This is a genomic window from Frigoribacterium sp. AC759, assembly GCF_979256015.1.
The window spans coordinates 1-57671 of record NZ_CEEDMT010000012.1 but is presented as its reverse complement, the minus strand read 5'-3'; the positions used below and the strand labels follow the sequence as shown (position 1 = coordinate 57671).

Annotated in this window: 51 protein-coding genes and 1 tRNA gene (1 of these 52 running past the window's edge); 6 read left to right on the top strand and 46 right to left on the bottom strand. The window is 71.5% G+C overall.

Annotation, left to right across the window (positions count from 1 at the left end):
* From ACZ6JE_RS10165 to ACZ6JE_RS10115, 11 genes are all read right to left on the bottom strand, one after another.
* Window positions 1-252: the 5' end (the start) of a DUF58 domain-containing protein gene (locus tag ACZ6JE_RS10165; RefSeq protein ID WP_464318870.1), read on the bottom strand. The gene continues 636 nt to the left of window position 1, outside the view; only the first 252 of its 888 coding nucleotides appear in the window; its start codon is at window positions 250-252; the stop codon falls past the left edge of the window.
* A gap of 5 nt (window positions 253-257) precedes the next feature.
* Window positions 258-1289, bottom strand: a complete 1032-nt coding sequence (locus ACZ6JE_RS10160; protein WP_192058068.1) for an AAA family ATPase — start codon at window positions 1287-1289, stop codon at window positions 258-260.
* 91 nt (window positions 1290-1380) lie between these two features.
* Window positions 1381-2040 carry a methionine ABC transporter permease gene (locus ACZ6JE_RS10155; RefSeq protein WP_192058070.1) on the bottom strand — a complete coding sequence of 220 codons (660 nt, stop codon included), beginning with the start codon at window positions 2038-2040 and terminating at the stop codon, window positions 1381-1383.
* A 1-nt stretch (window position 2041) separates the two neighbouring features.
* Window positions 2042-3079 (bottom strand): methionine ABC transporter ATP-binding protein, encoded by a 1038-nt coding sequence (locus ACZ6JE_RS10150; protein WP_192058072.1) that lies wholly within the window; start codon window positions 3077-3079, stop codon window positions 2042-2044.
* A 79-nt stretch (window positions 3080-3158) separates the two neighbouring features.
* Entirely contained in the window at window positions 3159-4082 is a 924-nt protein-coding gene (locus tag ACZ6JE_RS10145) for a MetQ/NlpA family ABC transporter substrate-binding protein (RefSeq protein ID WP_243215117.1), read from the bottom strand.
* 230 nt (window positions 4083-4312) lie between these two features.
* Window positions 4313-5461 (bottom strand): flavodoxin-dependent (E)-4-hydroxy-3-methylbut-2-enyl-diphosphate synthase, encoded by a 1149-nt coding sequence (gene ispG / locus ACZ6JE_RS10140; protein ID WP_182501110.1) that lies wholly within the window; start codon window positions 5459-5461, stop codon window positions 4313-4315.
* A 41-nt stretch (window positions 5462-5502) separates the two neighbouring features.
* On the bottom strand, window positions 5503-6837 hold the full coding sequence (locus ACZ6JE_RS10135) for a M50 family metallopeptidase (RefSeq protein WP_243215118.1): 1335 nt from the start codon (window positions 6835-6837) through the stop codon (window positions 5503-5505).
* Between the two features lie 102 nt (window positions 6838-6939).
* Window positions 6940-8016: a 1-deoxy-D-xylulose-5-phosphate reductoisomerase gene (dxr, locus tag ACZ6JE_RS10130; protein WP_192058076.1), complete on the bottom strand. Its 1077-nt coding sequence runs from the start codon at window positions 8014-8016 to the stop codon at window positions 6940-6942.
* Between the two features lie 130 nt (window positions 8017-8146).
* Window positions 8147-9160 (bottom strand): FKBP-type peptidyl-prolyl cis-trans isomerase, encoded by a 1014-nt coding sequence (locus tag ACZ6JE_RS10125; RefSeq protein ID WP_464318869.1) that lies wholly within the window; start codon window positions 9158-9160, stop codon window positions 8147-8149.
* A gap of 31 nt (window positions 9161-9191) precedes the next feature.
* Entirely contained in the window at window positions 9192-9758 is a 567-nt protein-coding gene (locus ACZ6JE_RS10120) for an FKBP-type peptidyl-prolyl cis-trans isomerase (protein ID WP_464318868.1), read from the bottom strand.
* A gap of 186 nt (window positions 9759-9944) precedes the next feature.
* Window positions 9945-10424, bottom strand: coding sequence for an OsmC family protein (locus tag ACZ6JE_RS10115; protein ID WP_192058082.1), 480 nt, complete (start codon window positions 10422-10424; stop codon window positions 9945-9947).
* A 45-nt stretch (window positions 10425-10469) separates the two neighbouring features.
* Here ACZ6JE_RS10115 and ACZ6JE_RS10110 point away from each other — a divergent pair, with 45 nt between their 5' ends.
* Window positions 10470-11522 (top strand): asparaginase, encoded by a 1053-nt coding sequence (locus ACZ6JE_RS10110; protein WP_464318867.1) that lies wholly within the window; start codon window positions 10470-10472, stop codon window positions 11520-11522.
* Window positions 11523-11525: 3 nt separating this feature from the next.
* On the opposite strand, the gene ACZ6JE_RS10105 is transcribed toward ACZ6JE_RS10110, so the two are convergent.
* From ACZ6JE_RS10105 to ACZ6JE_RS10065, 9 genes are all read right to left on the bottom strand, one after another.
* A complete protein-coding gene (locus tag ACZ6JE_RS10105; RefSeq protein WP_464318866.1) occupies window positions 11526-12359 on the bottom strand; it encodes a hypothetical protein in 834 nt (277 codons plus the stop codon).
* 139 nt (window positions 12360-12498) lie between these two features.
* Window positions 12499-14262, bottom strand: a complete 1764-nt coding sequence (locus ACZ6JE_RS10100; RefSeq protein WP_464318865.1) for an FHA domain-containing protein — start codon at window positions 14260-14262, stop codon at window positions 12499-12501.
* A gap of 59 nt (window positions 14263-14321) precedes the next feature.
* On the bottom strand, window positions 14322-16676 hold the full coding sequence (locus ACZ6JE_RS10095; RefSeq protein ID WP_464318864.1) for a transglutaminase TgpA family protein: 2355 nt from the start codon (window positions 16674-16676) through the stop codon (window positions 14322-14324).
* Complete coding sequence (locus tag ACZ6JE_RS10090; protein ID WP_464318863.1) at window positions 16673-18067, bottom strand: DUF58 domain-containing protein; 1395 nt, start codon at window positions 18065-18067, stop codon at window positions 16673-16675. The genes ACZ6JE_RS10095 and ACZ6JE_RS10090 overlap by 4 nt, the downstream gene beginning before the upstream one ends.
* Window positions 18064-19035, bottom strand: a complete 972-nt coding sequence (locus ACZ6JE_RS10085; protein WP_464318862.1) for an AAA family ATPase — start codon at window positions 19033-19035, stop codon at window positions 18064-18066. The genes ACZ6JE_RS10090 and ACZ6JE_RS10085 overlap by 4 nt, the downstream gene beginning before the upstream one ends.
* 19 nt (window positions 19036-19054) lie before the next feature.
* Complete coding sequence (locus tag ACZ6JE_RS10080; protein WP_464318861.1) at window positions 19055-24907, bottom strand: Ig-like domain-containing protein; 5853 nt, start codon at window positions 24905-24907, stop codon at window positions 19055-19057.
* Window positions 24904-26427, bottom strand: a complete 1524-nt coding sequence (locus tag ACZ6JE_RS10075; protein WP_464318860.1) for a serine/threonine-protein kinase — start codon at window positions 26425-26427, stop codon at window positions 24904-24906. The genes ACZ6JE_RS10080 and ACZ6JE_RS10075 overlap by 4 nt, the downstream gene beginning before the upstream one ends.
* A gap of 100 nt (window positions 26428-26527) precedes the next feature.
* Complete coding sequence (locus ACZ6JE_RS10070; protein ID WP_243215131.1) at window positions 26528-27328, bottom strand: PP2C family protein-serine/threonine phosphatase; 801 nt, start codon at window positions 27326-27328, stop codon at window positions 26528-26530.
* Entirely contained in the window at window positions 27325-27885 is a 561-nt protein-coding gene (locus ACZ6JE_RS10065; RefSeq protein ID WP_464318859.1) for an FHA domain-containing protein, read from the bottom strand. The genes ACZ6JE_RS10070 and ACZ6JE_RS10065 overlap by 4 nt, the downstream gene beginning before the upstream one ends.
* 115 nt (window positions 27886-28000) lie before the next feature.
* Between ACZ6JE_RS10065 and ACZ6JE_RS10060 the strand changes: the two genes are divergently transcribed.
* Window positions 28001-28561, top strand: coding sequence for a methylated-DNA--[protein]-cysteine S-methyltransferase (locus tag ACZ6JE_RS10060; RefSeq protein WP_464318858.1), 561 nt, complete (start codon window positions 28001-28003; stop codon window positions 28559-28561).
* On the opposite strand, the gene ACZ6JE_RS10055 is transcribed toward ACZ6JE_RS10060, so the two are convergent.
* The 21 genes from ACZ6JE_RS10055 to argS form a co-directional block, all read right to left on the bottom strand.
* Window positions 28531-29316, bottom strand: coding sequence for a YaaA family protein (locus ACZ6JE_RS10055; protein ID WP_243215129.1), 786 nt, complete (start codon window positions 29314-29316; stop codon window positions 28531-28533). The two genes, ACZ6JE_RS10060 and ACZ6JE_RS10055, sit on opposite strands and share 31 nt — an antisense overlap.
* 22 nt (window positions 29317-29338) lie before the next feature.
* On the bottom strand, window positions 29339-29599 hold the full coding sequence (locus ACZ6JE_RS10050; RefSeq protein WP_192058106.1) for a F0F1 ATP synthase subunit epsilon: 261 nt from the start codon (window positions 29597-29599) through the stop codon (window positions 29339-29341).
* Between the two features lie 2 nt (window positions 29600-29601).
* A complete protein-coding gene (gene atpD / locus ACZ6JE_RS10045; RefSeq protein WP_192058108.1) occupies window positions 29602-31062 on the bottom strand; it encodes a F0F1 ATP synthase subunit beta in 1461 nt (486 codons plus the stop codon).
* 39 nt (window positions 31063-31101) lie between these two features.
* Window positions 31102-32001, bottom strand: coding sequence for a F0F1 ATP synthase subunit gamma (locus tag ACZ6JE_RS10040; protein WP_464318857.1), 900 nt, complete (start codon window positions 31999-32001; stop codon window positions 31102-31104).
* A 43-nt stretch (window positions 32002-32044) separates the two neighbouring features.
* Window positions 32045-33682 carry a F0F1 ATP synthase subunit alpha gene (gene atpA, locus ACZ6JE_RS10035; protein WP_192058112.1) on the bottom strand — a complete coding sequence of 546 codons (1638 nt, stop codon included), beginning with the start codon at window positions 33680-33682 and terminating at the stop codon, window positions 32045-32047.
* Between the two features lie 61 nt (window positions 33683-33743).
* The gene (locus ACZ6JE_RS10030) at window positions 33744-34538 is read right to left on the bottom strand and encodes a F0F1 ATP synthase subunit delta (protein WP_192058113.1); all 795 of its coding nucleotides are present in this window, start codon (window positions 34536-34538) and stop codon (window positions 33744-33746) included.
* A 2-nt stretch (window positions 34539-34540) separates the two neighbouring features.
* Window positions 34541-35101 (bottom strand): F0F1 ATP synthase subunit B, encoded by a 561-nt coding sequence (locus tag ACZ6JE_RS10025; protein WP_192058115.1) that lies wholly within the window; start codon window positions 35099-35101, stop codon window positions 34541-34543.
* Window positions 35102-35121: 20 nt separating this feature from the next.
* On the bottom strand, window positions 35122-35355 hold the full coding sequence (gene atpE / locus ACZ6JE_RS10020) for an ATP synthase F0 subunit C (RefSeq protein ID WP_043594505.1): 234 nt from the start codon (window positions 35353-35355) through the stop codon (window positions 35122-35124).
* A 56-nt stretch (window positions 35356-35411) separates the two neighbouring features.
* Window positions 35412-36218, bottom strand: coding sequence for a F0F1 ATP synthase subunit A (atpB, locus tag ACZ6JE_RS10015; RefSeq protein WP_192058118.1), 807 nt, complete (start codon window positions 36216-36218; stop codon window positions 35412-35414).
* 206 nt (window positions 36219-36424) lie between these two features.
* Window positions 36425-36853 (bottom strand): hypothetical protein, encoded by a 429-nt coding sequence (locus ACZ6JE_RS10010; RefSeq protein ID WP_192058120.1) that lies wholly within the window; start codon window positions 36851-36853, stop codon window positions 36425-36427.
* Window positions 36850-38130 (bottom strand): MraY family glycosyltransferase, encoded by a 1281-nt coding sequence (locus tag ACZ6JE_RS10005; protein ID WP_320478307.1) that lies wholly within the window; start codon window positions 38128-38130, stop codon window positions 36850-36852. The genes ACZ6JE_RS10010 and ACZ6JE_RS10005 overlap by 4 nt, the downstream gene beginning before the upstream one ends.
* Entirely contained in the window at window positions 38127-38804 is a 678-nt protein-coding gene (locus ACZ6JE_RS10000; protein WP_243215124.1) for an L-threonylcarbamoyladenylate synthase, read from the bottom strand. The genes ACZ6JE_RS10005 and ACZ6JE_RS10000 overlap by 4 nt, the downstream gene beginning before the upstream one ends.
* A gap of 38 nt (window positions 38805-38842) precedes the next feature.
* Complete coding sequence (prmC, locus tag ACZ6JE_RS09995; RefSeq protein ID WP_464318856.1) at window positions 38843-39733, bottom strand: peptide chain release factor N(5)-glutamine methyltransferase; 891 nt, start codon at window positions 39731-39733, stop codon at window positions 38843-38845.
* A complete protein-coding gene (gene prfA, locus ACZ6JE_RS09990; RefSeq protein ID WP_464318855.1) occupies window positions 39730-40812 on the bottom strand; it encodes a peptide chain release factor 1 in 1083 nt (360 codons plus the stop codon). Before prfA ends, prmC begins: the two co-directional genes overlap by 4 nt.
* Window positions 40813-40814: 2 nt before the next feature.
* Window positions 40815-43145, bottom strand: coding sequence for a transcription termination factor Rho (rho, locus tag ACZ6JE_RS09985; RefSeq protein WP_464318854.1), 2331 nt, complete (start codon window positions 43143-43145; stop codon window positions 40815-40817).
* Between the two features lie 255 nt (window positions 43146-43400).
* On the bottom strand, window positions 43401-44354 hold the full coding sequence (gene thrB, locus ACZ6JE_RS09980; protein WP_464318853.1) for a homoserine kinase: 954 nt from the start codon (window positions 44352-44354) through the stop codon (window positions 43401-43403).
* Complete coding sequence (thrC, locus tag ACZ6JE_RS09975) at window positions 44351-45433, bottom strand: threonine synthase (RefSeq protein WP_192058130.1); 1083 nt, start codon at window positions 45431-45433, stop codon at window positions 44351-44353. The genes thrB and thrC overlap by 4 nt, the downstream gene beginning before the upstream one ends.
* On the bottom strand, window positions 45433-46767 hold the full coding sequence (locus ACZ6JE_RS09970) for a homoserine dehydrogenase (protein WP_192058133.1): 1335 nt from the start codon (window positions 46765-46767) through the stop codon (window positions 45433-45435). Before ACZ6JE_RS09970 ends, thrC begins: the two co-directional genes overlap by 1 nt.
* A 91-nt stretch (window positions 46768-46858) precedes the next feature.
* Window positions 46859-48262, bottom strand: coding sequence for a diaminopimelate decarboxylase (gene lysA / locus ACZ6JE_RS09965; RefSeq protein ID WP_464318852.1), 1404 nt, complete (start codon window positions 48260-48262; stop codon window positions 46859-46861).
* A gap of 80 nt (window positions 48263-48342) precedes the next feature.
* Entirely contained in the window at window positions 48343-49095 is a 753-nt protein-coding gene (locus ACZ6JE_RS09960; protein ID WP_464318851.1) for an LmeA family phospholipid-binding protein, read from the bottom strand.
* Entirely contained in the window at window positions 49092-50756 is a 1665-nt protein-coding gene (gene argS, locus ACZ6JE_RS09955) for an arginine--tRNA ligase (protein WP_464318850.1), read from the bottom strand. Before argS ends, ACZ6JE_RS09960 begins: the two co-directional genes overlap by 4 nt.
* Before the next feature lie 144 nt (window positions 50757-50900).
* Between argS and ACZ6JE_RS09950 the strand changes: the two genes are divergently transcribed.
* Window positions 50901-51554: a hypothetical protein gene (locus ACZ6JE_RS09950; RefSeq protein WP_464318849.1), complete on the top strand. Its 654-nt coding sequence runs from the start codon at window positions 50901-50903 to the stop codon at window positions 51552-51554.
* Window positions 51555-51623: 69 nt separating this feature from the next.
* On the opposite strand, the gene ACZ6JE_RS09945 is transcribed toward ACZ6JE_RS09950, so the two are convergent.
* Together ACZ6JE_RS09945 and ACZ6JE_RS09940 are read right to left on the bottom strand one after the other, a co-directional pair.
* Entirely contained in the window at window positions 51624-52382 is a 759-nt protein-coding gene (locus ACZ6JE_RS09945) for a gamma-glutamyl-gamma-aminobutyrate hydrolase family protein (RefSeq protein ID WP_243215636.1), read from the bottom strand.
* A 74-nt stretch (window positions 52383-52456) separates the two neighbouring features.
* On the bottom strand, window positions 52457-53125 hold the full coding sequence (locus tag ACZ6JE_RS09940; protein ID WP_243215637.1) for a pyridoxine/pyridoxamine 5'-phosphate oxidase: 669 nt from the start codon (window positions 53123-53125) through the stop codon (window positions 52457-52459).
* Between the two features lie 89 nt (window positions 53126-53214).
* On the opposite strand from ACZ6JE_RS09940, the gene ACZ6JE_RS09935 reads away from it, so the two are divergent.
* Window positions 53215-53289 (top strand) — tRNA-Arg (locus ACZ6JE_RS09935).
* 17 nt (window positions 53290-53306) lie between these two features.
* Here the strand turns inward: ACZ6JE_RS09935 and ACZ6JE_RS09930 are convergent.
* The 3 genes from ACZ6JE_RS09930 to ACZ6JE_RS09920 all read right to left on the bottom strand — a co-directional run bounded on the left by ACZ6JE_RS09930 (window position 53307) and on the right by ACZ6JE_RS09920 (window position 55155).
* The gene (locus tag ACZ6JE_RS09930; RefSeq protein ID WP_320479960.1) at window positions 53307-53873 is read right to left on the bottom strand and encodes a recombinase family protein; all 567 of its coding nucleotides are present in this window, start codon (window positions 53871-53873) and stop codon (window positions 53307-53309) included.
* Window positions 53874-53959: 86 nt separating this feature from the next.
* Window positions 53960-54175 (bottom strand): hypothetical protein, encoded by a 216-nt coding sequence (locus ACZ6JE_RS09925; RefSeq protein ID WP_192058151.1) that lies wholly within the window; start codon window positions 54173-54175, stop codon window positions 53960-53962.
* 95 nt (window positions 54176-54270) lie between these two features.
* On the bottom strand, window positions 54271-55155 hold the full coding sequence (locus ACZ6JE_RS09920) for an EamA family transporter (RefSeq protein ID WP_243215639.1): 885 nt from the start codon (window positions 55153-55155) through the stop codon (window positions 54271-54273).
* A 70-nt stretch (window positions 55156-55225) separates the two neighbouring features.
* On the opposite strand from ACZ6JE_RS09920, the gene ACZ6JE_RS09915 reads away from it, so the two are divergent.
* Window positions 55226-55633, top strand: coding sequence for a hypothetical protein (locus tag ACZ6JE_RS09915; protein WP_192058155.1), 408 nt, complete (start codon window positions 55226-55228; stop codon window positions 55631-55633).
* Window positions 55634-55769: 136 nt separating this feature from the next.
* On the top strand, window positions 55770-57671 hold a 1902-nt coding region (locus ACZ6JE_RS09910), incomplete at its 3' end, for a TPM domain-containing protein (protein WP_464318848.1).

The window sequence follows — 57671 nt, the reverse complement described above, 5'->3', positions numbered from 1 at the left end:
GGTGTCGACCACGAGCACGAGATGCTGCCGGCGACTCGCGATGTACCGCTTGACCAGCGGCTCGCCGTGCCGCGCCGTGGCCTTCCAGTCGATGTCTTTGACGTCGTCGCCGGCCACGTAGGCGCGGAGATCGTCGAAGTCGTGGCTGCGACCGTGATGGATCGACGCGTACCCGCCCTCGAGCAGATCGAGCGATCGACGGTGCGCGCGGAGGGACATGGTGGTCCGCACCCGGAGCAGCAGGCTGGGCACGGTCGTCAGGGGGTCTGGACGGCGGCGAAGACCGCGTCGATGATCGTCTCGGGCGCGATCTCGTCGGCGGCGGCCTCGTAGCCGAGGATGACGCGGTGCCGCAGCACCCCGTGGCGGAGGTGCTTGACGTCTTCGGGGATGACGTAGTCGCGGCCGTGCAGCAGGGCCAGGGCCCTCGCCGCCTGCGTGAACGCGATGCTGCCGCGGGGGCTCGCCCCGAACTCGATGTAGTCGGCGAGGCTGCCCGGCAGGTACTGCTGCGGGTGGCGGGTCACGTAGACGAGCTGGACGATGTAGTTGACGATCGAGGGGTCGACGTAGACCCGTTTCGCCAGCCCCTGCAGGAACACGACGTCGTCGAGGGAGACCCCGGATCGCGGCTCGGGTGTCGCCTCGTCGTAGACGCCCGCCTCGATGCGACGGATGATCTCGGCCTCTTCGGCCGGTGACGGGTAGTCGAGCACCTCTTTGAGGAGGAACCGGTCGAGCTGGGCCTCGGGCAGCTGGTACGTGCCCTCCTGCTCGATGGGGTTCTGGGTGGCCAGCACCAGGAACGGATGCGGCAGCCGGTGCACGACGCCGCCGATGCTCGTCTGCCGCTCTTGCATGGCCTCGAGCATGGCGCTCTGGGTCTTGGCGCTCGAGCGGTTGATCTCGTCGAGGAGGACGAAGTTCGAGTGGACGGGCCCCAGGCGCGTGACGAAGGTGGACTGCTGGGCGTCGTAGATCTGCGTGCCCGTGATGTCGCTGGGCAGCAGATCGGGTGTGCACTGGATGCGCGTGAAGCTCGCGGCGACGGACTGCGCCAGGGTCTGCGCGGCGGTCGTCTTGGCGAGACCCGGGACGCTCTCGAGCAGCACGTGCCCGCCCGTGAGCAGGGCGATGAGCAAGGTGTCGCGGAGCGACGTCTGCCCGACGACCTTGCGGGAGAACGCCTTCGAGACGGCCCCCACGACGTCCCGGGCCCGCTCGAGCTCGGCCGGAGCGATCGGACCCCGGGCGGGAGCAGGAGGCGGGGGCGTCGTCGTGTCCGTCACCCGCCCACTGTAAACCAGGCCGCCGACATGCCCGCCGGGTGGATCACCGGTCGCGGACGACCGCCATGGGACGCCGCCGACACCCGCCGGGTCAGCGGCGCAGCGCCTTGCGGGCGAGGGTGTTCCCGAGGAACTGCACCAGCTGCACGAGCACGATGATCAGGAGGACGGCCGCCCAGGTGACCACCGGGTCGAACTGGCGGTAGCCGTAGAGCAGGGCGAAGGCTCCGAGTCCGCCGCCGCCGACGTAGCCCGCGACCGCGGACATGTCGACCAGCGCGACGAAGATGAACGTGTAGCCGAGCACCAGCGGCCCGAGCGCCTCGGGCAGGATGATGCTCCGGATGATGCGGAACGGTCCGGCTCCGGCGGCCCGGGCGGCCTCGATCACACCGGGCTGCACCGTCAGCAGGTTCTGCTCGACGATGCGGGAGATCGCGAACGACGCCGCGAGCGACAGGGTGAAGATGATCGCCGCGTTGCCGACCCCGCTGCCGACGGCCACCCGGGCCAGCGGCTGCGCGGCGGCCAGGAAGATGATGAACGGGATGGGACGGAAGACGTTGACCACCACGTTGAGCACGCCGAAGACGACCCGGTTCGCGAACAGCGCTCCCCCGCGCGTCAGATAGAGGGCGAGACCCAGCACGAGTCCGCCGATGCCGCCGAAGAGCAGGGTCAGCGCGACGATGTAGACGGTCTCGTAGGCGGCCTGCCAGAGCAGGGGCTGGAGTTCGATCAGGGAGTCCATGTCAGCGTCCTTCCGGGGTCGCGAGCTCGGTCGCGGCCGGTCCGAGGTCGGCGAGGGCGTCGTCGACCGACGAGGGCGCCCCCGACAGGGCGAGCGTCAGCGTGCCGAACGTGCGACCGGCGATCTCGTCGATGCCGCCGTAGACGATCTCGAACGCGACGGAGTGCCGCGCGAGCACGCCGAAGACGTGCCCCTGGTCGACCCCGCCCTCGGAGACCCGCACGGTCACGAGTCGACCGGGGTGCCGGGCGCGCAGCGCCGAGAGCTCGTCTCCGGCGGGGGCGCCCGCCACCACCGTCGACACGAACCGCCTCGTCGACGTCTCGCGCGGCGACGAGAACACGTCGAAGGTCTCGCCGATCTCGACGACGCGGCCCCGGTCCATGACGGCGACCCGATCGGCGATCGACTTGATGACGTCCATCTCGTGGGTGATCACCACGATGGTGATGCCGAGCTCGGCGTTGACGCGTCGCAGCAGCCCCAGCACCTCCTGGGTGGTCTCGGGGTCGAGGGCGCTGGTCGCCTCGTCGGCGAGCAGGATGCCCGGCGACGTCGCCAGTGCCCGGGCGATGCCGACGCGCTGCTTCTGCCCGCCCGAGAGCTGATCGGGGCGGGCGTGTGCCTTGTCGGCCAGCCCGACGAAGTGCAGCAGATCGCTGATCCGCCGCTGGTGCTCGGCCTTCGGCACGCCCGCCGCCTTCAACGGGAACTCGACGTTGCCCCAGACCGTCTTCGACGAGAAGAGGTTGAACTGCTGGAAGATCATGCCGATGCCGGCCCGCTTCACCCGGAGCTGCCGCTCGGACAGACCGGTGATCGGCGACCCGTCGATCTCGATCCGCCCGCTCGTGGTGGGCTCCAGGGCGTTGATCAGTCGCACGAGCGTGCTCTTGCCCGCCCCCGAGTACCCGATGATGCCGAAGATCTCGCCGTCGGCGATCTCGAGACTGACGCCGTCGACCGCCGTCAGCGGAGCCGCGCCCTTCTCTCGGGGCGGATACGTCTTGACGACGTCGGTCAGGGTGATGGCGGGCATGGGTCTCCTCGTCACGGGGGGAACGGAGCCGACCCGCGCACCGGAACGGCACACGGGTCGGACGGGGTCGAGGGCGGCGTCAGCCGTTCTGCTCGACGAGCTCTCGCGTGTCGTCGAGCGACGACTGGAGGTCGGCGACCGGCACCTTGACGGTCACGGCGGTGCCGCCCGAGTTCTCGACGACGCCGTCGGTGACCGACTGGGTGTCCTGATAGATCTCGACGAGCTTCTTGTAGGTCTCGTCGTCCTCGTCGGCCTCACGGGCGGCGAAGACGTTGACGTAGGGCAGCGCTGCCGGGTCGTTGGGGTCGTCCTGCGCGATGACGTCCTCCGACGAGAGACCGGCCTTCGTGGCGTACTCGTTGTTGATGATCGCCCCGTCGAAGTCCGGGAGCGACGTGGCGGCCAGGTCGGCGGCGACCGGCGTGACCTGGACGGTCGAGGCCTCGGTGTCGATGTCGTTGATGCCCGAGAAGGCGTCGCCGCCGCCCTTCAGCTCGATCAGGCCGTTCGACTGGAGCACGAGCAGCGACCGCGCCAGGTTGCTGGCGTCGTCCGGGACGGCGATGGTGTCGCCCTTCTGGAAGTCGCTGACGTCGGTGTACTGCTCGGAGTACAGCGGCAGCGGGTAGATGGCCGTCGAGCCGATCGGCACGAGGTCCGCGTCAGCCGCGACGTCGTACTGCGCCAGGTACACGATGTGCTGGAACTGGTTGAGGTCGACCTCGCCCTCGGTCAGCGCGGGGTTCGGCTGCTCGTAGCTGCCGAAGTCGACGAGCTCGACGTCGATGCCCTCGTCGGCGGCCGCGTCGACGAACGTCTGCCAGTACGGGTCGCTCTTGCCGACGACGCCGATGCGCACGGTCTCGTCGCCCGATCCGCCCCGCGAGACGGCGAAGCCGATCCCGACGGCGGCCAGCACGAGCACGACGACGACGATGATCGCGATGAGGCGGCCCGGGCCCTTCTTCGGGGCGTCGATCAGGGGGGTGGCGTCGGTCATGGGGATCCTCTCGATGGCACAGGGAAGCCCCGAGGCCGGCTGCTGTGCGGACCATCGAGGCACATCCATGATGACGCACCACGACCGCACCCGCCCACGCGGGGGTCACACGGCGACACATGCGACGGCGATCGGTGGCGTCGTCGGGCCGGGACGCCGAGGAGGCGCGGTGCAGGTCGACCTGCACCGCGCCTCCTCGGCAGGGGCGCTTGGCACCCCGTGGCTCGCGTCTAGACGGTCAGCACCTGCGGCGACCCGGTCTCGCCCGGGGGCATCTCGGCTGCGAGACGGTTCGCCTCGTCGATCAGGGTCTGGACGATCTCGGACTCGGGGACGGTCTTGATGACCTCGCCCTTGACGAAGATCTGGCCCTTGCCGTTGCCGGAGGCGACGCCGAGGTCGGCCTCGCGGGCCTCGCCCGGGCCGTTCACGACGCAGCCCATGACGGCGACTCGCAGGGGTACGGTCATGCCCTCGAGGCCGTCGGTGACGTCGTTGGCCAGCTTGTAGACGTCGACCTGGGCGCGACCGCAGCTGGGGCAGCTGACGATCTCGAGCTTGCGCTCGCGCAGGTTGAGCGACTGGAGGATCTGCAGACCGACCTTGACCTCTTGCGCGGGCGGCGCGCTGAGGCTGACGCGGATGGTGTCGCCGATGCCCTCGCCCAGCAGGATGCCGAACGCCGTGGCGGACTTGATCGTGCCCTGGAACTCGGGGCCCGCCTCGGTCACGCCGAGGTGCAGCGGCCAGTCGCCGCGCTCGGCGAGCTGACGGTAGGCCTTGACCATGACGATCGGGTCGTTGTGCTTGACCGAGATCTTGAAGTCGTGGAAGTCGTGCTCTTCGAAGAGCGAGGCCTCCCAGACGGCGGACTCGACGAGCGCCTCGGGGGTGGCCTTGCCGTACTTCTGGAGGATGCTCGGCTCGAGCGACCCCGCGTTGACGCCGATCCGGATCGAGACGCCGGCCGCCTTCGCCGCCGCCGCGATCTTGCCGACCTGGTCGTCGAACTTGCGGATGTTGCCCGGGTTCACCCGGACCGCCGCGCAGCCGGCGTCGATCGCCTGGTACACGTAGTTCGGCTGGAAGTGGATGTCGGCGATGACCGGGATCTGGCTCTTCTTCGCGATGATCGGAAGGGCCTCGGCGTCGTCGCGACTGGGCACGGCGACACGGACGATGTCGCAGCCGCTCGCCGTGAGCTCGGCGATCTGCTGCAACGTGGCGTTGATGTTGGGCGTCGGTGTGGTGGTCATCGACTGCACGCTGACCGGGGCGTCACCGCCCACGAGGACCTTGCCCACCTTGATCTGCCGCGTCTTGCGGCGCGGGGCGAGGACTTCGGGGACCTTCGGCATTCCGAGATTGACTGCTGGCACGAGCCCAATCGTAAACCTCGGCGCTGGGCGCCGAGTGACCGTCAGCCGAACAGATCGATCGGGTTCACGATGTCCGCATAGATGAGCAGCACGCTCATGCCCCCGAGGAGGATCACGACGGCGAAGGTCAACGGGATCACCTTGGCCGTGTCGACGGGCCCGGGGTCGGGTCGGCGGAAGAGCTTCGCGAAGCCCCGGCGGACGGCCTCGACGAGCGCGCCGGCGATGTGACCGCCGTCGAGCGGCATCAGCGGGATGAGGTTGAAGACGAAGAGCGCCACGTTCAGACTCGCGAGCAGGTTGACCACGTAGGCGGCCCGGTCGACGATCGGCACCGAGTCGAGGCTGACGATCTCGCCGGCCATCCGCCCCACGCCGACGACGCTGACCGGCCCGTTGGCGTCGCGCTCCCCGCCGCCGAAGGCCGCCTCGGCGACGCCGACGAGTCGCTGCGGCAGGTGGATGATCAGGTCGACGACGTGCGTGACGTTGTTCCACACGGCGGGCAGCACGGCGGTCACGGGCTGCCGCGCGGTCTCGGTCGCGAACCCGATGCCGACGAAGCCGACCTCGCGCGTCACCGGGGTGCCGTCGGCGGCCTCCTCGTACTGACCGGTGCTCTCGTCGACGACGTACCGCTCGGAGAGGGTCGGGGTCACCTCGAGCGTCTGCTCGGATCCGTCGCGGTCGACGACCACGTCGAGGGTCGTGTCGGCGGAGTCGCGCAGCACGGCGGCGATCTGGTCGCCGTCGCTCATGGTCTCGCCGTCGATCGACACGATGCGGTCGCCGTTGCGGAGGCCGGCCGCGAACGCGGGCGCCGGTGTGGCGTCGGCGGGGCACGAGGTCGCCGTCGACCCCGCGGGGAGGACGCACTCGTTGACGAGACCCACGGTCGTGCTCTCGCGCGCCACCCCGAACCCGCAGAGGACGACGCCGAACAGCACGACCGCGATGAGCAGGTTCATGGTCGGCCCGCCGAGCATGATGATGACCCGCTTGTAGACGGGCAGCCGGTAGAACGTGCGCTCTTCGTCGCCCTCGTCGATGGTCTCGGCGCTGGCCGTCCGGGCGTCCTGGACGAGCGTCTGGAAGAACCCGGTGCTGGATGCCCGACCGGCCTCGCCGTTCTTCGCCGGCGGGAACATCCCCGACATCGAGATGTAGCCGCCGAGCGGCAGGGCCTTGACGCCGTACTGCGTCTCGCCCCTCGTCCGCGAGAAGAGGGTCGGACCGAAGCCGATCATGTACTGCCCGACCTTCACGCCGAACCGCTTCGCCGGGACGAGGTGACCGACCTCGTGCAGGGCGATCGACACGGCGAGGCCGACGACCATGATCAGGACGCCGACGATGAAGAGCAGAACGGTGAGCACCGGGCAAGGGTAGCCGTGCCGAGCCGGGAAGAGACCACGGGACCGCCCTGGCGATGCTGGGAACCCGCGCCGCGCCTCCTCGGCTCCGCCCCGCCTCCTGGGCTAGCCGGCGAGCAGCGCGTCGGCCTCGGCCCGCGCCCAGCGCTCGGCCTCGAGCACGCCCTCGAGGGTGCTGGGGCCCGCGTCGTGCCGGTCGACCACCTCGCGGACGGTGTCGAGGATGCCGAGGTACCCCACACGACCCTCGTGGAACGCCAGCACGGCCTGCTCGTTCGCGGCGTTGAAGACCGCCGGGAACGTCGCGCCCGCCCGACCCACCTGCTTCGCGAGCTCGACGGCGGGGAACGCCTCGGCGTCGAGGGGTTCGAAGGTCCACGAGGAGGCGGTGGTCCAGTCGAGGGGTCGACCCACCCCGGCGACGCGGTCGGGCCACGCCAGCCCGAGCGAGATCGGGAGTCGCATGTCGGGCGGCGACGCCTGCGCGATCGTCGAGCCGTCGACGAACTCGACCATCGAGTGCACGATCGACTGCGGGTGCACGGTGACGTCGATGTCGTCGTAGTCGACGTCGAAGAGGAGGTGCGCCTCGATCACCTCGAGACCCTTGTTCACCATCGTCGACGAGTTGGTCGTGACGACCAGGCCCATGTCCCAGGTGGGGTGGGCCAGGGCCTCGGCCGGTGTGACGTCGGCGAGCGACGCCCGCGAGCGACCCCGGAAGGGCCCGCCCGACGCCGTCAGCACCAGGCGCCTGACCTCGGACGACGCACCGGAGCGCAGGGCCTGCGCGATCGCCGAGTGCTCGGAGTCGACCGGCACGATCTGGCCCGGTCGAGCCCGCTCGCGGACGAGGTCTCCCCCGACGATCAGGCTCTCCTTGTTCGCCAGGGCGAGCGTCGCCCCCGAGTCGAGCGCGGCCAGGGTCGGCGCGAGGCCGACGGAGCCCGTGATGCCGTTCAGCACGACGTCGGCCTCGACGTCGCGGACCAGCGCGACCGACTCGTCGGTGCCGAGGGCGACGTGCTCGACGCCGAAGCGGGCGGCCTGCTCGGCGACGAGGGCCCGGTTGGTGCCGGCAGAGAGACCGACCACGTCGAACAGCTGCGGGTTCTTCTCGATCACGTCGAGCGCCTGGACGCCGATCGAACCGGTGGAGCCGAGGATGGTGATGCGTCGCATGAGGCCACCCTAGGCCCGAGGCGCCCGGGCTCGGCGGGTCGGGGCGTCGGGGCGTCGGGGCGTCGGGGCGTAGGCGCGTCGGGGGTGCTGCGGGTCGGGGGTGGTGGGTGCCGGCCGATCGGGCTGGTGCTCAGGCGACGGCGAGGATGTCGATGACGAACACGAGGGTGTCGGTCGGCTCGATGCCGGAGCCCGGTTCGCCCTCCTCGCCGTAGCCGTCGGTGGGCGGCACGATGACGACGACCTGCGACCCCACGGTCTGGCCGATCATCGCCTCGGCGAAGCCCGTCACCACCTGGTCGGTCGAGAACGTCGCGACGGTGCCGCGGCCCCAGCTCTCGTCGAAGACCTCGCCCGTCCGCCAGTTGACGCCCTGGTACTGCACGGTGACGTTCGCCGGATCGGGGACGATCTCGCCGTCGCCCTTCTTCAGCACCTCGATGCGGAGGTCGGTCGGCGGGTCGGCGTCGGGGATCGTCACCGTGGGGCGGCCGTCGTCGGCCAGGGCGACGTCGGGGAAGCCCTGCTCGGCAGGCTGCGCCTCACCCGTCGCACGGGTCGGGACGATCGAGAACGTGTCGACGACGATGATCGCCGCGGGGTTGGGTGCGTCCGTGCCCGGCGAGCCGGGCTGCATGTCGGCCGCCGACGCGACGGTGACCGTGCGGGAGCCGGCCTGCGCGCACGAGAGTGCACCCTCGATGCCGGGCACGTAGAAGTCGCCGCTGATCGTGAGCTGCTCGCCCGACCCGCCCGTGTAACCCGCCGTGCTCAGCTCGGCGCCCGACTGCGCATCGAAGACCGTGATGGCCACCCGCACCACGTCGCCGACCTCGGTGGTCGGCCCGTCGCCGGGCACGACGACGGTCTGCTGACTGCGTTCGGCCGTCACCGGCGACGGCAGCTCGACGGTCGGCTTCTCGCCGAAGACGCCGCCGACCTCGATCGAGTCGGACTCGGGGCCGGACTCGAGGCAGGTGGTGGGGGCCGCCGACGCCGAGGGCTGGTCGGTCGGCGCGGGCTCGGCATCGGTCGTGCAGCCCGCCAGCAGCAGGGCGACGACAGGCGCCGCCCAGACCGCCGCGCGCCTCGACCTCCGCCGAGCGGACGGGTGGGCCGAGGAGGCGCGGGCGGGGTCGGTCACGAGGGGCAGCCGGGGACGGGGTCGCGCCGGGTCAGGAGACGGCGAGGATGTCGATCACGAACACCAGGGTGTCGGTGGCCGTGAAGGCGGCACCCTGGGGCACGTTGTCGCCGTAGCCGTCGGCCGGCGGGATCGAGACGATGGTCTGCGAGCCGACGGTCTGACCGACCATGCCCTCGGCGAAGCCGGTGATGACCTGACCCGTGCCGAACGTGGCGGGCTCGCCGCGCTGCCAGCTCGAGTCGAAGGTCTCGCCGGTCTGCCAGACGACGCCCTCGTACTGGACGGTGACCGTGGCGCCGTCCTCGACGACGGGGCCGTCGCCCTTCTTCAGCACCTCGACCTGCAGGTCGGTCGGCGGGTCGGTCTCGGGGACGGTCACGGTGGGCGCGCCGTCGGCGGCGAGCTCGACCGTCGGGAACCCGGGCGTCGGGTCCTGCGGCTCGCCCGTGGCGCGCAGCGGGGCCTCGGAGGTGGCCGACGCGCTGGGCGTCGCCGCGCCGCCGGCGCTGGACTCCTCACCGGCGTCGGTGCCGCCGCAGGCGGCGAGCGCGAACACGAGGGCGGGAACGGCGAGGAGGGCGAGGGGACGGCGCATGGGGATCTCTCGGTCTGTGGGCGGGGATCGGACGGTGCCGGTGACGGCGCCGCGACGACGACCATTGTGCCGCACGCTCCCGACGGGGCGCCTGGGAGCCGTTCGCGGTTGCGGGCGGGTGTGCGGGTGCGCGGCTGGGCTGCTGCGCGACTGCGCGGCTGGAGCCGCGCGGCCAGGGCTGCGCGGCTAGGGCTGCGAGGCCACCACGATGCGCGGCTCGTGGTCGACCGGGAACGCGACGGACGAGGCGATGAAGCACTTCCGGGCGGCGTCGGCGTGCAGGGCGAGGGCACGGTCGGCCATTCCCGCCTCGGCGACCGTGACCACGGGGCGGAGCGTGACCGAGGTGAACCGGCCCCCGCCGTCGGCGGTCTGGGTCATGCGACCGACGGCGGCGTCCTCGTAGGCCACGACGACGACCCCGTCGGTGGCGGCGACGTGGAGGTAGCTGAGCAGGTGGCACTGCGCGAGCGCGCCGAGCAGCATCTCCTCGGGGTTCCAGCGGTCGGCGTCGCCGTGGAACGTCCGGTCGGCGGACGCGGCGATGTCGTGCAGCTTGCCGTCGGCGCTCAGGGTGTTGTCGCGCCCGTACGACCTGTACGAGACCGTCCCGACGTCCCGGGCTCCCGTCCAGCGCAGGTCGACGGCGTAGTCGTGGTCGAGCATGGGTCCTCCTCGGTCGGTGCCGACGGTCTCGGTACACTCCCCATCATGACCGACCCGCGCCTCCTCGCCCCATCGTCGTCCACCCGCAGACCCCTCACGGTCGACGGCAGCGTCGAGCTGGCCGTCCTGACGCGATCGGGTCTCGACGAGAGTCGTCACCTCGGGGCGGGCATCGTGGTCGACGCCGCGGGATCGATGCTGAGGGAGGTCGGCGACGTCGGTGCGTCGATCTACCCGCGTTCGTGCCTCAAGCCGCTGCAGGCCCTGACCGTCATGCGGTCCGGCGTGGCCCTCGCCGGCCCCCAGGCCGTCCTCTCCACCGCGAGCCACGCGGGCACGGCCGAGCACCTCGCCGTGGTCGCCGAGCTGCTCGCACGCTCGGGCAGCTCGGAGGACGACCTGCTCTGCCCGCCCGACTGGCCGGGCGACCGCGCGAGCGCACGCCGTGCCGACGGGGCACGGCGGATGGCCATGAACTGCTCGGGCAAGCACGCGGCGTTCCTGCTGGCCTGCGCCGAGAACGGCTGGGACCCGACCACCTACACCGATCTGGACCACCCGCTGCAGCGCGCGACACGCGAGACCGTCTCGGAGTTCACCGGCGAGGTCGTCGACCACGCCGGCGTCGACGGCTGCGGCGCACCCGTGTTCGCGACCACGATCGCCGGGCTCGCGCGTGCCGTGGCGGTCGTGGCCGGCTCGGCGGGGGTCGCGACCGGCACCGGGTCGACGCCCTCCGACGCGGATCCCGACGCGCGCCTCCTGGTCGAGGCCGTGCTCGCCGATGCCTGGGCCCTCGACGGACCGGGCCGGGCGAACACCGTGGCCATCGACGAGCTCGGGCTCTTCGCGAAGCTCGGAGCGGAGGGCGTCCTGGTGATGGGCACCCTCGACGGCATCGGCACGGCCGTGAAGATCCTCGACGGCAATCTGCGGGCCGCGACGATGGTGGCCCTGCATCTGCTCGTCGGCCAGGGCGCCGTCGATGCGGACGCCGCCGGATCCGTCGTGGAGGCGACGAGCGAGCGCGTGCTCGGCGCCGGCCGCGACGTCGGTCGCATCCGCCTCTCGGACGCACTCGTCGGCGGACGGGCCTGAGGGTCAGCACGAGCCCGCTCCCCGCCACCCGTCGACGGGGTCGCGGATCGACACGAGGTCGAGATCGACCGCCACCCGGCAGGGTCGGCCGTCGCGCCTGACGACCTGCGCCCTGGCATCGGCCCCGATCACGACGAGCACGTCGACCCGTCCGACGTCGGCGCTCGTCCGACCATGACGCACCTCGAGCGAGGCCGCGCCCAGTCGGCGGGCCTGCAGGAGATACCCCTGGGCCGCCGCCCGCGCCAGGACGATCGGACCGACGATCCCGACGGAGCCGCGCGCCTCGACGCAGAGCGGACCGTCGGCGAGCGTGGCCGCCTCGTCGACGAGTCGTCGGATGTCGGCCAGAGCCGCCGGATCGTCGGCTGACCCGACGCGTCGAACCGGGACTCGCGGTTCGGGCGGCGTCGTCGTCCGCAGGGAGCTCTCGACGGCGCCCCGGCCCAGGACGAGGTACGGCGTCGCCCCGGAGGCGCGGGTCGCCCCGGCACCGGAGGTCGCGTCGATCACGTCACGACCGGCCCGAGCCACGGCGGCGCTGCCGGGGAACCTCTGATGCAGTTCGGCCAGCTCGAGCCTGTGCAGCTCGCGGATCGTCCGCTCGACGGAGGCGATCGCCTCCTCGAAGCGGCGCCGCCCGTGTCGGATCCGAGCCGGGGCGCCGACGAGTTCGACGACCGACCAGACGCCGACGACCGCTGCGACGACGGCGACGGCCGATGCGGCGACCGCGGTCACCGGCACCGAGCCGCTCACGCCGACGACGATCGAGGCGACGATCGCGACGCCCGCCGCGTGCACCGGCGGACGCCTGGCCCGGGGCCGCGGTGGCACGGCGGGGAGCACGATCGTCCGTCGAGGAGGCGGGGGTTCGGCGAGGCTCACACCTCACGAGACCACGCGGCCCCGCCTCCGCGGGCGCTGTCGGAGAGCGCTTGTGGAGAACCGCGGGGTCGGCGCCGCCGGGGAGGGGTCAGCCGACGACGAAGAACTGCTCGCCGATGTCGACGCGACTCCCCCGGCTCACCCGCACCCGGGTGCCGGGCTCCAGCCTGCGGGCGGGTTCGCCGTGCGGACGGACGATGGTGCCGTTGCCCGACCAGCGGTCGCTGAGCCAGAGGTGCCCGTCGTCCTGACCGAATTCGAGGTGCGTCTTCGAGACCGACCGGCCCGGATCGACGATGCGCACGAGCTGATCGAAGGACTCCCCGGGCTGCGGGGTGGGAGCCCGCCCGACGAGCCCCGAACCGTCGACGGTGAAGCTCTCGCCGGTGCTGAACTGCAGCACGAAGGGCGATCCGGTCGGTCCGCGACGGACCAGGCGGGTCTCGTCGACGTCCTCGTCGTCGGCCGTTGTCGGCGCGGCGGGCCGTCGGGGACCCCAGGCGGGTTCGGGTACCGGCGGCAGATGCTGCGTGGACGGACGCTCGTGGTCCGTCTCCGGCTCGGACTGCTGCTGCTCCGGCTCGAACCGCTGCTGCGGCTCCGACCGCTGCTCCGGCTGGTCGGCCCGGGACGGGCCGTCGACCAGGGCGGACCGCATCTCAGGGGCGACGACGACCTCGGCGGGGCGATCGTCGCCGTCGAGCGGGCTCCGTCGCGAGAGCGGGACGATCGGCCCCGTGAACGACAACGCGACGGAGGCCACCACGGCGCCGCAGACGCCGCAGAAGATGTCGTCCTCGTGGATCTCGGCGCCGCATTCCGTGCAGCGCTCCGCAGCGGAAGCGGTGCCCGGCTCCACGAGGGGGACGGGGGCGGCGCCGGAGTCCCGCGGGCTGACTGTGGAATCGGCGATCGGCTCGACACGGACGGTGTCCCCCGGCCCGGGGACGACGTCGTCCGTCACCGGGCGGTCGTCGGTGGAATGCGCACCGGTGGAACCGAGGCCGGGGGCGCTCGCGACGGGCGAGCCGGCGTCGACGGACCGGGCGTCAGCCGGGTCGGCGGCGGCCGGGGTGTCGTCCGCGGCATCAGCGGCGGTCATGCCGGTCGGATGGGCTTCGGACGGGGCGTCGTCGGACGCGACGTCCGCGACGTCGCCCGTCGTTCCGCCCCTGCCCGGATCGGCGGATACGGGGGCGGACTCCGGCGCCGCTCCCCCGATCTCCGTCGCTTCGATCTCCGGCGCGTCCGCGGGGTCGCTCGTGGCGGAGTCCGCGTCGGCCGAGTCCCCGGGCGACGAGGCCACGGCGCCACCGGTGCCTCCTCCGTCGACGACCGGGACATCCGTCCGCGAGGACACCGGGGTCAACGACGCCGTCCAGAGCGGGGCCGTCTGCGGACGTGAGGCGTCGTCGCCACGAGGCGACGGCTCGCGAAGAGGCGCCGGCCGGGGCGTCACGGGAGCGGCACCGCCGCCGACGGCGCTCGGACCGCCTGCCTGTCGCGACTCCTCCGACGCTGTCGCGGCGGCGGCGTCCTCCGCGGCCGCTGCGGCACTCGCCGCCGCATGCTCCGCCTCACGGTCGGCGGACGCCTCCGGAGAGCCGTCGCGCCAGACCGGCACCGGGTCCGACGCGGAGGGAGCGAGGTCGTCGGAGACCGACGGGGCCTCGTCGAGGGCATCCGCCGTCGTGTCGTGGACCCACCAGGGACGATCCGTAGCGGCCGGACGCGCAGGCGACTGCAGCCGCCAGGCAGGAGGGCGGGAGTCCGCCGGGTCGGCGACAGGAGGCCCGGCGGGACCCGAGGTGTCGACACCGGAGAGCGTACGGCCGCACTCGCCGCAGATCATCGCGCCGACGGGCAACGGACTGGCACAGGTGGGGCACTGCATGCGGAAGAGACCTCTAGCTAGCGTTCGGGACGTTTCCGGCCATGGTATCCGCGGAGTGAACGAGACGAGACCGCTGCCACCACCCGCCGCCATCTCGTCGCCCGGGCGTCGAAGGCCCTCCTCATCTCCGTGACGGCGACCCAGACGCGATCGGCGTCCTCCGCCGCCGGTTCGGCCGGGGCGAAGGTCGCACGATCGGCGACCCGTGCGAGCACGGTCGGACGCGAGCCCCCGACGATCTCGGCAGCTTCGCTCCGGGTGGCCGAGGCGGGGATCTCGACTCCGTGATCGAGAGCGGCGTCGTGGAACTCACGCCACCCGCCGGCGATCCGGACCGCGGGGTCCGGATGCCGACGACGAAGACGACGCCGACGTGCCTTGGCCGCGACGATCGCGAGGAACGGCGAGGCGAGCAGTCCCAGGACGAGAGCGACGACGCCGACGATGGGGACGACCAGCCGGACGATAGCCAGCCAGGCCGGTGGCGCCTCCGGCGTCTCCTGGTCGGATTGCGGCGGGGCCTGCTCGTCGCGCAGCTGCGGTTCCCGGAGGGGCGGCTGCACCACCGACTCCGGGCGCTGCAGTCGGTTCGGATCGAGGACCCGCTCGTCGGGGATCGGGCGATCGAGAGGGACGGGATCGAGCGCGACCCAGCCGTGTTCCCGCGTGTCGACCTCGATCCACGCGGTGACATCGGCTCCTGTCACGGACACCGAGCCGTCGGTCGCCTCACCGACGTCGGGCGCGAATCCCATCACGACGCGCGCGGGGAACCCCAGCTCGCCGGCCATCAGAGCGGCCGCGGCCGAGTACTGCTCGGCGTCGCCGATCATGACCGGGTCGGTGAAGAGCTGCGCCAGACGCTCGGAGCCGTGACCCGAACGGCTCGGCGGCTCGTCGTCGGAGATGCCGTGCGAGATGTATCCGTCGTCACGGAGTGCCGACAGAGCGGCCTGAAGCCGGGCACCCGGGCCGTCGACGCCTCGGACGTCGGCGGCGAGCGCGTCGGTCAGCTCGTCCGGGACGGCGACGGGCTCCGGCACGCTCGCCGGGCCGGGCGTCAGGTCGGCCAGCCGGTCGACGTCCGGCCCCGTCGGCAGCACCGCGTCGAGGCGGTAGGTGTCTCCGGCGTCGAGTCCGCCGTCGACGACGGCCGCCCCGCTGACGTCGTTGTAGAAGAGTCCGGTCGGCCGCGTCGCGGCGTCGTCGCCGCCGAACTCGATCGATTCGAGACGACCGACCGTCGGCAGCCAGACCCCCCGGTACGAGCCGACCTCGACGGAGAGCTCGACCCGCCGGCCTTCGACACCAGACTGGTCCACCGACGAGGGGATCCGATCGAACGACCCGGACTCGCTCGACACCTCGGAGCTGCCGACCGTGAACGCGACGCCGTCGTACGTGTCGAGCGTCGCGAGGCGGAGCAGCTGCCCGGCACCGAGGCCGCGGACGGTCAGGAGGGTCTGGTCGACGGCGGGCTGCTGCTCGTAGACCCGAAGCCGGGTCAGGGGGCTGACGAGACTCCGCGGATCGAAGGGCGGGTCGACGACCGTCCGGGCGACCGTCCGGGGCGACGAGGGCGGCGCGGCGACGACGACCGCCGAGGCGACCACGCCGGCGACGAGCAGCGTGACGACCGAGCCGGCGACGGCGCGCACGGCGACGGTCCGGTGACCCGACGCGCGGACCGCCTCCGCGCCTCCTGCGAGCGCTGCCAGAGCGACCCGACGTCTGTGGAGGCGCCACCACAGGGACCACGCCACGCACGAGGCCAGGAGGGCGAGCCCGGTGCCGAGGGGAAGCCAGGCGTCTCTCGGTCCGAGCACGATGCCGACCAGATAGACGACGATCGGGGCGACGACGGCGAGCTCGCCCCGCCGCGACCGGAGGGCGACGCTCAGCCCGATCACGGTCGCGAGCAGGACGAGCACGAAGGCGGGGACGAGGAGGGCCTCGTAGCTGCCGACCGGCAGTCCGATCGTCACGAGCCGCTTCCACCCCAGGGCCGTGCCGCCGATGAGGTCGACGAGACCGGCCGCCGTGGGGACGACGCCCCAGACCGTCTGGGACGGCACGGCCAGGGGTACGCCGAGCAGCAGGTAGACGACGACCGTCGCGATCAGGACGAGGAGGCTGGACGCGCGCAGCACGGCCCCGCCGACCGCGACGGCTGTTCCGACCGCGATGGTGACCACGACGAGCGCGACGAATGCGGAGCTCTGGTACACCGGCCACAGGGTGGACGTCGCGACGAGCATCGACAGGGCGTGGAGCCCGGCGACGGCGGCGACGAAGGGGGCGCGGGGCCGTCGTCGCGCCGCTCCCGCCCGTCGTCCGGACGCCGGTCCGCGGCTCGCCGGGTCGACGCTCACGAGGCCGCCGCCCTGGCCAGGGACTGCCGCAGGTCGTCGAGGTAGCCGATCGTCAGCACCGTGAGATCCGTCAGCCGCCGCACCCCCGGGACCGCCTCCGCATCGCAGACGATCGCCACGACCTCGACGCCCAGCGGGAACCGCACGGCGGCGGACCGCAGTGCGGCGAGCGTCGTCGTCGACCCCACGACCAGGAAGGCGACGGAGACGCCGGTCGCCTGACCGCCCGCCGCCCGGACGACGTCGGCGATCGTCGGAGCCGACTCGGACGCCTCGACGACGGCGAGACCGTCGAGCAGCCGGCCCCGGGTGACCGTGTCGAGCGTCCGCACGGCGACGGCGCGGCGTCGGGCGGAGTCTGGCGTGCGCTCGCCGACGACGACGCTGAGGTCGCGCGCGTCGCGGATGGCCCGGACGCCGAGGGACCCCGCGGCGCTGACAGCGAGCTCGAACTCCTCGGGGTCGGCGAAGTCGTCGAGGGCGAGGCTCAAGGCGATGACGAGGTGCGACCGGCGGCTCTGCTCGAACTGGCGGACCATGAACGTGCCGGTCTTCGCCGTCGACCGCCAGTGGATGTGACGACGCTCGTCGCCGGGCTGGTACTCGCGGATCGCGTGGAACGAGAGGTCGTCGGGCGCGAGATCGCGGGTGGGGCTGCCCTCGAGGTCGCGGACGAACCCCGTGCTGGTGCTCGGGATGCCGACGGTGGTCGGGTGCACGAAGACCTCGGCGGCGTCGGTCCACTCGATCTCGCGACGCACGAGCCCGACGGCGTCGCCCCGCACCGTGCGCGCCGGACCGACCCGGACGAGACCGCGGCGCGACGTCGGGACGCTGAACGGCTCGTGGACGGACCCGCCGGCGCGGAGCCCGGGGAGGTGCAGCTCGACGAGTCCGTCGGCCACCGGGATCTCGACGGTCGCTCCGACGACGCGACGCCGCGTGGGGTTCGCCACCCGCAGCTCGCCCGTCAGCGGCTGGCCCACGGACACACGGTCGTCGGGGAGCACGACCGCGACCTCGAAGGCGGTGCGGCCGAGGAGCGAGAGGGCCGCGAGGACGAGCATGACGAGGGCGGCCACGGCGATGGCGAGCAGTTCGGTCCACCCGAGGGCGTAGCCGGCGACGAGACCGAGCGGGACGACGCAGAGCACGGACCAGCCGAGCGGGGTCACGAGCGTCGACACGGCGCGTCCGGCCCCCGACAGGGCGCGGCGGACGGCCTGGGCCGCCTCGGCCGCCGCGCGCACGGCACCGGCGCCGGGACCGACGCGTCCGCCAACGATGCGCGTGCGCGCCTCGGTGACGCCGGCGGTCGCCCCGGGGAGTCGATGGTCGACGCCCGCGTCGCCTCGCCCGCGACGGCTCGTTCGGGTCGGGGTCGCGCTCACACGGTGTTCCGCTCGGCCGGCGGGGGCGTCTCGAGGAGCAGCTGGCCGATCACGCTCGACGGGGTGACGCCGTCGAACTCGGCCTCGGGGTCGAGGACGATGCGGTGCGCGAGGACGGGTTCGGCGAGGGCCTTGACGTCGTCCGGCACGACGTAGTGGCGCCCCTGGGACGCCGCGTAGGTCTTGGCGCAGCGCACCAGGGCGAGTGCGCCGCGGACGCTGACCCCGAGCCGGACCTCGTCGGCCGCCCGGGTCGCCTCGACCAGCCGGGCGACGTAGTCGTTGAGGCTCGGCTCGACATGCACGGTGCGGGCCAGGAGCGCCATCTCGGTGACGACGTCGGCCCGGACGACGGGTGGGATCGACCCCTCGTGGACCCGGGTCGCCGATCCCGCGAGGATCCGCACCGTCGCCGCGTGATCCGGGTACCCGATGGAGGTCTTCATGACGAAGCGGTCCAGCTGCGCTTCGGGGAGCCGGTACGTTCCCGCCTGCTCGATGGGGTTCTGCGTCGCGATGACCATGAAGGGGCGCCCGACGTCGTGACTGACGCCGTCGACGGTGACCCGCCCCTCCTCCATGACCTCGAGCAGGGCCGCCTGCGTCTTCGGGCTCGCCCGGTTGATCTCGTCGGCCAGCACCACGTTCGCGAAGATCGGACCCCGATGGAACTCGAACTCCCTGCGCCCCTGGTCGTAGACGCTGACCCCGGTGATGTCGCCCGGCAGCAGATCGGGCGTGAACTGGACCCGGCTGCTCGTGCCCTGCACGCTCTGCGCGATCGCGCGGGCGAGGGACGTCTTGCCCGTTCCGGGGAAGTCCTCGAGGAGGAGGTGCCCCTCGCTCAGCATCGCCGTGAACGACAGCCTGACCACGAACGACTTGCCGAGCAGCACCTGGTCGACGCCGGCCACCAGGCGACCGAAGACGTCGGAGAACCAGGCGGCCTGCTCGGGGGTCATGCTCATGCGATCGTTCGCTCTCTCGTCAGGGGGTGGGGTCGGTCGGGTCGGTCGACGCGGGCCCGGGCGCGGGATCGCAGAGCGCGGTCGCCGACTCGGGGTCGGTGTGACCGTCGACGGTCGCCTTGACCGACACGGAGGTCGCGCCGTCCGGGACCACGCTGCTGTAACCGTAGGCGATCCCCTCGGGGTCGCTCGAGACTCCCCCGGGGAAGCCCGGCCCGGCGAACGTCACGACGACGGACGTCACGGGCGTGCCGACGTTGCGGGGCTCCGACGCTCCCAGGGGCGCGCCGACCGTGCAGGAGGACACGACGGCCCTCGTGTCGACCGGGGTCGCGCTCGTCGCGGCCGACGCGGGACCGCACTCGTCGCGGGTCTGACCCGTGCGGCAGGCCTGCAGGGTGACGCTGAGAGGCACGCCGTTCCCGTTGTCGTCGGCGATGAAGCCGTCGGCGGGCACGGGACGCCACTCGCCGGAACCGAGCCGGTACCGGTAGGAGTCGACGGCTCCCGGTGCGGACAGCCCCTGGACGCGCGCCTTGAACAGACCCCCCGGGCCGCGGTACTCGACGGCCACCGATCCCTCGGCGCGACCCGGCGGCGTCACGCTCTCCGCCGTCGCGCCGGCGCTCGAGCAGAAGATCCCGTTCGACGCGACGACCGTGTAACCGTAGGTCGCGTCCCGGTCGGGCGACTCGCTGTAGGTGGTCGACGAGAGGCCCTGCGCCACTCTGGTGCCGGTCGCCGAGCACCCGGTGACCGTCGTCCCGGACGTCGACCGGTAGACGTCGAAGCGGGGAGCCGACCCTCCGGCCGCGCCCGGCACGGTCCAGGAGATCGACACCTGGTTCGTCGTGGCTCCGGCCCGGACGGCGAAGGCGCCGGGGACGCCGACGGCTGCGGCCCGAACCGCGCTGCTCCGCGACCAGTCGGACGCGTCGGCGACCTGCGCCCTGTTGGTCGCGAAGACCCGCACGTCGTAGCGGGCTCCCGGCACGAGGCCGGGGATGGACGCCGACGTCGAGGTCGTCGACCGCGGCCCCGGCGCCCCGTCGCCCGTGATCTCGACCGTGTAGCCCGTCACGGCGGTCCCTCCGGCAGGTCGCGGCACGGCGGCCCATCGGACGTCGAGGACCCCGGGCGCCGTCGTCGACGGCGACACCTGCACGTCACCGGGAGCCGCGGGTACGAAGTCGGCACGGTACGGGTCGCTCGAGGCGCTGGGCTCCGAGGCGCCCACGGCGTTGGCGGCGACGACGGAGAACCGGAAGGTCTGCTCGGGATCGAGGTCGGTGAGGGTGCAGACCGTCGACACGCCGCAGTCCCTCGTGTAGACCGTGCCGCCCGACCCGACGCCCGTGAGACGGAAGCCGGTCAGAGGGGAGTTGTTCGACGCCGGCGCAGCGTACGAGAGCGTCAGCCGGCCGCCCGAGGAGTCCCCGACTCGGACGGGTGCCACCGGGGTGTCGGGGACGTCCTGGACGGAGACCGTGACATTGCCCCAGACCGCGCGCGAGGGATCACCGGTCGCGTCCACCACCTGGTACTGGATGTTGGCGTCGATCGGCGAGGCCGTCGCGGCCACGCGCACCGCCAGCGTCCGTCCGTCGTCGCTCGGCGTCACGGCGACCCCGGCCGGCAGCGAGGCGCCGGCCAGACCGCGGATGCCGCCGACGCGCAGGGGCTGCCCCGGGAAGGGGTTCCGGCTCTCGTCGTTCGCGAGCACGTCGACCGTGGCGGCCCCGCCACGAGCCACCACGACCGTGTCGGCGGCCGGGGCGACCAGCGGCCGGGTCGAGCCGACGACGGACAGCCGCACCGCGCCTCCTCGTCCGACGGCCGCGGAGTCGGAGACCGATACGGGCAGGGTGCGCGTGGTGCCCTCGACCGTCGACGCGGCGGCGGTGACCGTCAGCTCGCGTCCTGTGAGATCGAAGGAGAACCCCGGCCCGGACGCCCGTCCCAGCTCGTACCGGAGCTCGCCGACGTCGTCGGGGTACGGGTAGGTCGTCACCCTCGAGAGGTCGATCGAACGCGACTCCCCCGGTTCGAGGTCGAGGGACGTCCCGGTGAACACCGGCGGCTGGTTGTCGCGCGGCGTGACCGTGATCGGCAGCACGAGGGTCGCCGTCCGACCCTCGGGGTCGTCGGCCGAGCGGCCGTCCGTGACCTCGAAGGAGACGGAGGCGACCCCGAAGAACAGATCGGCGGAGGTGAAGCTCAGGGTCGTGTCGTCGACCACGAGGTCGTCGCCGTTCGCGTGGGTCGCCCGGACGGACCCCGCATCGGTCAGCCGGACGCCCCGGTCTCCGGCCGCGATGACGTAGTCCTCGAGATCGATGCGGAGGGTGCTCTCGCTCACGACGGAGAGCGACGGGGCGGAGCGGTCGAGCTGAGGCAGCGCGTCGTCGAAGCCGGGGACCCGAACGAAGGCGAGCGACCGGACGTCGGGGTCGGCCGGGTGCGACACCCAGAACGGGACGATCTGACTCGCGTCGGTCACCGTGATCCGGAGGCGCCTGGCCTCCGTCACCTCGGCCGTCCCGTCGTAGCCGGTCTCGACGCCGAGTCCCAGCCGGGAGGTCGGGACGTCGGCGGAGAAGACGTTCGCGAGGACGTCGACGTCGACCGACACCCGACCGCGGATGTCGCGCAGGTCGAGCACGGTGTCGTCGGCGAGCGGGGGGTTCGGCGGAGCGTCGGGATCGACGGTCACGGTGACGAAGCTCGAGCTCGACCCCCCGCGCGCGTTCTCGACCTCGTACACCACGCCGTAGCTGCCGGGCGTCGACGGCGGCGTGACCGTGACGAGCTCGTCGTCGACCACCACGGCATCGACCGTCTCATCACTCGACTCGACGCCCGTGACCGAGAGATCTCCGCCGTCGGGGTCGGAGTCGTTGTCGAGCACCCGGACGGTGATCGAACCGCCCGGTCGCATCGTGACGTCGTCCTCCACGGCGACGGGGGCCCGGGAGCCGTCCGCCCTGGCCGACACTCCGACGCGCACCACGCCGGTGGCTCGCGCCCCGAGGCCGTCCACCACCGAGTACTCGAACGTGTCGGTGCCCGCCGCGTACGGGCCCGCCTCGTAGTCGAGACGATCGGGACCGGACATCGACACGGCCCCCTTGTCGGGGTTGCTGCCGATCCCGACGAGCTGCACGCTGTCTCCGTCGGCGTCGATGCCGTCGAGCGGGACGGTGATGCGGACCGTCTCGCCCGCGACGACGCGTGCGGTGACGGTCTCCGGCACGGGCGGCGCGTTGGTCGCCGCATCGGACTCCCGGACCGTGATGGTGACCTGGGCGTCGGCGGTCTGGCCGTCCTCGCCGACCGCCGTGTAGACGGCCGACACGATGCCCGGCGTCTCGGGGGCCAGGTAGCGCAGTCGGTCACCCGAGGCGAACAGCAGACCGCCACCCTCCGGCACCGGGCGACGGAGGTCGTGCCCGAGCGAGACCTCGTCGCCGTTCGGCTGCTCGTCGTTCGCGAGGACGTCGATGTCGATGACGTCTCCCGCACGGACAGTCGCCTGATCGTCGGTGGCGACCGGCGGCTGGGTCTGCGAGCGGCGGGGGATCTCCACGACGGTGATGCTCCCCACCGCGGAGGCGAGCCCGTTCGTCACGGTGTACGACAGCTCGACGGGACCGTCGTCGAGGGGTCTGGTCAGCGTCACCCGGACGTAGCGCTGGTCGATCGTCTCGACCCGGAGCCCGGTCGACTCGGGCGCCTGCGAGACCGAGGTCACGAGGAGGACGTTCCCGGCGGGATCACGATCGGTCCCGGCCGCATCGACGGTCTCGCTGCTGAGCGTCTCGACGAACACCGTCTTGGGCGTCGTCACGGGTGCGCTGTTGACGTCGGGCGGCGAGAGCACCTCCACGCGGATGGTCCCGCTCGCGGTCTGGTCGCCGTCGGTGACCGTGTACTCCAGGTTGTGGGTCCGGACCTCGTCGCTCGTGAAGAGCAGCGTCCCCGCGTCGTAGCTCGGAGCGATCTCCGCGCCCTCCTGTGCCGGGACGCTGTTCAGCGAGACCGGGCCCGTGCCTCCCTCGGCGTAGGCCAGGGGCCTGATCGTCGTCTGCCGACCCGCGTAGGCCTGGACCGAGAAGGAGTCGGTCGTCAGCGGGGTGTCCCCCGCCGCCGCGACGGTGATGCGCAGCACGCCGTTGGCCTCGGCGCGCCCGTCGGACACCGTGAGCGCGACGTCCGTGGTCGTCGCCCCGGCGCCGCTGTCCTGGTAGACGACGTCGCCGTCCGGTGCGGACGAGACACCGCCCTCGCCCGAGGCGGACGTCAGATAGAAGGCATCGCCGTCGGGGTCCACCCAGTCGCCCAGCACCGGCGTGGTGACCCGACCCGACGACGCGACCACCGCCTCCGACGATCGACGCTGTTCGGGCGGACCGTTCTCGTCGGGCGACCGGACCGTCACGGTGACCGTCGCCGTGTCCCGTCCGCCCCTCCCGTCCGAGATCGTGTAGTCGAAGACGAGCACGCCGCTCGCGGCGTCGTCGAGGGTGAGGAGCAGATGCTGCCTGTCGTCGACGATGTCGACCCGTCCGGCCGCGTCGTCGACGCCCTCGACCGTGTCGATCGACAGCGGATCGCCGTTCGGGTCGTAGTCGTCGAGCAGCACGGGGAGGCTCGTGGCGCGACCGGCGCGGGCTCCGAAGTCGTCGTCGGCGGCGACCGGCGCCTTCTGGTCGGGGTCGAGCTCGAGCGTGTCGTCGCCGACGTCGTCCTCGTCGTCCTGTCGCATCTCGTCGCGATCGAGCAGGTCGTCCCAGTTGTCGATGAGTCGGCCGCCCGACTGCACCGCCCAGCTGCGACCGGTGACCGGATCGTTCAAGACGACCCGGCGTCCGTTCACGTCGTAGACGAGACCCGCGTCGGCGGGCACCCCCTCGAGTGCGGTGAGACCGCCGCGTGACGACGAGCAGTCGCTCCACTCCGTCCCGTCCGACCAGGCTGCCCGGAGACATCCGTCGACGACCACCGGTCGTGCCGGCGTCCCGTCTCGACCCGAGACGAGCTCGTCGACGCGGTCGGCGGCGAACGGCACGGACGAGAGACCGCTCGGCGTGGCGACGACGAACGCGTCGTCGGCGGCGCCGCCGGTCTGCAGGGCGGAGACTCCATCTCCGCCGCCCGGCACCTCCACCGTGCGTCCGTCGACGGTCAGCTCGCCCGACACCGTGTCGAGCAGCGCCCAGTGGGAGCCGGCGGCCGCCACCTGATAAGGCCCCTCGCCGGTCGTCTCGACGGCCTGCGTCGACGTCACGTCGAGCCCCTGGCCGGAGTCGACCAGAGAGACCATCCCGCTCTCGGCCGAGAACACGACGATCCCTCCCTCGGGTGAGGTGCCGGCCACCAGGTCGCCCCCGAGGCTCAAGTCGGCGGCGGCGTCGCTCGTGAACGAGTCGAGCTCGGCCGCCGGCGTCGACCAGACCTCGCCCGTGCCCCCCGACAGGACGACGGCGCGATCGCCGACGAGCAGCACCTCGGGGCTCTCGGGCGGCAGCGGCACGCTGACATCCGCCGTGGCGGTCGCGGGGTCCACGATCCCCGCCGTCGCGCTCGTACGGTCGACGAGCACGACGGCGGTCGGAGTCTGCACGACCGAGAGATCCGAACCCTGACTCCGGACGGCGGAGTTCAGCTCCCCCACGTCGGGGTTGGCGCGGCCGATCGCCGTCCGCGAGCCGTTCGCCACCCAGACGGTGCCGTCGTCCAGGTCGAGGCGCTGCTGCTCGTACCCCGGCCCGACGAGGGCCACGCCCGCAACGAGTCCCACGATGACGAGCCCGCTGACACCCGTGGCCACCGCCGATCGATGCGATCGCATCCAGGCGCCGAGACGACTCATCCGCCCTCCCCCGACGCGCACGTCTCCGCGCTCGGCTGGCCCGTGCGGCCGGCGCGATTGACGCTCACCGTCACGCAGACCTCGGAACGGTCGGCCGCGTCGCCGACGACGAAGCTCGCGCCCGCCTGCTGGCTGGTGTCGGCCCTCCCGGCGGTGTCGGTCTCGATGACGTACAGGTCGCCGGCCCGCAGGCCCGGATCGTCCCAGCGGAAGGTCACGGTCTCGCCGTCCCGTTCCGCCTCGACGTCGACCACCCGCGGGATGCTGTCCGGGTCGGATCGCACCAGCACCAGCGTGGCGGCCGCCCCCAGAGCGATGACGCCGACCGCGACGGCCACCAGCAGCCCCACCATCGCGCCCCTCGTCCTGCTGCGCCCCTCGCGGCCCGTCCTCGTCGCGACCCCTCGGGAGACGGCGCGATCCCCGACCGTGTCGCCACCGTGGACCGCCCGGGCCTGAGCCTCGGTCACGCGCCGTCGTCGGCGGCGACGACTCGCCGACACCGCCGGGGCGGCCCCCCGGAGGCGCGTCCGGTCTTCGAGGTCCGCCACGGTGGCGAGCGCCCAGTCGTCGACGGCGACCTCGATCGGGGTCTGCGCGACGCCGATCTCGCTCTCGATCCGCTGCAGCTCCCGGATCAGCTCGAGCACGCTCGACGGCCTCTGCTGGGGGCGTCTCGACATCGCCGTCGCGAGGACGCGCTCGAGGCTCGCCGGCACGTCCGTCCGACCGGTGGGCGCGAGGCGGGCCTTGTCGATCCGCGCGATCAGATCGGACGCGGTGTTCTTCTCCCCGCCGAGGATCTCGAAGGGGCTGCGTCCGGCCAGGAGCGAGTAGACGGTCGCCCCGAGCGACCAGACCTCGGACTCGATGGTGCCGCCCGTCTCGTCCAGGAGGACCTCGGGTGCCGACCAGGGGATGGACATGCCGACGACGTCGTTCGGCTCGCTCTCGACGAGCGACGCGGCGATGCCGAAGTCGGACAGGACGGGATGCCCGTAGGCGGTGGTCAGGATGTTGGACGGTTTGAGGTCGCGATGCAGCACACCCTGTCGATGCGCGGTCTCGACGGCGCTGCCGATCTTGACGCCGATGCGGAGGACGTCCGCCACCGGGATGCGGTCTTTTCGGTAGCGATCGCTGAGCGAGGAGGAGCAGAGCTCCATCACGAGATAGGGCCGACCGTCGGCGGACACGCTCGCCTGATGGACGGTGAGGATCGACGGATGCGCGCTGAGCTGCGCCATGAGGTTGGCCTCGGCCTGGAACATCTGACGCACGCGGTCGTCGACGACCTCGCTGAGCATGACCTTCACCGCGACCTGACGACGCGGCATGTTCTGCTCGTACAGGAACACGTCGGCGAAGCCGCCCGAGCCGAGCACCCGCACCGGCGTGAAACCGGGCAGCACAGGGGGCTGGGACGGCAGTCGTCGCGCCACGTCGGCCTCCTCGAAGGTCGGTCGTTCGGTCAGGTGGGCCGACGTCGGGTCGGCGCGATCGATTGTAGGTGTCGCCACCGGGCCTCTCGCCACGAGCGGCGACTCCGTGGGGTGCCGCGCCCTCCCCCACTTCTGGGGAGGGATCGATGAACCTCGACGCGGTGGACCGCGACCCGGGTCACTCGTCGGTCGCGCCGAGGGCCTCGCTCGCGGCACGGACGTCGATGACCACCGCTGTGACGTTGTCGCGCCCACCGGCCTCGACGGCGGCATCGACGAGTGCGCCGGCCGCCGCGAGCGAATCGCTCACGTCGACCAGGATCTCCTCGATGCGCTGACCGGACAGCTCCTTCGTCAACCCGTCCGAGCAGGCGAGGAGGCGCAGGCCGGGTCGGGCGGGCACCCGCCAGTAGTCCGGCTCCTGGTCGGTGTCGAACCCGACGGCGCGGGTGATGACGTTGCTGTCGGGGTGGCCCTCGGCGTCCTCCGCCTTGAGCAGACCGGCGTTCACCATCTCCTGGACCACGGAGTGGTCGACGGTGACCTGGTGGAGCCGCCCCTCGTGCAGGAGGTACACGCGCGAGTCGCCGACGTTGAAGACGGTGAACTCGAAGCCCTCGTCGCCGTGCGTCAGCACGGCGCCCGTCGCGGTCGTCCCGACGCCGAGCTCGGTCTCCTCCGCCGCGACAGCGATGTCCGCCGTCGCACGGCGCAGCGCCTCCTCGACGTCGTCGGTCGAGGCCGTCGCGCCCTCGGACACCTCGAGCATGCGGCGCACGACGGCGTCGCTCGCCACGTCGCCGGCGCTGTGCCCGCCCATGCCGTCCGCGACGACGAAGAACGGCGACTCCGCGAGGAGACTGTCTTCGTTGTGGGCCCGCCTGCGCCCCACGTCGGTCGCACCGGCCCAGTCGAGGACGACCGAGTCGTCGCCGACGGTCACGGTGTGGGCGGTCGTCGGGCGGCCGAGCTCTGTCACGTGTGGGGTTCTTCCTGAGCGGTTGATCTGAGAGGGGCGACGATCTCGAGGGAGTTCCCGTCGCCTAGGTCAACTATCGTGCCTGGAACCGCCACGGTCGACTCGCCTTGCCGAAGTCTCACCGGAAGCCGCGCCGGCGACCTCACGGTCGTGCCGTTGGTCGACCGCAGATCGGTGACCACCACCACGTCGCCGTCCTGCCGGAACTCCACGTGACTGCCCGACACCTCGTGCGTCGGAGACGGGACGGACACCAGCCGGGGTGCGGCTCCGCGCACCACCCGGGGAGCCGTGGGGCGGCGGCCCACGATCACGGGTCCGTCCAGCCGGAAGACGCTGTCCCCGATCACGACGCCCGACAGGCGGCGTGGCGCCGGCGCCCGCGTCTCGGCACCGACCGCCGCGGACCCTCGACGGTCGGTGCGTCGGAGCACCGTGTCGTCGAGCCGGGACAGCACGGTGTCGTCGAGGTGCTCGCCCCGGTCGGGATCGTCGGATCGCACGCGGTCGTCCTTCCGTCGGGCAGCCGAGGAGGCGCGGGTCGCCTCGTCAGACACGCTAGCGCCGGTCGCGCCCCCGGTCGTCTCCTCCACCGACGCCGATCGACGCGATCCGTCCACACCCCCGCCCGCGTCCCGCCCCGCCCCCCTGTGCGCCTCCTACGGTGACGCCATGCCTGACCTCGTCCTCGTGCCTCCGCTCCCACCGGACGACGACCGCGTGGAGGACGACGTCGGCTTCGTCCGACTGGACAGCCCCATCGGCCGCATCGAGATCGTCTCCCGGCACTTCGCCGTCGAACGCGTCGTCGTCGCCGGAACGGGGCCGCTCCCCCACGATCATCTCGACGAACGACCGGACGCTCTGCTGCATGCTGCCCGACGTCAGCTCGGCGACTACTTCACCGGTCACCGTCGGCGGTTCGATCTGCCGTTGCGGATGACCGGCACGATGTTCCAGCGCTCGATATGGTCGGCGCTGACGGACGTCACGTGGGGCGAGACGACGACCTACGGCCGCCTGGGCGGTGTGATCGGCAGCCCGCAGGCCGGTCGCGCCGTCGGCGGGGCCGTCGCGGCGAACCCCCTGCCCCTGCTGATCCCCTGCCATCGCGTCCTCGGGCGCACCGGCGGCGTCACGGGATACACGGTGGGGAGCGGAGTCGAGACGAAGCAGTGGCTGCTCCGTCATGAGGGGATCGTCTATCGGGAGGGCCCGGTGCCGGTCACCTGAACGGACTCCCGCTCGAGCAGCGTCTCGGCGACGAGCAGGGTCTCGTGGCCGGGTTCGACGACGATCTCGTTGTCTTGGCACCAGTCGAAGAAGTCGACGGCGGTCTCGAGCGTCGGTCGATCGGCGAGGAGCGCCGCCATGAGAAGCCCCTTCGACTTCTTGTTGAAGTGGTTCAGCGCCCGCCGACGACCGCCTGCGTCGGAGACGACCCGGATGTAGGTGGATCGGTCGCCCGCGGGCCCGAGCCCGACGTACCCCTCGGAGCGCAGGTCGACGACGAATTCGCCGGCGTCGTCGAGCACCTCCGAGACGGGTCGGCGCCAGGTCGATCGGAGCGACGCACCGGGCAGTCGGGAGTCGTGCGACAGCCGGTACGCGGGGATGAGATCGGTGGCACGCACCGGTCCGAAGAGCGCCGAGTGCACGAGGATGTGGCGGTGGGCCCATTGCCAGGCGGCCGGAGACAGGCGCGCGGCATCGAGAGGGTCGAACAGCACACCCGTGTATCGGCTCAGTGCGCGCATGGTCGGAGAGGTCTCGATCTCGCGATCGCGGACGACTTCGTGAAGCTGCCGGGGGCCGAGTTTGAGAGCGGAGAGGGCCGCGACGTCGTCGGATGCCAACAGCGACAGGCGCCCGATCACGTCACGACGCACGCCTGTCAGGCCGGGGTAGGCGAGGCCGTCGAGTTCGAGCCTGGACGCACTGCTGCCCCCGTCGAGTTTCGTCTCGGACGGGGGCAGCAGGAACAGCACGGTGTAGCGGAGGACGAACGGGTCAGACGAGCTGCGCGTTGCGCGCGACGACGGTGACCGTATCGTTCTCGACGGACAGGAACCCGTCGTCGGCGGTGGCCTCGACGGTCGTGCCGTCGGACAACCGGACGCGCACCTGACCCGTGGCCAGGATGGCGAGGATGGGCTCGTGACCCGGGAGGATCCCGATCTCACCCTCGGCGGTGCGAGCGACGATCGACGACGCCTCGCCCGACCACACTTCGTGGTCGGCCGAGACGACGCTCACTGAGAGAGCAGCCACGATCAGCCGTTCTCCTTCTGGATCTGAGCCCACTTCTCTTCGACGTCGGAGATCGAGCCGACGTTGAAGAACGCCTGGGTCGCCACGTGGTCGAACTCGCCGTCGGCGATCGCCGTGAACGACTCGATGGTCTCTTTCAGAGGCACGGTGGAGCCTTCGACACCCGTGAACTTCTTCGCCATGTACGTGTTCTGCGAGAGGAACTGCTGGATGCGACGGGCGCGCGAGACGGTGATCTTGTCCTCTTCGGAGAGCTCGTCGACACCGAGGATCGCGATGATCTCCTGGAGCTCCTTGTTCTTCTGGAGGATGGCCTTGACGCGGATGGCCGTGTTGTAGTGCGCATCGCCCAGGTAGCGGGGGTCGAGGATGCGGCTGGTCGAGGTCAGCGGGTCGATCGCGGGGTACAGACCCTGCGATGCGATCTCGCGGGAGAGCTCGGTCGTGGCGTCGAGGTGCGCGAAGGTCGTCGCCGGGGCCGGGTCGGTGTAGTCGTCCGCAGGCACGTAGATGGCCTGCAGCGACGTGATCGAGTGGCCACGGGTCGAGGTGATGCGCTCCTGGAGGACGCCCATCTCGTCGGCGAGGTTCGGCTGGTAGCCCACGGCGGAGGGCATGCGACCGAGGAGGGTCGACACCTCGGAGCCGGCCTGCGTGAAGCGGAAGATGTTGTCGATGAAGAGCAGGACGTCCTGCTTCTGCACGTCGCGGAAGTACTCCGCCATCGTCAGCGCCGACAGGGCGACACGGAGGCGCGTTCCCGGCGGCTCGTCCATCTGGCCGAAGACGAGGGCCGTCTTGTCGAAGACACCCGCTTCTTCCATCTCGGCGATGAGGTCGTTGCCCTCGCGGGTCCGCTCACCGACACCGGCGAACACGGAGACTCCACCGTGGTCCTGTGCGACGCGCTGGATCATCTCCTGGATGAGGACGGTCTTGCCGACGCCGGCCCCACCGAAGAGGCCGATCTTCCCACCCTGGACGTACGGGGTCAGGAGGTCGATGGACTTGATGCCGGTCTCGAAGAGCTGCGTCTTCGACTCGAGCTGGTCGAAGGCCGGGGGCTTGCGGTGGATCGGCCAGCGCTCCGTGATCTCGATCTGCTCGTCGCCCTCGAGGTTCAGGATGTCGCCCGTGACGCTGAAGACCTTGCCCTTGGTGACGTCGCCGACGGGAACGGAGATGGGGCCGCCCGTGTCGGTGACGTCCTGGCCACGGACGAGGCCGTCGGTGGGCTTCAGCGCGATGGCGCGGACGAGGTCGTCACCGAGGTGCTGCGCGACCTCGAGCGTCAGCTCGCTGGTCGTGTCGCCGATGGTGATCGTGGTCTTGAGCGCGTTGTAGACGCCCGGGATGGCGTCGTGCGGGAACTCGATGTCGACGACGGGGCCCGTGACCCGGGCGATTCGCCCGACGCCGGGAGCCGACTCGGTCGCGACCGGCGCGGTTGCGGTGTCAGTCATGGCTTCTCTCTCTTCGGATGATGAAACTGGGGTGCAGATCTACTTGGCCGAGCTGAGGGCGTCGGCGCCGCCCACGATCTCGGAGATCTGCTGCGTGATCTCGGCCTGTCGGGCGTTGTTCGCCAGACGGGTGAAGTCGCGGATGAGGGTGTCGGCGTTGTCGCTCGCCGCCTTCATGGCCTTCTGACGGGCCGCGTGCTCGGAAGCCGCGGACTGGAGCATGGCGTTGAAGATGCGGCTCTCGATGTAGACGGGCAGAAGCGCGTCCAGCACCTCCGTCGGATCCGGCTCGAAGTCGTAGAGCGGGAGCACCTCGTCGTCAGCAGGCTCTTCGATGCCCTCCACGACCTCCAGGGGAAGGAGCCGGACGACCTCGGGGACCTGGCTGACCATGTTCACGAAGCGGTTGTAGACGATGTGGATCTCGTCGACGCCGCCCTCGGCCGCCTCGGTGAGGAACTTGCCGACGACCGCGTCGCCGATCTCCTTCGCCGTCGCGAACTCGGGCTGGTCGGTGTTGCCCGTCCAGATATGCTCCGCATCGCGCTTGCGGAAGGCGAAGTAGTTCTGAGCCTTCCGACCGACGATGTAGAAGACGACGTCCTTGCCCTGGCTGCGCAGCAGCTCGGCGAGCTGCTCGCTCTCCTTCAGCGTGTTCGAGCTGAACGCGCCGTTGAGACCACGGTCGGACGTGAAGACGACGATCGCAGCGCGCTCGATCGTCGCGGGCTCGGTGGTGAGGATGTGATCGACGTCCGAGAACGTCGCCACCGCCGACACCGCCCGCGTGATGGCCCGCGAATACGGACCCGAGGACTTCATCCGCGCCTGCGCCTTCTGGATGCGCGACGCGGAGATGAGCTCCATGGCGCGCGTGACCTTCTTGGTCGTCTGCGCCGAGCGGATCCTCTGTCGGTAGACCCTGAGTTGGGCTCCCATTGTTCTCCTGTTGTCTCGTCAGTCGTGATCGTCGAAGAGCGCGTCAGCGCTTCGTCTTGACGATCTTCTCCTGGTTGACGTCGTCGGCGTCGGTGGCCGTGAACTCTTCGCGCCCGACGGAGGCGAGGGGCTTGCCCTCACCCGTCTGGAACTCCTGCTTGAACGAGTCGATGCCCGAGTCGAGGGCCGAGACGATGTCGTCGCTCAGCACGTTCGTGTCGCGCAGCTTGCTCAGCACGTCGGTGTTGCGACCCATGTAGTCGAGCAGTTCGCGCTCGAACCGGAGGATGTCGGGGACGGGGACCTCGTCGAGCTTGCCGTTGGTACCGGCCCAGATCGAGACGACCTGCTCTTCGACGGGGTAGGGCGAGTACTGCGGCTGCTTGAGCAGCTCGGTCAGACGCGCACCACGGGCGAGCTGGCGACGGCTGGCAGCGTCGAGGTCGGATGCGAACATCGCGAACGCCTCGAGCGACCGGTACTGCGCCAGTTCGAGCTTCAGCGTGCCCGAGACCTTCTTGATCGACTTGACCTGAGCGTCACCACCGACACGCGACACCGAGATGCCGACGTCGACGGCGGGGCGCTGGTTCGCGTTGAACAGGTCGGACTGCAGGAAGATCTGACCGTCGGTGATCGAGATCACGTTGGTCGGGATGTACGCCGACACGTCGTTCGCCTTGGTCTCGATGATGGGCAGACCCGTCATCGAACCGGCACCCAGCTCGTCGGAGAGCTTCGCGCAACGCTCGAGCAGACGCGAGTGCAGGTAGAAGACGTCGCCGGGGTACGCCTCGCGGCCCGGCGGACGACGCAGCAGGAGCGACACGGCGCGGTACGCCTCGGCCTGCTTCGACAGGTCGTCGAAGATGATGAGGACGTGCTTGCCGCTGTACATCCAGTGCTGGCCGATGGCCGAGCCCGTGTAGGGCGCGAGGTACTTGAAGCCGGCGGGGTCGGAGGCGGGAGCGGCGACGATGGTCGTGTACTCCATGGCGCCGGCCTCTTCGAGCGCACCCTTGACGGAGGCGATCGTCGAGCCCTTCTGACCGATGGCCACGTAGATGCAGCGCACCTGCTTGGTCTCGTCGCCGGACTCCCAGTTCGCCTTCTGGTTGATGATGGTGTCGATGGCGATGGCGGTCTTGCCGGTCTGGCGGTCGCCGATGATCAGCTGACGCTGGCCGCGGCCGACGGGGATCATGGCGTCGATGGCCTTGATGCCGGTCTGCATGGGCTCGTGGACCGACTTGCGCTGCATGACGCCGGGAGCCTGGAGCTCGAGAGCACGACGACCCTCGGTCGCGATGTCGCCGAGTCCGTCGATCGGGGCGCCGAGCGGGTCGACGACGCGGCCGAGGTAGCCGTCACCGACGGGGACCGAGAGGACCTCTCCCGTACGGGTGACCTCCATGCCCTCTTCGATGCCGGAGAACTCGCCGAGGACGATCGCGCCGATCTCGTCTTCGTCGAGGTTCTGGGCGAGGCCCTGGGTGCCGTCCGCGAAGCGGATGAGCTCGTTCGCCATGACGCCCGGGAGACCCTCGACGTGCGCGATGCCGTCGGCGGCGTCCGTGACGTGGCCGACCTCCGTGGTGGAGGCCTTCGACGGGTCGTACGACGAGACGAAGTCCTTCAGCGCGTCGCGAATCTCATCGGGGCTGATCTTGATGTCTGCCATTGTGATTCCTATTCGTAGCGAGGCTTCAGGAGGCCTCGAGTCTGTGTGGGGGAGGTCGCGTCTAACCGGCGAGCTGGAGTCGGAGGAGACTCAGCTTCGTAGCGACGGTCCCGTCGATGACCTCGTCGCCGACCTGCACACGCAGACCGCCGATGATGGCCGGGTCGATGACCTGGTTGATGCGGAGATTACGCCCGAACTGGCGCGCGAGCCCCGCCTCGAGACGAGCGACGTGCGACGAGTCGAGCCGGGTCGCACTCGTCACGGTGGCCACGAGCTGGTCGGACTGGTCGGCGACGATGTCGGCGGCCGTGCGGAGCAGCTCGCCGATGCGCCGACCGCGAGGCTGGCGCACGAGGTGCGACACGATGGCGAGCGTCTGAGGACTCGCCTTGTCGCCCAGCAGACGCTGGACGAGGCCCGCCTTCGACGACGCGTCGCTGAGCTTGGTTCCGATGGCCAGCTCCAGCTGAGCGTCGGATCGGACGACGGCGTCGAACGCGAAGAGCTCGTTCTCGATGCCGCTGTCGCCGGGGGCGCTGAGTGCGATCACCCGGAACCCGAGTTCTTCGATGCCGGCGAGCAGATCGCGGGACGACGACCACCGACTGCCGACGACCGACACGAGCAGGGCCCGTGCCGCCTCGGAGAACGAGCCGAAGAGCCGGTCCACGAGCTGCTTCTTGACGACGACGTCTGTCGACGGATCGGCGAAGTAGGCCTGCAGCTGCACCGAGCCGCCGATGACCCGGCCAGCGTCGAGCAACTGCTCGCCGGTGGCCAGGTCGGCCGCCCCACCCAGATCGGAGAGGACGGACCGTGCCGACCCGAGGGCCTCTCGGGACATGGAACCCATCGTCAGCTGCCCGCCTTAGCGTTCTGGTCGGCTTCGAGGTCGGCCAGGAAGCGGTCGACGACTGCCGACGCCTTGGCGTCGTCGTTGAGCGACTCGCCGATGACACCCGACGCGAGGTCGATCGCGAGCGATCCGACCTCGGCCCGGAGGGAGGCCACGGCGGCCTGGCGCTCGGCCTCGATCTGGGCGTGTGCAGATGCTGTGATGCGATCGGCGTCGGCCTGAGCCTGCTGCTTGATCTCGGCGAGGATCTCGTTGCCCTCGGCACGCGCCGCCTCACGGATGCGCGCAGCCTCGGCCCGAGCGTCCGCGAGCTGCTTCTTGTACTCGTCGAGGGCCACGGCGGCCTCGGCCTGAGCGGCCTCGGCGTGCTTGATGCCACCCTCGATCTTCTCGGCGCGCTCGTCGAGGATCTTGCGGAACCTGGGGATCGCGAAGATCCCGAAGAACGCAGCGATGACCACGAAGACGACGAGGGACCAGAGGATGTCGTAATCGGCGGGGAAGAAGATGGCAGCCCCTTCGGGCGCGCCGCCTTCGGCCGCGAGGATCGTCTCGATCATCGGTGTGTCGTCCTAACTGATCAGGAGAAGATGAAGCCGGCGGCGAGGCCGATGAAGCCCAGCAGCTCGGTGAATGCGATACCCAGGAACATGGTGACCTGGAGGCGGCCGGCGAGCTCGGGCTGACGAGCCATGGCTTCGACGGTCTTGCCCGCGACGATGCCGATACCGATACCGGGGCCGATCGCAGCGAGGCCGTAGCCGACGGTCGCGATGTTGCCGTTGATCTCAGCGAGGATCGTGGTGGTGTCCACTTGTGTTTCCTTCCGGTTGGGCGGTGTCCGTCGGTCGACGGACGCCGTCGTCGTTCTTAGTGTTCTTTCGCCGCAGCCTGTTGGATGTAGACCGAGGCGAGGAGTGTGAAGACGTAGGCCTGCAGGATCGCGACGGCCATCTCGACGATGGTCATCACGAAGCCGCCGATGAGGGTCAGGGCGCCGAAGGCCATGAACCCGCCGCTCATGCTGAAGAAGAAGAAGTGCGTCGCCGCGAAGCAGAGCACCAGCAGGAGGTGTCCGACCATCATGTTCAACAGGAGTCGGAGGGCGAGCGAGATCGGACGCACGATGAAGATGTTGATGAACTCGATCGGCGTCAGCAGGATGTACATCGGCCACGGGACACCGGGCGGGAAGAGCGCGTTGCGGAAGAACGTGCCCGTACCCGCCTCGCGGATGCCGGCGTAGATGAACATGATGTACGCGACGACGGCCAGCAGCAGCGGCATGGCGACGACGGACGTGCCGGCGATGTTGAGCCCCGGGATGATGCCGGTGATGTTCATCGCGAAGATGCCGAAGAACATCGCGGCCAGGATCGGCAGGTACTTGCGACCGAGTCGTTCGCCGAGGATCTCCTCGACGATCTGGATGCGGACGAAGTCGAGGCCCAGTTCGGCGATGCTCTGCCCACGGGACGGGATGAGCCGGCCCTTGCGGAGAGCCAGCCAGAACAGCAGCAGCATGACGGCGATCGCGAAGAGGCGGACCAGCATGATGCGGTTCAGTTCGAAGGGCGTGCCCTCGAAGAAGATGGCGGGCGGGAAGAACTCGTCAAGAGTCGGGGCGTGGAATCCCCCGTCTCCGTGGCCGGCATCGGCGGCGGAGAGCAGGTTCACAGCGTTCGCTATCAGCGCTATCTCCTGTGTCGGGGCGAGCACCCTGAAGTGTCGCGACGATTGGTGGGTTTGTCATCCGATAACCCGCAGAGAATCGCGGCCGGGGAACGGAGATAACCCTACCAAGGTATGGACCGCAGAGACGAATCGGCTGAGCTTATTTCACCCGCTGCAGTGTTCGCTGGCAGGTCTGCAAGGGTCTGCTGTCAGTCGCGTGGCGCCGGGGGCAGCGACGCGTCGCTCACGTGCGACAGACGCCCCCTCACGACCACCAGGGCGTCGATCGCGAGCGTCCCGATGATCGAGACCACGAGCGACAGGAACAGCACCACGTCGTCCACGAACGGCTGATCGCGCACGAGCACGAGAAGGACGATGAAGATGACGAGCTTGAGGAGCCACGCGCCCATCACGATGCCGAAGAAGGCGGCGAGCTCGAAGCGGATCGCCACGAGCATGCTGGCGGCCGTGATGCCCGCGAAGAGCACGGCGAGGGCTGTTCCGAGCAGGGCGCTGTACAGGCCGTCGGTGCCGGCGGCGAGGTAACCCGCGCCTCCTCCGACGACGGCGATGACGAGGGCCAGCACGGCCGTGTAGCGCAGCACCTGCACGAAGATCGATCGGGCGTCGTTCATGGTCGTTCCTTCGGGGGTGAGAGTTCCGGGACGGCGGCCTGTGCGGCCGTGTCGGTGTCGGCGGGGTCGAGCGCGGAGGCCGCTTCGTCGAGCGGGTCGAAGCGACCGGATGCGCTGACCTCGAGATCGTCACGCGGGGTCGTCTGGACGGCCATCTCGACGCGCTTGCGTCGGCTGAGCGGCGCGAGCGTCGCGGCGGTGCAGGCCACGAGCCCGACGCAGAGGAACACGATGACGAAGTACGTGGGCTTGACGAAGAGGAACATCAGGCAGCCGACGGCGACGACGACCGTCCAGGCGTAGAAGATCAGGACGGCCTGGAAATGCGAGTGGCCCATGTCGAGGAGGCGGTGGTGCAGATGCTTCCGATCGGCGCTGAAGGGCGACTTGCCGGCGCTCACCCGGCGGAGGACCGCGAGCCCGAAGTCGAGCAGCGGCACGATGAGGATGGCGAACGGGAGCAGGATCGGGATGAAGGCCGGCAGGAGCGCCGTCCGTGAGATCTGCGCCGGGTCGATCTGACCCGTCACCGAGATGGCGCTCGTCGCCATGAGGAGCCCCGTGAGCAGGGCGCCCGCGTCGCCCATGAAGAGTCGGGCGGGGTGCCAGTTCAGCGGCAGGAAGCCGAGGCAGGCGCCGATCAGCACGGCGGAGATCAGCGCCGCCAGGTTGAAGTACTCGGTCTGACCGATGGTGATCGAGATGACGAAGCTGTAGACGAAGAACACGCCGTTGGCGACGATGGCCACCCCGGCGACCAGACCGTCGAGTCCGTCGATGAAGTTGACGGCGTTCATCACGAGCACCACCGCGAGGATGGTGAGGATGAGCGACATGTAGGGCGAGCCGATGGCCAGGCTGCCGCCGAGGGGAAGCGAGACCAGCTGGACGCCCTGCCAGGCCAGGACCCCCGCTGCGATGATCTGCCCGGCGAGCTTCGTCATCCAGTCGAGGTCGTAGAGGTCGTCGACCACGCCGATGACGACGATGATCGTCGCCGCCGCGATGATCGCCAGCGGCGGACCGGCGTCGGCGAACACGAGGCGGAAGTAGTCGACACCGGAGATTAGGGGGAAGATCAGCCAGGCGGAGAGCAGCGCCACGACCACACCGGCGTACATCGCGACGCCGCCGAGTCGCGGGGTCGGCGTCTTGTGGACGTCGCGTTCGCGGATGGTGGGATAGATCTTGTACTTGAGGCCGACCCGCCAGGCCACCACCGACATGACGAAGCTGACCGCCGCCGCGATGGCCATCGCGAGCAGGTAGTACCTCACGCGATCGCGTCGACTCCGACGACGCGCGTGATCTCGGTGTCGGCGAGCACGCCGTGCCGGACGATCCGGAGCACGCCGTCTTCGGCGGCGGTCGCATCGACGATCGTCGAGCCGGTGTTCGCCCCCGGGCGCCGCTCGTAGTCCGAACCGACGGCGGCGGCGTCGAGGTAGACGGAGACCGAGTCGCCGAGCATGTCGCGGGCGTCGGCCGCCGTCGTCGCCGCGGGCCGACCCGTGAGGTTCGCGCTCGAGACGGCCAGCGGGCCGGTCTCTTCGAGCAGCTCGAGGGCCAGCGGGTGACTCGGCATGCGCAGGGCGACGGTGCCTCGGGTCTCGCCGAGGTCCCAGGTGAGGGAGGGCTGCGCGCGGAAGATGACCGTCAGCGGCCCGGGCCAGAACTCGTCGAGCAGCGGCCGCACGACGTCGGGGACGGACTCGGTGAGGGCCGCGAGCGTGTCGAGCCCCTTGATCAGCACGGGCGGCGGCGACTGACGCCCGCGACCCTTCGCGTCGAGCAGGCGCTGGACCGCGGCGGGGTCGAACGCGTCGGCGCCGACGCCGTAGACCGTGTCGGTGGGCAGGACGACGAGCTCACCGCGCCCGATGGCGGCGCGCGCGAAGCGCATGCCGGCGAGCAGTTCGGAGTCGACGGAGCAGTCGTAGAGAGAGGCCATGACCTGTCGATAGTAGTGCGACGGACCGCAGAGCCCGCTCAGCGCACCGCCGTGGTCGCGCGGTCGCGCCCCGTGAGGTCGGTCGTGGTGGTGGCCCCGCGCCATCCGTCGGCCTGCAGGATCGCCCGGATCGCGCCTCCTTGGAGTTCGCCGTGCTCGATCACGAGGACTCCCCCGGGTCGCAGCAGGCGACGTGCCGTGAGCGAGAGCGACCGGACCACGACGAGCCCGTCGTCGCCCCCGAAGAGCGCGAGCGCCGGGTCGTGCAGCCGCACCTCGGGGTCGCGCGGGATCATGCCGATCGGCACGTACGGCGGGTTGGAGACCACGACGTCGACCGAGCCGTCGAGCTCGGGCAGCGCGTCGGCGAGATCCCCCTCGACGAGTCGGATGTTCTCGGCGCCGACGGAGGTGATGTTGCGGCGGGTCCAGACGGCTGCCTCGGGCGACAGCTCCACCGCCGAGACGAGGGAGTGCGGCACCTCGGTGGCGAGCGCGAGCGCGAGCGCCCCGCTGCCGGTGCCGAGATCGACGGCGATCGGCTGGGGGGACGCGACCGCGCGCAACGCGTCGATGGCGATCTGCGCGACGCCCTCCGTCTCGGGGCGCGGAACGAACACGCCGGGCCCGACCGCGAGGGTCATCCCCCGGAACGCGGCGGTGCCCGTGATGTGCTGCAGGGGCTCGCGGGAGGCGCGGCGCACGACGAGCGCGGCGAGTGCGTCGACGTCGCCCTCCGCCAGGGGCGCGCGTGTCACCGCCTTGGCCCGGACGACCCCGCGACCCAGATCCGTGACGTGCGCGACGAGCAGCTCGGCGTCGACGGCGGGGCTCGGGACACCCGCCGCCGTGAGGACCGTCTCGGCGGCCGCCAGGGCCGCGTCGACGGTGCTCACGGTCGCGAAGGCGCCCGAGACGGTGTCGCTCACGACGCGGTGTCGCCGATCTCGGCCAGTCGGGCCTCCTCGTCGGCCTGGATGCACGAGTCGACGACCGCCCCGAGAGCGCCGTCCATGACGACGTCGAGGTTGTAGGCCTTGTACCCGGTGCGGTGATCGGCGATGCGGTTCTCGGGGAAGTTGTAGGTGCGGATCCGCTCGGAGCGGTCCATCCCCCGGATCTGGCTCTTGCGGGCGTCGGAGGCGATCGCCGCCTGCTCCTCCTGCTGGCGCGCCAGGATGCGGGCCCGGAGGACGCGCATGCCGGCCTCGCGGTTCTGCAGCTGGCTCTTCTCGTTCTGCATCGCCACGACGATGCCCGTCGGCAGGTGCGTGATGCGGACGGCGGAGTCGGTCGTGTTGACCGACTGCCCGCCGGGGCCGCTCGAGCGGTACACGTCGATCTTGAGGTCGTTCTGGTTGATGTCGACCTCTTCGGGCGCATCGACCTCGGGGAACACGAGGACACCCGTGGTCGACGTGTGGATGCGGCCCTGAGACTCGGTGGCCGGCACGCGCTGGACGCGGTGCACGCCGCCTTCGTACTTCAGGTGAGCCCACACGCCCTGCGAGGGGTCGCTCGCGTTCGACTTGATCGCGATCTGCACGTTCTTGTAGCCGCCCAGGTCGGAGTCGTCGCTCTGGATCATCTCGGTCTTCCAACCGCGCGATTCGGCGAAGTGCAGGTACATGCGCAGGAGGTCGGCGGCGAACAGAGCGCTCTCCGCGCCTCCTTCGCCGCCCTTGATCTCCATGATCACGTCGCGACCGTCGTCGGGGTCGCGAGGGATCAGGAGGCGCCTCAAGCGCTCCTGGGTCTCGTCGAGCCCCTGCTCGAGGGCCGGCACCTCGTCCGCGAAGGCGGCGTCCTCTTTGGCGAGCTCGCGCGCCGCCTCGAGGTCGTCGCCGGCCTGCTGCCAGGCCGTGTGCGCCGCCACGATCCGACTGAGCTCGGCGTAGCGCCGGTTGATCTTCTTGGCCCGCGCCGCATCGGCGTGGACGGCGGGATCACTGAGCTGGGTCTGCAGAGCGTCGTGCTCGGCCAGCAGCACCGCCACCGACTCGAACACTGTTAGTGCTCCTTGTGGCCGTTGTCGTGGCCGTTCGCCGGGACCGACTTCTGGACCTGCACGAGGAACTCGACGTTGCTCTGCGTCTCGCGGAGGTTGCCGAGCACGATCTCGAGGGCCTTCTGCTGGTCGAGACCGGCGAGGGCGCGGCGCAGACGCCAGGTGATCTTGACCTCGTCGGGGCTGAGGAGCATCTCTTCACGGCGGGTGCCGGACGCGTTGACGTCGACGGCCGGGAAGATGCGCTTGTCGGCCAGGTGACGCGACAGGCGGAGCTCCATGTTGCCGGTGCCCTTGAACTCCTCGAAGATCACCTCGTCCATCTTGGAACCGGTCTCGACGAGCGCGGTCGCGAGGATGGTGAGCGAGCCGCCGTTCTCGATGTTGCGAGCGGCACCGAAGAAGCGCTTCGGCGGGTAGAGGGCCGACGAGTCGACGCCGCCCGAGAGAACGCGACCAGAGGCCGGGGCCGACAGGTTGTAGGCACGACCCAGACGCGTGATCGAGTCGAGGAGCACGACCACGTCGTGACCCAGCTCGACGAGGCGCTTGGCACGCTCGATGGCCAGCTCGGCGACCGTCGTGTGGTCTTCGGCGGGTCGGTCGAACGTCGACGCGATGACCTCGCCCTTGACCGTCCGCTGCATGTCGGTGACCTCTTCGGGGCGCTCGTCGACGAGCACTACCATGAGGTGGACCTCGGGGTTGTTCTTCGCGATCGAGTTGGCGATCGCCTGCAGCACGAGCGTCTTGCCGGCCTTGGGCGGCGAGACGATCAGACCGCGCTGACCCTTGCCGATGGGCGCGACGAGGTCGATGATGCGCGTCGACAGCTTCTGCGGCTCGGTCTCGAGACGGAGGCGTTCCTGCGGGTAGAGCGGCGTCAGCTTGTTGAACTCGACGCGCTTGGCAGCCTCCTCGACGGGCTGGCCGTTGATCGAGTCGATGCGCACGATGGCGTTGTACTTCTGACGGCCCTGACCCTGCTCGCCCTCGCGGGGCTGGCGGATGGCGCCGACGACCGCGTCGCCCTTGCGGAGGAAGTACTTCTTGACCTGACCGAGCGACACGTAGACGTCGCTGGCGCCGGGCAGGTAGCCCGTCGTGCGGACGAACGCGTAGTTCTCGAGAACGTCGAGGATGCCCGCGACGGGGATCAGGACGTCGTCCTCGGTGATCTCGGGCTCGAACTCGTCGTTCTGCGTGGCGCCGCGACCGCGCTTGCGATCACGCTGACGACCACGGCCCTGACGGCCGCCCTCGTCGTTCTGCTGGCTGTTGCCCTGGGGCCCGTTGCCCTGAGCACCCGCGGACTGCTGGTCGCCCCGTGCACCGTCGTTCTTGTCGGCGCCGTTCTGCTTGGGCTGCTCGTCGACGCGAGGGGCGTCGGCCTGGCCGTTCTGGCCGTTCTGCTGACCACCCTGAGCGTTCTGACCGTTCTGCTGGCCGTTCTGGCCGTTCTGGCCGTTCTTCCGGTCGCCGCGGTTGCGGTTGCGGCTGCGGCGCCCGCCGCCCTGCTGACCGTTCTGCTGGTCGCCGCCCTGCTCGTCGGAGCCCTGCTGCTCGGCACCGCTCTGCTGCTCGGCGCCGTCCGTGACGCCCTGCGCGGCGGTGCCGGCCTCGGGGGCGCTGCCGGGAGCCTGCGCTGCGTCGTCCTGCTGGGGGGCCTGCGCGGCGGCCACGCTGGCGTCGGTCGCGCGACGCGAGCCGCGGCGGCTGCGCGTGGGGCGCTCGGCGGGGGTCTCGTCGGCTGCGACGGCGGGCGCCGCGCTCGACTCGGCGGTGGTCGCCGCGGCTGCGGTCGCGGACGATGCCTGGTCGGCGCCCGAGACGGCGGGGGCGGTCTCGACGGGAGCCTCGGTGCTCTCGACGATCGGCTCGGTGCCGGTCTCGGTGGCGTTCACGTGGTCGACGGCCCCGCGCTGAGCGGGGGCGCCGGCGGCTGACGACGCACGACGCGAACCGCGACGCTTGGCGGCGGGTGCCTGCGCGACCGGAGCCTCGACGGCGTCGGACGACGGAGCCTCGACGGCGGGCGCCTCGGCGGCGGGTGCCACGTCGAGGGTGGGCTGAGCCGCCTCGGTCGTGGGGGCGACGATGTCGATGCTCTCGGCGGCCGCGGGGATCTCGGTCTCGCTGACGGCGGGGGCCTCGACGGTGCCGGTCGAGGCGCTGGCCTCAGTCGCGGCGATGGCGGCCACGAGGTCGCCCTTGCGGAGCTTGGAGAGACCGCTGATGCCGAGCGACGAGGCGAGGGCCTGCAGCTGGGGCAGGCGCATGGCGCCGAGCTCGGTGGTGCGGTCGATGGACGCGGAGTTGCTGACGTCGGTCACTGGATGGTTTCCTTTCGCTCCCCCGCTCGGAACGGCGGGGCAGAGCTGCTCACACCCCGCTGCCTCTCGCCTGCGCAGAATCGCTGCAGGAGAGGATCTCGGAGGTGCGGTGCACGACTGCCGGATCGGCAGGCGGACACTGCTAGATGTGCACTACGGGATGGTTGCGACCCGGGGACTCGAAGACGTGGAACCCCATGCGGCCCGAATCGGATCGCATCGACCCGAGGTCGATGGGAGGAGGTTCGAACGGTGCTAGATGCCCAGGAAATCTGAGTTTTCTACCGGGTGCGCTACGACTGTAGCACCTTTGAGATCGACGGCCAGCATCAACGCGCGCCACTCGGACACGCCGTGCTCGGCCACCAGATCACTGGCGAACAGGCGCTGGGCCGGGTCGCTGCCGAGCACGAGGAGGGACGGCCCGGCGCCGGACACGACGGCCGCCAGCCCCGCGTCGCGGAGCAGACGGATGAGGGCGTCGGTCTCGGGCATGGCGCTCGCCCGGTAGCTCTGGTGGAGGCGGTCTTCGGTGGCGGCGTGCAGGAGCTCCGGGCTCTGCACGAGGGCTGCGACGAGCAGGGCCGACCGGGAGACGTTGAAGGTGGCGTCCTCGTGGGGCACCGAGGCGGGCTGCAGACTGCGCGCGAGCTTCGTCGAGAGCGTCGTCTCGGGCACGAACACGACCGGCGAGACGCCTCGATGCACCAGGAGTCGCTTGTGAGCGGGCCCCGTCGACGTCGTCCACGCGATCGTGAGACCGCCGAAGAGGGCGGGCGCGACGTTGTCGGGATGCCCCTCGAGCTCGGCCGCCAACGCGAGGAGGTCGGACGACGAGAACTCGACCTCGCCCTCGAGGAGGCCCTTCGCCGCCATGATGCCGGCGACGATCGCGGCGGCGGACGATCCGAGCCCCCGGCCGTGCGGGATGACGTTGCGGGCGTCGAGTCGGAGACCCGGCAGGTCGCGCCCGACGGACGCGTAGGTCGCCGCGATCGCGCGGACGACCAGATGCGAGGCGTCGGTCGGGACCTCCCCCGCGCCCACTCCGGTCACCCTGACGTCGACTCCGCTGCCGGCGGTCGTCGTGACGACGAGCTCGTCGTAGAGCGACAGCGCCAGCCCGAGGGTGTCGAAGCCAGGGCCGAGGTTGGCCGACGTCGCCGGCACCCTGACGAGGACCGACCTCTCGGCCGGGGCGGAGCTCATGCAGAGGCCGGGACGAGCCCGAGCACCTCGGCCACGCGTGCCGTGTCGCTCGCGACGACCGTCGGCTCGACGGTCGACCCGTCGGCGCGACGGAGGGCCCACTGCGGATCTTTCAGCCCGTGACCGGTGACCGTGAGCACGACCGTCGACCCTGCGGGGACGACCCCGGCGTCGGCACGCTCGAGCAGCCCCGCGACGCTGATGGCGGAGGCGGGCTCGACGAAGACGCCGACCTCGGCGCTGAGGATCTTCTGGGCGGCGAGGATGCCCTCGTCGGTGATGGCCCCGAACCAGCCGTTCGTGAGGTCGCGGGCCTCGAGCGCGAGCTGCCACGAGGCCGGGTTGCCGATGCGGATCGCGCTCGCGATCGTCTCGGGCGACCTGACGACCTCGCCGGCGACGATCGGCGCGGAGCCGGCGGCCTGGAAGCCGAACATGCGCGGGAGGCGCGTGGCGCGACCCGCCTCGAGGTCTTCACGGTAGCCACGGGTGTACGCGGTGTAGTTGCCGGCGTTGCCGACGGGGATGAAGTGGAAGTCGGGAGCGTCGCCCAGGACGTCGACGACCTCGAAGGCCGCGGTCTTCTGGCCTTCGATGCGGTCGTTGTTGACCGAGTTCACCAGGTGCACGGGGTAGTTCTCGGCGAGGTCGCGAGCGATGTCGAGGCAGTCGTCGAAGTTGCCCTGGATCTGCAGCAGCTGACCGTCGTGCGCGACGGCCTGGCTCAGCTTGCCCATGGCGATCTTGCCCTCGGGCACCAGCACGGCCGCCGTGATGCCGGCGTGCGCCGCGTAGGCGGCGGCCGACGCCGACGTGTTGCCGGTCGAGGCGCAGATGACGGCCTTGGCGCCGTGCTCGACCGCCTTCGAGATGGCCATGGTCATGCCGCGGTCTTTGAACGAGCCCGTGGGGTTCATGCCCTCGTACTTGACGTAGACCTTCGCGCCCGTGCGGTGCGACAGCGCGGGGGCCGGGATGAGCGGAGTGCCGCCCTCGCCCAGGGTCACGATCGGGGTGGACTCGCTGATGTCGAGACGGTCGGCGTATTCGCGCAGGACACCCTGCCACTGGTGGGCCATCAGGCTCCTTCGACTCTCAGGACGCTCGTGACGGTGTTCACGACCGGTGATTCCTCCAAGGCCTCGACCGTCGCGGCGAGAGAGGACTCGAGCGCACGGTGCGTGCCGATGATCAGAGTAGCGGTGGCCGGGGTGTCGTCGTCGCCGGGTGCCGCCTCCGGCCGGACTCCCCCGGTCTGCTCCACGCTGTGGACGCTGACCCCGTGCTGACTGAGCACGCCGGCGACCTCGGCGAGCACACCGGGCTGGTCGGCCACGTCGAGTGTTATCTGGTAGCGCGTGGTCACGTGGCCGATGGGCAGCACCCGGAGGTTCGCGTGGGTGGACTCCGCGACGCCCGGGCCGCCGATGACGTGGCGGCGAGCGGCCGACACGAGGTCGCCCAGCACGGCCGACGCCGTCTCGACGCCGCCGGCGCCCGCACCGTAGAACATGAGGTCTCCGGCGGCCTCGGCCTCGACGAAGACGGCGTTCTTCGCGCCGTGCACCGCGGCGAGCGGGTGCCCGAGCGGCACGAGCGCGGGATAGACGCGCGCGCTGACGCCCTCGACCCCGTCGGTGTCGACGAGACGCTCGCAGATCGCCAGGATCTTCACGACGTAGCCGGCCTTGCGCGCGGCGACGACCTGCTCGTGGGTGACGCGCGTGATGCCCTCGCGGTGCACGGCATCGAGCGGCACCGTCGTGTGGAACGCGAGGCTGGCGAGGATGGCGGCCTTCTGCGCCGCGTCGTAGCCCTCGATGTCGGCGGTGGGGTCCGCCTCCGCGTAGCCGAGCTCGGTGGCCGTGGCGAGAGCGGCCTCGAGCGTGTCGCCGTCGGTGTCCATGCGGTCGAGGATGAAGTTCGTCGTGCCGTTGACGATGCCCATGATCCGCACGATCCGGTCGCCGGCCAGGCTGTCGCGGAGGGGTCGGATGATCGGGATGGCACCCGCCACGGCCGCCTCGTAGTACAGCTGCGCGCCGACCTGCTCGGCCGCCTCGAAGAGCTCCGGGCCGTGACTCGCCAGCAGCGCCTTGTTGCCCGTCACGACGTCGGCGCCCGAGCCGAGCGCCTTGAGGATGTGGGTCCGCGCCGGCTCGATGCCCCCCATGAGCTCGACGACGATGTCGGCGCCGAGGATCAGCGAGTCGATGTCGGTGGTCAGCAGCTCCCGCGGCAGATCGACGTCGCGGCGGGCGTCGACGTCGCGCACGCCGATGCCGACGAGCTCGAGCCCCGCACCCGCGCGCCCGGCGAGGTCGTCCGCCTGCTCGAGGAGCAACCGGGCCACCTGGGACCCCACTGAGCCGGCACCCAGCAGGGCGACCCTCACGTTGCGGTATTCGATCATGGCGTTCCGTTCTCATGGGTGGGCCCGCATCGGCGGGCCCGGTTCGGTGCGGGAGGTGCGGTGGCGTCGGCGGAGTGGCCCGACGGGCGTCTCAGGAGAGACCGGCGTCTCGGGCGAGGAGGTCGGCCTCGGTCTCGCCGCGGACGATGACCCGCGACTCCCCGTCGACGACGGCCACCACGGGCGGTCGCCCGACGTGGTTGTAGTTGCTCGCGAGACTCCAGCAGTAGGCGCCCGTCGCGGGCACGCCCACCAGGTCACCGGGGGCGACGTCGCCCGGCAGGTAGTCGGCCAGGACGACGAGGTCGCCGCTCTCGCAGTGCTTGCCGGCCACGCGGACGAGCACCGGGTCGGCCGAGGAGGCGCGGTTCGCGATCGCGACGGAGTAGTCGGCCGCGTAGAGGGCCGTCCGGGCGTTGTCGCTCATCCCCCCGTCGACGCTGACGTAGCGCCGCACGGCCTGACCGGAGCCGTCGTCCGCGGTGACGAGGACGTCCTTGACGATGCCGACCTCGTACAGGGTCGTGCCCGACGGCCCGATGATCGAGCGACCCGGTTCGACGGCCATCACCGGGACGGGGATGCCGAGTCGGCGGCACTCCTCGTCGACGATGTCGGCCAGGGCCGCGGCCAGCTCGGTGAGAGGACGGGCGTCGTCGGCGCTCGTGTAGGCGATGCCGAACCCCCCGCCGAGGTTCAGCTCGGGCACGTCGCCGTCGCGCAGCAGGTCGGCGTGGACGCCGAGCAGGCGCGACGCGGCCTCGGCGAAGCCGTCGCTGCCGAAGATCTGCGAGCCGATGTGCGAGTGCAGACCGAGGAACCTCAGCGACGCGCGCTCTCGGACGGCGGCGACGACCTCGGGGGCGTCGGCGAGGGGCACACCGAACTTCTGGTCCTCCCTCGCCGTCGCGAGGTACTCGTGGGTCGACGCGTGCACGCCGGAGTTGACGCGCAGCCGGACGGCCTGCACCACCCCGTGGCGATCGGCGGCGTCGGCCACGCGGACGACCTCGTCGGCGTTGTCGAGCACGATCACGCCGATGCCCGCCGCGACCGTGCGGTCGATCTCGCCGAGCGACTTGTTGTTGCCGTGGAATCCCATCAGCGACGGGTCGACCCCGGCCGCTCGGGCGACGGCGAACTCGCCGCCGGTGCAGATGTCGACGCGCATGCCGGCGGCCGCGACCCAGCGGGCGATCTCCACCGACAGGAAGGCCTTCGCCGCGTAGTACACCGACACCGTGGTGCCGATCCGCCCGAACTCACGACCGAACGCCTCGACCGCGTCGGCGGCACGGCCTCGGGCGTCGGCCTCGTCGACGACGTAGAGGGGGGTGCCGTAGCGGGCGGCGAGCTCGCCGACGGTCACGCCGCCGAGGGCGATCTCGCCCGAGGACTCGTCGCGGGCCGCCGTGCGCGACCAGACGGACGCGTCGAGGGCGTTGGGCTCGGCCGGGACGTGGAGCCAGGCGGGGGCGAGGGGATTCGACGACACGGGCACCTCGGTGTTCGGGGACGGCGGGATGTGGTCAGAGCCTACCGACCGCGGGGGCGGCGCGAGGCTGGCTCGGTCGATCACGAGCAGGTGGCCTCGTCGTCGAGCACCGGCTCGGACAGGTCGAGACCGGGGCTCGACAGGTCGATCGACGCACGACCGGGTGCGACGTCGACCGCCGTGATCGCGGCACCGGTCGGCAGGTACTCGGCCACGCACACCGTGGTGGCGAAGTCGCCGAGGAACCTCGAGAGGTCGAGTCGGAGCGACGTGTCGGGCAGCGAGGCCGCGGTCGGCGTGAACGCGATCGCCCGCCCCGCGTCGGCGACGGCGGCGGAGGCGGAGACGTCGACGGGCACGTCCCCGATGATCGGCACCGCGAAGCTCTTCGTGTACGTGACCTCGCGGTCGCCGAACGTCACCGCGCCTCCTGAATCGCGGATGCCGTCGAGACGGTTGACCGTCGCGGCGTCGGCCGAGACCGTGCCCGTCGCCGCGCCGGTCGCTCCGACGAGATCGGTCGGGACGTCGACGACGTCGACCTGGAATCGGAGGGGCTCGGACTCGGAGCCCGACGACAGCGTCACGGAGTCGAGGCTGCCCCGCACGAGCTGCCAGAGCATCGACGTGCCGTGGATGTCGACCTCTACCCCCGCGATGCCCGAGGTCGTCTCGATCTCGGCCGAGGCGCGGTCTTCGATGACGTCGCGGGTGACGACGTCGGCCACGACGACGAGCCCGACGAGCACCGCCAGCACGAGGGCGACGATCACGACGACGCGACCGCGGCGACGCCCCGGTCGCGCTGCGCCCGCACCGTCGGAGGCGGTCACATGCGGTCCGGAGCGGAGACGCCGAGCAACCCGAGGCCGTTGCGGATGACCTGACCGGCGGCCTCGTTGAGCCAGAGCCGGGTGCGGTGCAGATCGGTGACCTCTTCGTCGCCGAGCGGCGTCACCCGGCACGAGTCGTACCAGCGGTGGTACGTGCCCGCCAGCTCTTCGACGTAGCGCGCGACGCGGTGCGGCTCGCGGAGCTCGGCGGCCTGGCGGACCACCCGGGGCAGTTCGGCGAGCGCGCCGAGCAGGGCGGCCTCGGTCGGGTGCGAGAGGAGCGACGCGTCGAAGGCCTCGCGGGTGACGCCGGCGGCCTCGGCGTTGCGGGCCACCGCACGGGTGCGGGCGTGGGCGTACTGGACGTAGAAGACCGGGTTGTCGTTGCTGCGTCGGGTCAGCAGATCGAGGTCGATGTCGATCGAGCTGTTGACCGGGCTGCGGACGAGCGAGTAGCGACCGGCGTCGACCCCGACGGCGTCGACGAGGTCCTCCATCGTGACGACGGTCCCGTTGCGCTTCGACATGCGGAGGGGCTCGCCGTCGCGGAGCAGGTTGACCATCTGCCCGATGAGGATCTCGAGGTTGACGCCCGGCTCGTCGCCGAACGCGGCGCACATCGCCATCATGCGACCCACGTAGCCGTGGTGGTCGGCGCCCAGCATGATCAGGTTGCGCTCGAAGCCCCGCTCGCGCTTGTCGAGGTAGTAGGCCAGGTCGCCGGCGATGTAGGCCGCCTCGCCGTCGGTCTTGATGACGACGCGGTCGCGGTCGTCGCCGAAGTCGCTGGTCTTCAGCCAGGTGGCGCCCTCGGCCTCGTAGATGTGACCGAGCTCGCGGAGGCGCGCGACCGCCCGCTCGACGGCCTTCGACTCGTGCAGGGAGTTCTCGTGGAAGTAGACGTCGAAGTCGACGCCGAAGTCGTGCAGGGACTTCTTGATGTCGGCGAACATGAAGTCGACGCCGACCGAGCGGAAGACCTCTTGTGCCTCGGCACGCGGGAGCTCGCGGACGTCGCCGTCGTGGGTGGCCATGACGCGGGCGGCGATGTCGGCGATGTAGAGACCGCCGTAGCCGTCTTCGGGGGTGGGCTCGCCGAGTGCGCTGGCCAGGAGGCTGCGGGCGAACCGGTCGATCTGACCGCCGTGGTCGTTGAAGTAGTACTCGCGGGTGACGAGCGCCCCCTGGGCCTGGAAGACGCGGGCGAGGCTGTCGCCGACCGCCGCCCAGCGCACCCCGCCGAGGTGGATCGGGCCGGTCGGGTTGGCGGAGACGAACTCGAGGTCGATGGTGACGCCCTCGTAGTAGTCGCCCCGGCCGAACGACTCGCCCTGCTCGACGATGACCTTGGCGAGAGCACCCGCGGCCGCGGCGTCGAGACGGATGTTGACGAAGCCCGGGCCGGCGACGTCGACGTCGGCGACACCGTCGACCTCGGCGAGCTCGCCGGCGATCTCGGTGGCCAGCTCGCGGGGGTTCGTCCCGACGCGCTTGGCGAACTTCATGGCGACGTTGGTCGTCCAGTCGCCGTGGTCGAGATTGCGCGGGCGCTCGAGCACGACGTCGGCCGGGGTCACCTCGACCTCGTCGGCGAGGCCGCGACGCTCGAGGACACCCGAGACGACGGCGAGGAGGGACGAGGAGAGTTCGGCGGGAGTCACGAGCGACGATCTTACCGTCAGACGACGGACGGGGAGCCGGGCGCCGTCCGGCATCGGACGGCATCCGACGGCACACGGCGTCGCCCGGCCGTGCCCCACGGCGTCCGATGGCATCCATAGCCTGCGTCGGAGAGGATGGTGGTCATGACGTCGACCCATCACCGCTTCCTGCGGGGCCTGGCCCTCACCGCCGTCGTCGGAGCAGCCGCCCTGCCGCTCGCGGCCTGCACCTCGGCGGCCCCGCCGACGGGGGCCCCGACCTCCGAGTCGTCCGCCGCCGCGTCCGCCGACCCGGCACCCGAGGAGTCCCCGACCGCCACGCCCCCGACGCTGGTGAGCACGCCGGTCGATCTGGACTGCGCGAGTCTCGTCGACCCCGCCTCCCTGTCCGCGCTCTACCCGGGGCTCACCGCCGCGGAGGCACCGGAGCCCGCCGCCGACGACGCCGACGCAGCCGACAGCGCCACGACACCCCCGCTCGGACGCATCGCCGCGGCCGACGGCACCCTCTGCGCCTGGACGGACGCCGCGAACGAGACCATCACCCTCGGGGTCGCGCAGTACGACGACGCCGGGCTCACCTCGTTGGCGAACGACCTCGTCGCCTCGAGCAACTCCGTGCCGACCTACGGCGTCGAGGGCTACTTCGACATCGAGCGGGGCGTCGGCCGCGCGGAGCTGTTCCCCCTCCCCTACGACGTCGTGATCGAGTCGACCGCGTTCGTCGAGCCGGGCTCGGCCGAGCCGATGGCCGCGCAGGTGGTGGCGGCGCTCCAGGCGACCGGCGCGACCGGCTGACCCGCGCCTCCTCGGCTCCTCGGCTTGGACCGCCTCCGCGACTCGGGGCCGCGCGTCGGGCGGGGCGGCTCAGGCGGCCCGGACGGACGTGCGGTTCGCCAGGGCCTCGTGCCGCAGCCGTGCGAGCAGCGCGGGCAGCTGGGCCCGATCGGCGCCCGGGTCCTCCGGGTGCCACTGCACGCCGGTGATCGGAGCGCGCTCGTGCTCGACCGCCTCGACGGCGCCGTCGGCCGCTCGTGCCACGACGACCAGACCGTCGCCGGGCCGACCGATCGCCTGGTGATGCGAGCTGCGGACGACGGCGGTCGTGCCCAGGACGCCCGCGAGCCGACTCGTCGGCTCGATCGCGACGGAGTGGTCGGTCATCGACAGATCGGCGGGGACTCCCCCGGTGCGGTGCAGTCCGCTCTCGTCGTGCAGGTGCTGGACGAGCGTGCCCCCGAGGGCGACGGAGACGATCTGGTGGCCGCGGCAGATGCCGAGCACCGGCGTCAGCGTCTCGAGGGACCGCCGCACGAGGGCGATCTGCGCCTCGTCGGCGACGACGTCGTGCGGCCCCTCGCCGGGGTAGCCGCCCTGCGCGCCGTAGAGATGGGGCGAGACGTCCTCCCCGCCGAGGACGACCACGGCGTCGGCCCGCGACGTCTCACGGAGGAGGGCGTCCGCCCCGAGATCGCGTGCGGCGAGCCGCTCGGCGACCCACCCGCCGCGGGCCGCGTCGCCGAGCGCCCGGGCCACCATCGTCTGCACGTACGCGTCGTAGCGCGGAGCGTGCGGGCGGTGGCGGGTCACCTCGACGACGGCGAGGCGGAGGGGCTCGGAGGGCATGGACCCATCGTCGTCGCCGCCCGGCCGGGGTGCGAGCTCCGTGTCGCCGCGTTACGCCCTCGAACCCGGCCGGATCAGGGCCACAAGGAGGCGCGGGTCCAGCCGTCGCCGTCGCGGTCGTACCGCAAACGCACCTGATCGCGGCCGCTCGTGGCCTGCCAGAACTCGACGGACTCGGGTTCGACCCGGTAGGCCGTCCAGTCGTCGGGGGCGAACTCGGGATTCTCGTCGATGCGCGCACGGGCGGCGTCGAGCGCGCGCCGCGCCTCCTCGGGATCGTCGATCACGCTGCTCTGCGGGAGGGCGATGGCGCCGGCCCTCGAGGCGGGGTGCCGCGAGGTGAAGTCGGACTCGCTCACCTCGCGCGGCCCGGCGACGGCACGGCCGCCCACCCGGATCTGCCGACCCCGCTCGGACCAGAAGAACGAGAGGGCGACGCGGGGCTCCGCCTCGATCTGCCGCCCCTTCGGGCTGAGCGACGACGACGCGAACCAGAAGGCGCTGTCGACGTCCTTCAGCAGCACCACGCGGGACGCCGGCGCGCCGTCGGCGTCGACCGTCGCGAGCGTCATCGCCTGCGGCTGCGAGACACCGGCCTCGACGGCGTCGACGAGCCACTCGACCACGAGCTCGCGGGGGTCGTCCGGCGCGGCCCCGGGGTCGAGGGCCGGGACGTCGGGGTGGGGCGGCTTCGCCTCGCGCAGCCGGTCGCGGAGGGTCGGGGCGGACTCGTCGGTGCTCATGGCACCAGCGTGCTCCCCGGGGATGCGGCGCGACCGGGAGCGGCGTCGGGAGGCGCACGGAATGGCTGCTAACCTGGACGACGTCCCGGGCCCCCATAGCTCAGGGGATAGAGCACTGCCCTCCGGAGGCAGGGGCGAAGGTTCGAATCCTTCTGGGGGCACCACAGAATCGTCCGACCGATTACTGATCCGCCTCGCGGCCCTCGAGTCCGCGGCGGAGAACGCGCTCGGGCACGTCGAGATGGCGGGCGACGTCGCGCATCGGCATGTCGTCGGCGAGCAGCACCCGGGCGATCCGCAGCCGGCGACTGCTCAGAGTCTGACGGCTGCGGGACATCGCCTCGCGCGCCTCCCGACGGCGCCTCGTCGCCGCCAGACCCGCCTCGGCGTCGAGCGACCGCTCGTGACCGGCCAGCGCCGACGCCGTACGGAAGAAGAACCGACCCCAGGGGCCGATCTCGTCGATGCCGTCGTCGAGCGATCGGAAGGCGACACCGCGGTCGTCGAGCCCCGCCACGAGATCGAGCAGCGCCGCCACCGAGCCGCCCAGCCGGTCGAGCCGCGTGACGACGAAGACGTCGCCGTCACGGAGCGAGGCCAGCGCGTCGACCAGAAAGGGCTGGCGCTCGCGACGCCCCGTGGCCCGGTCGATGTAGATGCGCTCGCACGCCGCCGCCTCGAGCACGGCCTGCTGCCGGTCGGGGGCCGGGTCGTCGTCCGAGATGCGGGCGTAGCCGATCACCGCCATGACGGACCCCTCTCAGAGACGAACGGCCCCGCCGAGGCGGGGCCGTGGTTCGGACGCGGTGCCGGTGGGCACCGCCAACGTGCGGATCAGGAGTAGGTGAGCGCGATGACCGCGACGTCGAGCGTGCGGTACACGCCCTCGGCACGGGTCGCGGTGCGGACCCGACCCCGCAGGACCTCGAAGCGACCCTCGGACTCGTGCACGAAGCCGATCACGCCGGCGGTGGGTGTGGACACTCGGTGATACCCGTCGCCCAGGGGCACGACCTCTGCCCGGGACGTCTTCTCGAGAACGGCTCCCATGGTGTTCCTCCTCGCTTGCCTCGGACCGACTCTGGTCCGATGAGGCGAGAGTACGCCCGTACCCCGTGAGTGGGGTACAGATCATCCGGAAAACGTCATGCGGGTGGCGGCTCGGCCACCACGACCACCCGTCGACGCGCCGTGACGGTGACCCCGACGCTCGCCGCCGTCACCAGAGACAGGGCGATCAGCTCGCGGGCGCCGAGCCCCTGACCGAGCACGACCAGCCCGGCCAGCGCGGCCATCGCGGGCCCGAGGCTCGACAGCACGCCGAAGACCCGGGTGGGCAGTCGCCGCAGCGCGACCATCTCAAGCGCGTAGGGGACGGCCGACGTCGCGACGGCCACGACGAGGAAGACGCCGAGGAGGCGCGGGTCGGCCATCACGGCGGCGGTCGCGTCGGCCGCGCCGAACGGCACCACCACGACGGCGGCGACCAGCATCGAGACGGCCAGCCCGGAGAGCGAGTCGGCGCGGCGCCCGAGGTTCGCGTTGGCGACGATGTAGCCCGCCCAGAAGGCCCCGGCGCCGAGCGCGAGCACGACGCCCAGCGCGGGGATCGCGCCGCTCGAATCGGAGCCGAGCACCACGACCCCGCCGAGGGCGAGCACCGCCCAGCCGGCGTCGAGCCAGCGTCGCGTCTGCACGAGGGCCACGACGAGCGGGCCGAGGAACTCGAGCGTGACGGCGACGCCGAGCGGGACGACGTCGATGGCGAGGTAGATGAGCGAGTTCATGCCGGCGAGCGCGAGACCGAGCAGGACGACGCCCAGCCACGTGCGGGCGTCCCAGCCGCGGACGCGGGGGCGGAAGACGGCGAGCAGGATGACGGCGCCGAAGGCGAGGCGGAGGGCCGCCGCGCCGAGAGGGCCGACGGCGTCGAAGTGGGTCCGCGCGAGGGCGGCGCCGAACTGCACCGAGACGATGGCCCCGACCGCCAGGATCGGGGCGGGGACGACGTCGAGGGGGGATCGACTCACGGCGGGGGTTCCTCACGGACGGACGGGGGCCTCGGGGGCCTGCGCCGCGGTGCGGCACTACGATCGTGGCATGTCCGACGCCCTGCCCGTGATCTCGTCGGTCGTCGAGATGTTCGGCTGGCTGGGGTTCATCGCGGGGACGCCGTTCTCGATCGCCGCCGCGGTCTCGAGACGCCGGGCCCGTCGGTACGAGAAGACCGTCGCCGTCGTCATCCCCGCTCCGGACTACGCGCGGGTCGCGACGGCGCGCTGGATGGACTCGTGGGGCGACCTGCACGAGACCCAGTTCGCCGACTACGCCATCGAGACGCCCGTGGAGACCGAGTTGACGGTCCATTACGACCCTCGCCGCCCCTCCTCGGTGCGAACGGACACCCCGCATGAGGACGGACACGCGTTCCGTCTGGCCGGGGGCGTGCTGCTCTCGGTCGGCGCCGTGTGCGCCGTCGCCTCGGTCGCCCTGCTCTTCGTCGAGTGATCTCGGCGCGGCGCGCACTCGACACGGCGTGACCGCCCCCGGCCGTCGCCCGGGCGACGTGTCGGTGCCCGTCACTAGACTCGGCCCCATCATCGAGGGGAGAGTCGTGGGCGTCGTCGCACGGAGTGGTCGGATCATGACGGGCATCGCTCTGGCGGGTGCTCTGGCGCTCGGAGGGACGCTCGTCGGCGCCACGGCCGCGCAGGCGGTGGCGCCGGTGGATCTCGCCGGCGCGTACGTCGTCGACCAGGCCGACGTGCTGACCGACGCCGACGAGCAGCGGGTCGAGCAGTCGCTCGACTCGCTCGCGGCCGAGAACGGCACGAACCTCTTCGTCGTGTACGTCGACTCGTTCACGTCGCCCTCCGACCGCGCCGCCTGGGGTCGGGCGACGGCCGAGCAGAATCAGCTGGGCGTCAACGACGTGCTGCTCTCCGTGGCGATCGACGACCGCCTGTACGACCTCTCGGTCGCCGACGGCTCGTCGATCACCGCCGCGGACCAGTCCGCCCTCGAGACCGACGTGCTCGTGCCCGAGCTGCGCGACGGCGACTGGGCCGGGGCGGCGACCTCGCTCGCCGACGCCATCGGGACGGACGGGTCGGGGTCGGGCGGCGACGACGGCTCGTCCGGGGGCGGCGACGCGACGTGGCTGCTCTGGACCCTGGGGGTGCTGGCCCTCGTCGTGATCGCCGTGGTCGTCGCCGTCGCGATCGCCCGCCGCCGCCGGCGCAACCGCGCCCTCGCCGCGGCCCGTGCCGAGCAGGACGACATCGAGCGGCGGGCGGCGGGCCTGCTCGTCGCCCTCGACGACGAGATCACCGCCGGGGCCCAGGAGGTCGGCTTCGCCGCCGCCCAGTTCGGCGACCAGGCGGCCCGACCGTTCGCCGAGGCCCTCGAATCGGCCCGATCGAGTGCGCGGGAGGCCTTCGAGCTCCGTCAGCGACTGGACGACCACGTCCCCGACAGCCCCGAGCAGCGTCGCGAGTGGACGCTGCGCATCGTCGAGCTCTGCGAGTCGGCCGGCACGGCGCTCGACGCGCAGTCCGACGCCTTCGACGAGATGCGACGTGCCGAGGACGACGCGCCCGCCGACGCCGCCGCGTTGACCGGAGCACGCGACGAGCGCCGGTCCCGGCTGGGCGAGACGCGTGCGACGCTCGCCGCGTTGTCGCGCACCTACTCCCCCACCGCGGTGGCCACCATCACCGGCAACGTCGATCAGGCCGAGCGTCTGCTCGAGTTCGTCGACGAGTGCGCCGAGGCCGCCCGCACCCATCTCTCGGCGGGCGAGACCGGCCAGGCCGTCGCCCGGATCCGAGCCGGACGACAGGCGCTCGGGCAGGTCGACCAGCTCGCCGACGCCGTCGATCGTGCAGGAGACTCGCTGGCGACGGCTCAGAGCCGGATCGGCGCTCTGACCGCCGAGCTCCGCACCGATCTCGACACGGCCCGTGCCCTCGAGCCCTCGGCCGCTCCCCGCGGGGTGGACCTCGCGGCGACGGTCACGACGGTCGACGCCGCCCTCCGCTTCGCCGCGGAGAACCCCGCCGACCCCTTGGCCGTGCTCTCCCGGCTCGACGACGCCGACACCCGGGTCGATGCGGCCCTCGCGGCCGTCCGCGACGCCGAGACCGCTCGGCGTCGGGCCCAGGCCGCGCTCGATCAGGCCCTGCTGTCCGGGCGCAGTCGGATCAGCGCCGCCCGCGACTTCATCGAGACCCGCCGCGGTGCCGTGGGGCCCGGCGCCCGGACGCGCCTGTCGGAGGCCGAGCGGCACCTGGCCACCGCCGTCTCGCTCGCCACCGTCGACCGCGACGCCGCCCTCGGCGAGGCCCACCTGGCCAACCAGGCCGCCGAGGCGGCCTCGAGCGAGGCCGCGTCCGACGTCTCGTCGTACCAGCAGGGTTCGCCGTTCGGCGGGGGTGGCGGCTACGGCTACGGCGGCGGCGGGGGCCGCGGGTCGGGCGGAGCGGATCTCGGCGGCATCGTCACCGGACTGATCATCGGCGGGCTCTTCAGCGGCGGGGGCGGCGGG

Coding starts and splice junctions, on each gene's coding strand:
- ACZ6JE_RS10155 (WP_192058070.1), bottom strand. CDS start 2,040: ATGGACTCCCTGATCGAACTCCAGCCCCTGCTCTGGCAGGCCGCCTAC.
- ACZ6JE_RS10150 (WP_192058072.1), bottom strand. CDS start 3,079: ATGCCCGCCATCACCCTGACCGACGTCGTCAAGACGTATCCGCCCCGA.
- ACZ6JE_RS10145 (WP_243215117.1), bottom strand. CDS start 4,082: ATGACCGACGCCACCCCCCTGATCGACGCCCCGAAGAAGGGCCCGGGC.
- dxr (WP_192058076.1), bottom strand. CDS start 8,016: ATGCGACGCATCACCATCCTCGGCTCCACCGGTTCGATCGGCGTCCAG.
- ACZ6JE_RS10120 (WP_464318868.1), bottom strand. CDS start 9,758: ATGCGCCGTCCCCTCGCCCTCCTCGCCGTTCCCGCCCTCGTGTTCGCG.
- ACZ6JE_RS10115 (WP_192058082.1), bottom strand. CDS start 10,424: ATGCTCGACCACGACTACGCCGTCGACCTGCGCTGGACGGGAGCCCGG.
- ACZ6JE_RS10110 (WP_464318867.1), top strand. CDS start 10,470: ATGACCGACCCGCGCCTCCTCGCCCCATCGTCGTCCACCCGCAGACCC.
- ACZ6JE_RS10100 (WP_464318865.1), bottom strand. CDS start 14,262: ATGATCTGCGGCGAGTGCGGCCGTACGCTCTCCGGTGTCGACACCTCG.
- ACZ6JE_RS10085 (WP_464318862.1), bottom strand. CDS start 19,035: ATGAGCATGACCCCCGAGCAGGCCGCCTGGTTCTCCGACGTCTTCGGT.
- ACZ6JE_RS10080 (WP_464318861.1), bottom strand. CDS start 24,907: ATGAGTCGTCTCGGCGCCTGGATGCGATCGCATCGATCGGCGGTGGCC.
- ACZ6JE_RS10060 (WP_464318858.1), top strand. CDS start 28,001: ATGCCTGACCTCGTCCTCGTGCCTCCGCTCCCACCGGACGACGACCGC.
- atpD (WP_192058108.1), bottom strand. CDS start 31,062: ATGACTGACACCGCAACCGCGCCGGTCGCGACCGAGTCGGCTCCCGGC.
- ACZ6JE_RS10040 (WP_464318857.1), bottom strand. CDS start 32,001: ATGGGAGCCCAACTCAGGGTCTACCGACAGAGGATCCGCTCGGCGCAG.
- atpA (WP_192058112.1), bottom strand. CDS start 33,682: ATGGCAGACATCAAGATCAGCCCCGATGAGATTCGCGACGCGCTGAAG.
- ACZ6JE_RS10030 (WP_192058113.1), bottom strand. CDS start 34,538: ATGGGTTCCATGTCCCGAGAGGCCCTCGGGTCGGCACGGTCCGTCCTC.
- ACZ6JE_RS10025 (WP_192058115.1), bottom strand. CDS start 35,101: ATGATCGAGACGATCCTCGCGGCCGAAGGCGGCGCGCCCGAAGGGGCT.
- ACZ6JE_RS10010 (WP_192058120.1), bottom strand. CDS start 36,853: ATGAACGACGCCCGATCGATCTTCGTGCAGGTGCTGCGCTACACGGCC.
- ACZ6JE_RS10000 (WP_243215124.1), bottom strand. CDS start 38,804: ATGGCCTCTCTCTACGACTGCTCCGTCGACTCCGAACTGCTCGCCGGC.
- thrB (WP_464318853.1), bottom strand. CDS start 44,354: ATGAGCTCCGCCCCGGCCGAGAGGTCGGTCCTCGTCAGGGTGCCGGCG.
- thrC (WP_192058130.1), bottom strand. CDS start 45,433: ATGGCCCACCAGTGGCAGGGTGTCCTGCGCGAATACGCCGACCGTCTC.
- ACZ6JE_RS09970 (WP_192058133.1), bottom strand. CDS start 46,767: ATGATCGAATACCGCAACGTGAGGGTCGCCCTGCTGGGTGCCGGCTCA.
- ACZ6JE_RS09950 (WP_464318849.1), top strand. CDS start 50,901: ATGACGTCGACCCATCACCGCTTCCTGCGGGGCCTGGCCCTCACCGCC.
- ACZ6JE_RS09945 (WP_243215636.1), bottom strand. CDS start 52,382: ATGCCCTCCGAGCCCCTCCGCCTCGCCGTCGTCGAGGTGACCCGCCAC.
- ACZ6JE_RS09940 (WP_243215637.1), bottom strand. CDS start 53,125: ATGAGCACCGACGAGTCCGCCCCGACCCTCCGCGACCGGCTGCGCGAG.
- ACZ6JE_RS09930 (WP_320479960.1), bottom strand. CDS start 53,873: ATGGCGGTGATCGGCTACGCCCGCATCTCGGACGACGACCCGGCCCCC.
- ACZ6JE_RS09925 (WP_192058151.1), bottom strand. CDS start 54,175: ATGGGAGCCGTTCTCGAGAAGACGTCCCGGGCAGAGGTCGTGCCCCTG.
- ACZ6JE_RS09915 (WP_192058155.1), top strand. CDS start 55,226: ATGTCCGACGCCCTGCCCGTGATCTCGTCGGTCGTCGAGATGTTCGGC.